This is a genomic window from Tumebacillus lipolyticus (assembly GCF_042682745.1).
In the GTDB taxonomy this organism is placed as follows: Bacteria; Bacillota; Bacilli; order Tumebacillales; family Tumebacillaceae; genus Tumebacillus_A; species Tumebacillus_A lipolyticus.
Window position 1 is genome coordinate 1318417 of sequence record NZ_JBHUIO010000005.1, and the last position, 57671, is coordinate 1376087.

Sequence of the window (57671 nt, forward strand, 5' to 3'; positions counted from 1 at the left end):
CGCTATATCGACCTCGGGCAGTGCAACAACTCGATCTCTGTCGTCAAGATCGTCTTGGCACTCTCCGATGCGCTGCGCATTCCGGTCGAACAGCTTCCCGTCTCGATCGTGCTCTCCTGGTTTGAGCAAAAGGCGATCGCGATCCTGCTCGGCCTGTTCTCGCTCGGCATCCAGGACATCCGCATCGGTCCCAAGCCGCCTGAGTTCATCTCCGCTGGCGTGCTCAAAGTGCTGCAGGAGACGTTCGGCCTCAAGATGATCACCACGGCGGAGGAAGATCTGATCGAGATGCTCCCGATGGTGGCTCACTGATCACCACTCCCCAATGAAAAGACCGTTCTCTGCGCATCGATCCGCACAGAACGGTCTTTGTAAAATAGGGTCGATCCGCAATCGTTGCGCGGATCGACCCTTCCTCATGTTCCTCACACAGCTATTATTTCCCAACCTTTTTCATCGCCACATCGAGCAGCGAGGCGACACCTGCGCGCTTCGCCTGCTCTTTCGGCACGAACGCTTTATCCCCGAACGCGTCGACGATCAACCCCTGCTTGATCGCCAGATGCACATCTTTTTCCAACCAAGAGCTTGGCGGGTCTTGCAACCAGCGATCTTTTGCCGTCTCTTTTACGCCGCTCTTGGCGAGGACGCGGGCGAGGATCGCCACGATCTGCTCTTCGGTCACCGGATCTTTGCCGCCAAAGTCGGTGCTGGAGTAGCCCGCCATGTAGCCCGCGTTGACCACCGCACCGGCAAAGCTGTCATACCACGTTCCGGCCGCATCGCGGAACGTGTGCTTGCCATCCTTCGGCAGTTGGAACGCGTTGGTCAGCACTGCTGCCAGCTCGGCGCGCGTCATCGTCTGGCTCGGCTTGAAGAAGCGAGCGCTACCGACCACTTCTCCGTTCATCACGCCTTTTTGTTTTAGGCGAGCGATCGCATCATACGCATAATGATCATTGTAGACATCCACATAGCCGGAAGCGTTGACAGACGACGCATCCCGTTTTTTGACGATGATCGCATTGGGCACTTCACGTCCCGGCGTCGTCAGATAGGAACCGTTCGCATAAAGTCCGGCCGTCGCTCCGCTGTCCATGCCGACCGCATGGACCATCCCGAGCGCTTTTGCCACATCGGCCAGCTCATAGACAGATACGTTGGGCACCGTGCCCATCACCAGTCGGTTGTCAGAACGCCATCCGACAAACGTGCGGATCGAGCGGCTGGTGCGCGAGGTCTGCTTCGGATCGGTAAACTTCTCCGCGATCGGATCGACGACCACCGCGCCGCCAGACACCAGCAGCGGCCCGCCGCCCATCATGTTGCCGAGCGCATCGAGGTTGACCGGCTGTCCACCCGAGTTGCGATAGGTGATCTTATAGTCGGCCTTCTCGCCCACATCGAACACGCTGGCAGAAGATGCGACATTCGCCCCAAAGTGCACCAGATAGCCGTTGGCAGGGATGGCAGCATCGCCGTTTACGATCTTGCTGACGACACCGTTTTGGACGACGACCGTCTTCCCGCTTGCGGGCAGCGCTCGCTTCTTCGCATCGGGCGTCAAGATCGAGATCGCGCTCGGGTTGTCGTAATAATGGTTGATCCCCCAGGCGGACCAAGTGTTCGGCCAGCTCCACGATCCGTCCGAACCGCCTTCGATCGTCGGATAGATGCGCCCAAAATACGGCTCGTTCAGCGTGTTGATGCCAAACACCGCGCCGAAGCTGCCATTGTGCACAAACTTCCCGTTGGTGCGCACCACCGTCAAAGGCTGTCCGTCCGAATAGGCGTTAAAATACCCGCCGTTGATCGCCGCGAGCGCACCGTTTCGCTGGGCGAGCGCTGCGAGCGATTCCGTCTCGCCAACCTTGCCTTCTGCAGACACCGCCTTCACTTCCAAGTTGGTGTCATTCAAGTTCACATACACCAGCTGGACAGACCTGCCCAGCACCGTCTGGCTCGCAGCACCTACGCCAGCATAGTCTGCGCTGGCGATCGCCGGAACGCTTGCCAACAGCGCTGTGGAAAGCAGAGCTGCTACCACTGTTCGTTTCATCCTGCACCTCCAATGATTTCCTCCCCCGTTGCTGTCTAACCATTTCGCCGCTCAGAGGGGGTATCCCTCTTCTCAGCAACCTACAGAAGCATTGGAAGGCAGAAAGGAGCTGCTAGGAGAGCGCCTCTTTGCGTCCTGTCGGCAACCTGTTCGGCCGGACTTGGCAGGCTCTATCTGTCCGGAACAGATTGTGCTGGGCCTCCGACAGCCTCAACGATATAAATGGAACTTTTCATGACGAGCAGCCATCGCTCCTCCTGTCCGCTCCGATTTTTAACGATGACTTCGACATCATAGCGAGGGATCGCATCGGACGCTACCTTTTGCGAAATTGGATTTTTGTAGATCTTTTCGGCTCCTACAAACTTGTATCCCCCAGCAGTCAGCGCCTCGATCCAAGTTCGCCACGGTTCGGGCGGCGCAGCCTCCGCTTTTTCAAAATAGCTCCTCGCGTACTCCCACTTCCCCGCCTCAAGATACTTCATAAATTGTGTCGAATTTTGAAGCATCAATTTAAAGCTTTTTTCATTCGAGCCTGTCACTCTGGCATCCAGCGTCGACTGCGCTAACAAGCGAGTTTCATGCTCCTGATCAGCAGTCGCGTCCACCTGAAGGGCAACAGGCTGTTTGTCAGGCAAGAAGAGCAGGATCGCAACACAGGCGATCGAAACTGCTGGAACCGCGATCAGCGAACCTCTCTGTTGCCAAAACGGTTTGCGTTTTATAAAAACTGGCCGATCGAGCCGCTTCTGCAGCACGTGCGCAAAATAGGACAGAATCAAGACGGAGCTGGCAAAAAACAGGCCGGGCGCCACGACGATCCATTGGAAGTTGCGCAAATAGTCTGTTCCGTAGGCGATCATGCTCGCCCATTCCCCATTGCTCGACAGCAGAATAAACTTCATCTCTTCCGTAAAATAGACTTCGCTGCCCCCGACAAAAACACCGAGCACCGCCAATTGGCCCACCAAAAACAGCACTTGGACATACTCGGTTACAAACCCGTACAGCAGTTCTGGCCGAAACTGGGGCAACAGGTGGCGAACGATGATCTGCCCGCTCGATGCTCCTAAGCTTTTCGCGGCTGCCACATATTCCTTCCGATAAAAAAACTGAGCGCGGTCGGCGATCTGGTCAGCCAAAGTAAAGATTCCCGCGATCACCAACATGATGAACATGGCGATCGAGAAAAAAGTGATGCGCGGGTCTCCCGGCTGTAGTCCTGAATTGATCGCCATCGTCTGGCTGAGCGAATAAAGCGCGGGGAACAGGATCAGGATCACCGGAACTGAAGATGAAACAACCTGCATGATGCGCAAGGGGCTGCGAAAGATCCCTGTCACGCCGATGTACATCCCGATCGGTATCGCGATCAAGAAGCGAGCCAGGGTCACCGCCAATCCGATGCCTAGCGTGTACTTGGCTCCGTTTAGCAGCAAGCTCAACAGATCAAAGCCGCGATGATCGGTGCCCAATAGATGCTCTTTGCTGGGTGGGAAAGGTGGGATTGCTATCTTCACCTCCCCATCAACCTGTTGACGCACCATCGTGACCTTATCGCCCTCGTCGATCGTGTACGGCATGAAATGACTGCCAAAAACCGCGAGCAAGAGGAGCAACAACACTAACGTCCAGGCGAAAATGTGCTGATATTTCAGAGTATCCCCCCGCAAATTAGCTCCCCCTTCTCTTTTGCACAACCTGACGGTTGCGCAAATAGGAAATCAAGCCGTTCGTCAACAGGGTGAAAATCGCCAAGATCGCACATGTGGTGGCCAGCGACGAGACTGCTGTCACCGATTGGGCAAAGGGATATCCACCGATGCCAAAGATCATCGTCATCACCTCTGCGACGACCATGCTTGCAATCGCGACAGATACCGCTCTTGGCAAGATCGTCAACAGATCTTCCACCGTGTTACGAAACATGTGCCTTGAGATGACCAGAGATCGGCTCAACCCTTTCGAATAGGCAGTTTTGATATACCCCTCCCGCCACTCTCGTTCGAAAGCGATGCGCAACGCACCGTAAATCAGCGCACCGGGGAGCACAGATATCCCGAGCATCGGAATCAGAAACGGAATCTGATCTTGATATTGCATGACCACGATCACCGTGCTGTTCATTCGCCGATCGATTGCGATCGCAGCGTACTGAATCAAGACGATCATCAGAAAGTCGGGTACGCTGAGCAGCAGTCGGTTCGAGATGTCCAGCACCCTTCCAATCCGGGGCTTCCAAACGGCTAGCAGAGCGAGCGCGATCCCTGATGTCACGCCTACCAGCAGACCTGGGATCAGATAGGAAAAGCTTCGGAACGCCATCTCCGAAAGGTGTTCGGTAATCGGGACTGTTTTGAAAACAAACCCGTTTCTGAATGAAATTTCGCCAAAGGTTCCAGAGGTGTACATCTCTGCACAATGCTTGAGCGCGACCAGATACTGATCCACATTGAGCCTCGGTAAGGTGTAAACCCGAAAGGTGAGATCGACCTGCTTATCATTCTGGAGCAGTGATATATATTCCGATTCCTTTTCTTCAGGGAAGCCGATGATCACATCTGGCTCTTCACTGATCAGCCGAGTTCCTTGGTTCCGCTCGACCACCTCAGCTCCGGTCGCCCCCGGAAGCAGCGTGACTTTGACTCGGTCATGCGCCAGAGCATCGAACGCAAATCCCAAGTTGCTCACCAAAAAGATACTGAGCAGAATCAGCAGGAGTTTTAATAGCGGCTTGATCACTCTTATTAGAATAATGTTCACCACACCCTCTGTTTTTGATAGAATATTCTTTCTAATATAATTTTAGGCTAATTATATCAGGTATGTTATATTTAGGAAATCCCTTAATTTTCAAATCTCCGATCTGTTGACTGCACACCCGCCCTTTTGAATTGGGCCAGCAATTTTTGTGCGGATGCATGCACAAAAAAACGGACTTGCCCGCGACCACTTCTCCAAAGTGTCTGCTGACAAGTCCGTGTGAAAGAGAAAACATCAAAGCTTTGCCTGATCGACCGACTCGTAAAGATCAGCGGCTCAACTCAGTCCTCAATCGATTGCGCTCTCGGCTCAGCTCAAGAAACTCCCGCTCATGCTCCGCCTTCTTCTGCTCGTCAAGCTCGACGCCAAGCGACCAGGCGAGCTGTGCCAGCCGGTTTTCGATCTGCAAGATCTGATCTTGCGACAGCTTGCGCGACTCCTTCTTGCCCCGCTTCCTGTGGGCAACACCCGCCTGCTTGCGCTCCTGATATTCCTTGAATCCATACGGGTGCACGATCAACCGCCCATCCCGCAGCTCCCAGACCTTGTTGGTGATCTTCTCCAAAAAGTAGCGGTCGTGTGAAGCGCAGATGATCGCGCCCTCGTACTCCTGCAGCGCCGCCTCGACCCGCTCGCGAGTGGGGATGTCAAGATGGTTGGACGGCTCGTCGAGCACCAGCAGGTTGGTGCGGCTGAGCACCAGTTTGACAAACACGTAGCGAACTCGCTCTCCGTAGCTCAGCGTGGACAGCTTGCGAAACACTTCCTCCTGGCGAAAGAGGAAGCTGCCCAGAAAGACGCGAGCGGTCGCGCGATCCACTCCGTCGAGCTGCAGCAGGTCATCGAGCAGCGTCCGCTCCAAGTTCAGCGAGGCGAACACCTGATCAAAATAGCCGATCTTCGCAGTCGGCGTCACTCGCAACTGCCCCGATTGCGGTGTCAGCTCCCCGGTGAACAGCTTGAGCAGCGTGGTCTTGCCCGCCCCGTTCGCGCCGACCAGTGCGATCCGATCCCCTTTTTCCAAGAAGAACGTCAGCTGTTCGAGCAGCGTCCGCTCCCCATAGCGGAACGAAACCTCTTCGCCCCTGACCAGCACGGGACGCTCCGCCTGCGCCGCATCGAGAAACTGAACGTTTGCCTGCAGCCGACGCTCCGGCTTCTCCTCCGGCTCCATTTCGTCCAGGCGGCGCTGCATCGCTTTGGCGACGTTCGCCGTCTTGAGCGCGCGCGCCTGATCGATCGCTTTCAGGTGGCGTGTGAACGTGTCGGGCTGCTTGCGCCCCTTCTCCCCTTTGGCCGCCCACTGCTTTTTGCGAGCGATCGCCTCTTCCAGTCGCTTTTTTTCCTGCAAATACTCGTCATATTCCTGCTGAACGCGCTCTTGCTCCGCTTCCACCCAAGCGGCATAGGCGGAGTATGCGCCTGGATAGGAAGTGATCTTGCCCGCTTTCAACTCCCATGTCTGATCGGTGATCTCATCGAGAAAGCGGCGATCGTGGGAGATGATCACCAGCGCGACGCTCTGCTTTTTCAGCACAGCTTCCAGCCAACGCAAAGTGTCGAGATCCAGATGGTTGGTCGGCTCGTCGAGCAACAGCAACTCCGGATTGCGGCTGAGTGCCGCGAGCAAGGCGATCTTCGTCTGCTCACCGCCGCTCAAGCTGCCCAGCTTGCGCTCCCACATCTCTTCTGTGATCACAAGCTCCTTGGCAATCCCCGGCTGCACCTCGACCGCTTGCTTGGCCAACCAGTCGGCCACCACCAGATCGTCATCCGCTTCCAGCGACTGCGGAAGATAGCCGATCACACAGCGCCTGATCAGCGTGCCGCCTTCAGGCTCTTCGATCCCAGCGAGCAGTTGCATCAAGGTTGATTTCCCCTCGCCGTTCGCTCCGATCAGACCGATGCGATCTCCTTCGCGCACCTCAACATCGATCTGTTGAATCAACTCACGCGTGCCTTTCGATTGATACAGGTTGAACGCTTGTAATAAAACTGTCATCTGTAGGTCACTCCCTGTGTGTTCAAGTTTGACAACAGGACCCCTACATCAAAAAAACCGCGGGTGCAGAAGCGCCCACGGCAAAAGAACAGATTCACGCATCGATGGCGAATCGGACTTCTACATCTATGGTCCACTCTGCGAGTCACTGAAAACAGTCAGACTGCTCCCGTCCTCGCCGCTCGCATTCTCTGCAAGCCGCGTTTGCATTCTACACCCGATCTGCTCATGTGGGGTCATTAGAATACAAACAAAGTGTCCATGTCTGTAGAATCAATCCACCTTTCATCCTCGTTACTCTGCAGTATATCAGATGGTCAAACGACCGACAAGACACCCTTCTCCGCCTCGCCGATCGTCCTGCTTTCTCACAACTGCCCTCTAGCTCATCTGGCTTTTAGACCGTAGAATAGACAATTTCATCATTGCCGGAATCCCCCTCTGCTCATACCTTGTAATTAAAACTAGCGCGAAAGAGGTGAACTCAATGGCGTTCGGAGCTTACACGCGGTGGGCGGTTGTATTCCTGATCATCTTCGTTCTCTTCTTCCTGCTGATCCCCAACTGTTATCCTGTGCAAACCACACATCTTGAATGTCACTAGTCGCAGATTAGGCGTCTGCTTGCAGATCGCGATGGTGCTTGGATGAAAACCTACAATCTTCAATTGGGAGCGTGACAACCTTGAGCAAGAAAAACAAAAAGAGTACGGCAAAGAAGGTGCAACGCAAGACAGCACGCAAAGTGGATGGACAACTGGTGTTCGGTAGCAGCTTTGGACTCGGTGCGACCACCGGGCCGGCAGCAGCTGGCGGCTTTGGCATCACCGGGCCGCTCGGGACGTCTGCCAGCCTCGGCTTCGGCGCATCCGGCCCTGGTGGGACAGCGTTTGGAGCAGGCGGCGCTACCACGCCGCTCGGAAGAACGTTCGGTCTTGGCGCTACGACAGGTCCTGCCGCAGCGTTCGGCGGCGGCGTCACCACGCCGTTTGGCACCCAATCCTTTGGACTAGCCCAATCGGCAGCTGGCGGTACCGCTTTCGGACTCGGCACAGCGACCCGCGGCGGCGGCTTCGGCCCGATGTACCCCGGTCGCGTGATCAGCCGCGTCGTCATGCCGCCGATCTGGTAATCCCACGCAAAAAGAGACGGCGCTTCGCCGTCTCTTTTTTTACTTCTTCAGCTTTGCCTGCGGTGAACGGTCGGTAGCCTTTCGCACGGCCACCACCGAACAAAGGAGGTGTCGCCATTGCATGCGACCTCTCGCTATGGGATGCTGTTTCTCCTCTTGTTTCTCCTGCTGTTCCTGCTTGCTCCTGCCGTTTTGTTCGGCCCGACCGACATGTTGGCTCCCTGGCCGGCTGGGATCAGCTACGAGTGCGTCCAAGCGAACTTTGACGAAACGCACAATATCCCGTACACCTATTACTCCTGGGATTTTGAGATGCCGATCGGTTCAATCGTCCTCGCCGCATCGGGCGGTCGCGTGCACACCGTCGGCTACACCGGAACGGACGGCTATGGCAATCAGGTGCGGATCAAGCACGAAGATGGCAGTTTGACGCTCTATGGCCATCTGAGTGAGCCGTGCGTCTGTGTCGGCCAGCGCGTGCAGCGCGGCCAGCCGATCGGCTACTCTGGCGCCACAGGCTATTCCCTCTCTCCCCACCTGCACATTTCGGTCATCGATGAAAAGAACTACAGCTATCCTTCCCGCTTTCTGGACATCGGCTGCCCGGTGAAAGGGGGCTTTTACCGTTCGCAAAACGGTCGGCGCACCTAGCGCTCGTCGAGGATCTCCAAAAAGTAGGTCGCCTTCTGCACCGTTTCCTGCCAACCGGAAAGCCCATCCTCGATCAGCCACGATGCGGACAGCATCAGCTGGGCGAACCCCCAACCGACCACTCGCTCCCGCTCCAAACCAAGCTCTGCGCAGACGACTTCGATGCGCCGCAGCAAGTTCGCCTTCCCCTGAAGGTAGTTGTGCAAATAGGAGAACGGCTCGAAACAAGGATCGCCGATCACGCCTTTCGGATCGATCGCCACCCACGCTCCGCCACCTGCTGAGAGGATGTTGTCATGGTGCAGATCTCCGTGCAACAGGACGCTTTCCTCCGTCGTCTCGATCAGCTGCTGATAGAGTTGCTCCGCCCGCTCCACCATCGCAGCGGAAAGCGGGCCGCAGCCGCCTGCGAATCGTTCGCGCAGACGCTTAAAGCCTTGCGCCCAGTTGGCCAAAGTCGGGAACTCTCCACCGCTTGGCAGCTCTCGCTTCATTTTGCGCACGACGCTTGTGAAGATGCGGGTGGCGCGATCCTCTTCTCCCTCTGCGGACAGCGGAGTTCCTGGGCGCACGCGCTCCAAGAGCAGCGCCCCGAGCTGCCGATCGGCAGCGAAACACCGGACAAACCCCTTCCCATCAAAATGCTCGATCGCATCGATCTCCCGGTTCAACTCCTCATTCGGCACGCTCAGCTTGAGGACCACTTCCCGCCCGCTGCGATCGACCGCCTGTAGCACCACGTTGTAGGTCAGGTTGGGGAAAGGAGCTTGCACTTCGATCTGAAAGCGCCGTTCACAGCTGGCGATCACCTCCGCCAACCGAGAGATCCAGTCGGCGCCCCGCTCGCCATGCACGCCGCTGATCGTGTGTGCCAGGTGTGGGGGTAAAATCATCCTGTCCACCTCCATGATCAGAAAAAGCCCTTGTCCTGCAAGGGCTTTTGTCTGTTCATTATACTTTAAAGTAGTCCTCAATTATCTCCACATTGCCCCATTCCGGGAATTTTACCGGAGGGATCATCGATTCCATCTCGGCCAGCGCTTTGAGCTGATAAGGATCGCGGAATGGCAACAATCGCTTCAGATCGTCAGGCACTTTCGCTTCAAAGTCTGTCGGTTGTATCCCTCGAAGCACGATCGCCGCCTGAAGCGGATCTTTCTCCAGCAAATTGAGCGTCTTCGCTGGATCGCTTAAAAACTCCATGCTCATCGACATCACTTCTGTGTTTCCTGAATCGTAATATTTTGCCGAGTAGTTTTTCGTTGCGGGCATCTCCCCTTTAAACTTTGCCTCATCCCCAAATTCTTGATCTAAAAAGCTTGGGAAAAGCGGGTTGATCTTTTCTAACACATCTCGATGATCCCCTTTGTCCACCGCATTTTGATGCCTCATCCGCAGCAGGTCTTGGATGTCCAACCAGACGTCTGTCGGCAGAAAATATTCGAGTTGGTGTCCAATCTCGTGCACGATGACCGCAATCTTCTCTTTAAATGCGATGTCAATCTGCCGAGTGCTGCGATTGGAGTAGGCGCGGAATCCTGCGAGATCGCTCAATTTTAAATGGCGAAGCGCCTCCAGCTTGGACGGGTCTTTGTTCACGACGACGTTGGGAACAGGAACTTTCTCCAGTTGGCCGCTTTCCACCATGTTGATGATCTTGACAAACGCTTGGACGATGCGATCTTTCGTGTCATTATCGACTGACGAACCATCCTGACTGTCATAGTTTGGCGGAAACCAGTTCGGCGCACTTGGATTGCTTACCGCTCTCACCTTGTCATCGACCGCGCCCGATAGGATGTCCTGAATCACATCCATGTTTAATAGATGATCTGTGAGCGCCTTTTTCTCATCAGGGTCTAATTCGCGGAGCTGGTTTTTGCTTTCGTGGCGATCGAGGTACGCTCTGGCAGCCGCTCGATAATCGATCGCTCGATTCCCATGATCCGCATCTGTGAGCGCTTCGCGCAGTTCAGGGTTATTGATTCGCGTCTCATCCAACAATAAGCCCAGCCGTGCGTTGCGCACCGCAGCTTCCACGGTGCTCTCCACGTTGGTCATCACGAGGTCCAGATCATATTGCTGTTGGATCCCAGGCGTGGCCTGCCACAGGTTTCTCGTTTCAACCATCACTTTGTCGCGAAGCATCTGCAATCCGATCTCATCTTTGAAGGGCACTGCGAGGATCGCCTTTAAAATCGCCTGCTTCGCAACCTGGATCAACGTTTGCGGAGGGACTGCCATATTGACATTTGAAGCAAATACCAGCAAAAAGTGTTCGATCGCATTGAAGATCTCATCTTCTTGATACATATTGGATTCTTCGCCAGCCATCGTGCTAAAGCGGCGGGCCAATAGCGTTTCGACCGAATCGGGTGTTTCACCCGGCTTTTTGTTCAATTGAATCGGCGTAGCGGGAAGCCCTGCCGAGGCAGAATACATCATCTGCCGATTGCGCAACATCTGCATCACCGCTTGATTGCCGACCGCCTTTTGCATTTGGAGAATTCGGTTGGCCGTCATTCCACCACCCTGAAGCGAGAGGGTGGGCGCCTGCGCTCGTTGGACTGTATTATTTGGGGTGGAGCGATCATTTGTTGCCATGCTCTGCTTCTGTTGAAAGCGACCCATCGCGCAGCTTCCTTTCCTGATTTGACATTATATGAATAAACTTTAAATTTTGTTATTCCGTTTTCATTATCATATAATATTTTTCGATAATTTGCCTACAAGCTGATCGAGCTTCCCGATCATCCGCGCGTAAAAAAGAGACCTCGTGGTGCACTGAGGTCTCTTCGCGCAGATTATCAAGCTCTCACGAGGCGGATGGGGAACGATTTGACCCCCGAGGCAAACGAAAAGCTGCCACGAGGCTCAACAGGATGATCACCACTTGCAACCCGAGAACTGCCGAGATGCTGATCTCCTGACTTGTGCCGAGCGAATGGAAGATCGCCAGAATCGCGCCGCCCAGACCGACGACAACGCCTGGCGTGAAAGCGTCTGCAAACTGCAGGCTGGCAGACACCTCTCCTTCCGAGCCTGGCTCCGCATAGCGAAAGGCGATCGCTCCGCTCGTCGGATGGGCGAGGCCGATTCCGAAGCCGGCGATGATCTGACCTGCCAGCGCCAAAAACAGGTTGATGCTCGGCACCCAAACGTTGATCGACATGCCGACCAACATCAGCAGCACCCCGACCAGCACGCGCGTCCGCCTGCCTTTCCCCTGATCCCGCGCATCGATCCGCGCTTGGATCGCCGCCGCCGCCGACCAGCTGAGCGCAGCCGAAGCGACGATCAGCCCGGCCATGTCGGTCGCATACCCTTTCACCTCGGTGAGCGCGAGCACGAGATACGTTTCCATCGCGACATAGCAGGCCATGAACAGACCGCGCGACGCGAGGATCGCAGGCAGCCCAGAACGCGCGCGGAACGTTCCTTTCGGAAGCAGTCGGAGCAAAGGGATCACCATGATCAACAGTCCGACAGCTGACAGCACGATGCCGACGATCTGCGGCAACATGCCCAGGCCGGTCAGCAGCAAACCCGTCCCGATGGTCAGAGCCAGTGCCAGCCACGCCCGCGCATTCCCGGTGCTCTGCTGGTTGCCGGTTCCGGTCAGGCGAAGGAACACGGGAAGCGTCAACACTGCCGCCAAGAACAAAAAGGGCAGAATGCCCCAGAAGACGAATCGCCAAGAGATATGTTGCGCCACCACGCCTGCCACATAAGGGCCGACCAGCGCGGGCAGCACGTAGGCGCTGGAGAACACCGCAAGCATCCTGGAGCGCAACCGATCCGGATAGCTGACCGAAATGCTCGTATAGACGCAGGTGACGAGCGCACCCGAGCCAAAGCCTTGCAGAGCGCGCGCTAGGATCAGCACCGTCATGTTCGAAGCGATCGCCCCCGCGACGATGCCGATGATGAACAGCAAGAGCGAAATCGTAAACGGCTTAGCCAGACCGCGCTTGTCGATCTGTTGGCCGACAACCATCGTCCCGAGGATCTGCGCCAACAGATACCCGCTGAAAATCCATCCATATAGCTCAATCCCATGCAGATCATTCGCGATCTTAGGCGCGACTGTCGTCACCGCCAACCCTTCAAACGCGACCGCCATCACGACCAAGATGATTCCGATGGTCAAGCTGCGAAATTTTCCACTCCAAATCCCTTCCGTTTCCACCATGAAAAAACCACCTTTACCTAAAGAAGCTTCGGATCGAGAAGTAGAAATACTTTCTAAATCTTTTTCTTTATAAACGTCATGGTAGAGCTTGAAATTGATTTTGTCAAGATTTTTCTTTATAATGTAGCCGAAGAGAATGATTGGACTGAGCTTTGCTGTTCTCCATCATGTTCGATAAAGGATGCGGAAAGATCATGACACGTGAGAAGCCAGAAAAGAAATCAAACCCTCGCACGCGGCAGGAGATCATTCGTCTGCTCAAACAGGAGGGTTCATTAGATGCGACCGCCCTCGCCAACCAGCTCAGCGTCTCTGGGATGGCGGTTCGCCAACATCTTTATGCGTTAGAAGCGGACGGGCTGATCAGCTACCAGGAGGAAGCGCGCGCGGTCGGCCGACCGGCCAAGCTGTGGCAATTGACAGCAGCTGCCAACAGCTTTTTTCCGGAAGGCTATGCGGAGTTGACGCTCACCCTGCTCCGCTCCGTCTTAGAAGCTTTTGGCGATGCGGGCTTAGAACAGCTGCTCGAAGTTCGCAATCAGAAGCAGATCGCTGCCTACCGGAACGCGATGCCAGCGAATGGCTCCTTGCAGGAGCGACTGCAAGTGCTCGCCGAGCTGCGCACAAGCGAGGGCTACATGGCCGACCTGCAGACAGAGCGCGCCGATCACTACCTGTTGATCGAAAAACACTGCCCGATCTGCACGGCCGCCGCTGCCTGCGCAGGGCTGTGCAACAAAGAGATCGAGCTGTTTCAAGCGGTGCTCGGCGAAGATGTCACGATCGAGCGGATCGAGCACATCATCGCCGGTCAAAAGCGGTGCGTCTACCAGATTACGGGGTAAGCACCTTGTGAAGTCGGCAGGCAGCCACCTCGGTCAAAAACGGCGCAGGAGATGACAGAGGTCGTTCCTTCTCTGTCAAACGGGACAAGATTTGAAGACTCGGTTTTCAATTGGAAGCGATGCGACCATAGTCTGGTGATCAACCAGGCTATGTTTTTTTGTTGCACCAAGTTCGCACCATCCGCGGCGACTGGCAGAAAGCGTCGTGTCTCGCTGGTTGAAGCTCATCTTCGCACACAAGTTCAAAAATGTTTCAAATCGCTGTCGTATTCTGAAAGAGTACAAGTTCACCGTTCCTTAGCTCACGAACAGAAAGGGTGTCCTTCTTCTCATGCAAGACAAGAAAAATAAACTGATGCTCCTCTTGTCAGGTACGGCAGTTCTGCTAAATGTACTGATTTTCACCGTAACCCGACTCTTCGATCCGTTCCATCATGCGGTCGGCCACGGAACCGGATTGGAAAAAACCTCTTTCCTGCTCGGGGGACAAAATGCGCTTTTCTTGCTGCCTTTTGTTTTCTTTTTGGCGGGTGTCTACTCATTTTTCCGCAATCGAGAGCATCCCCTGTTGCCTTGGATCAATGCGCTTACCCTGACTTTCGCCAGCTTTTCGATGATCAGCGGCAGCGGTGGTGCTGTCGAGTTTCACTTTTCGATCTTTATGGTGATCGCCGCAGCCGCCTATTATGAAAACGTACGAATTATCTCGATGATGACCGGTCTCTTTGCCATTCAACATCTGCTCGGGTTTTTTGTCACCCCTCAGCTCGTGTTCGGCACAGATCAATATTCCTTCCTCATGCTGCTCATTCATGCGATGTTCCTGATCCTGACCTCCAGCGCAACGATCTTGCAGATTCACTCGAAGCGAAAGATTACAGCGCAGCTGGAAGCGGAGAAACAGCGCAAAGCAAACAACCTCTACGATCTGATTCGCGATGTAAAATCGTTGTCCGATCACATCCGCTCCACCTCGCGCGTTGTTTCTTCCAAATCGGAAACGAATGTGCAGACCAACCAAGAGATGCGTCACGCTTTCAAAGAGGTCACCGCCGGACTGGAAAACCAGATCGTTTCGATCGAGCAGATGGAGGCCAATCTGCAAAACATCGATCGCTCGATTCAAACCGCTCTTGAGTCATCAGAAGAGCTGATGGGAAATGCGGACATCACGGGACAGGCGATGTCGGCAAGCCAGCAGAAGGTGATCGGGTTACAGGCGCACAACCAACAGATCTTGCAGGCGATGGCGAGCATCGTTTTGACGATGGGCACGCTCAAACAATCGGCCGCCCGAGCGCAGGGAATGAGCAACATGATTCAGCAGGTGGCCGACCAGACCAATCTGCTTGCCTTGAACGCTTCCATCGAGGCGGCAAGGGCGGGTGAGCACGGTGCAAGCTTCGCTGTCGTTGCCAGCGAGATTCGCAAGCTGTCTGCACAAAGCCGCTTCGCCGCCGAAGAAATTCAGTCGATCATGTCGACCATTCATCAGGAGAGCGAAATCAATTTCGCACAGGTGGAGCGCGGACAGGAAGTGGCCAAGCGGTCGGCCGCAGATGTCGATGCGTTCGCCGACGATTTCAACCAGATGCACCGGCTGATCGACCAACTGCTCCACTATATCTTGACGATGAATCGAATGATGGGCGCGATCAAAACGGATTCTTCCTCCGTCGCCAGCGAAATGAACGAAATCGCAGCGGTCATCGAGGAAGAGATGGCCGCGATGGAAGAGCTCTCGGCGATGAGCGACAGTCAGATCACAGCTGCGGAACAGGTTGATGAGGAGCTGTCCAACTTGTGCAAGCTGAGCGATGAACTGCAAGAGCAGATGGCAGACGCTGATTGATCGCCTCGCTGAACCGACTTCTCACGTCTCGATGGAGCACCGCTTGAAAACATGGCAGACTCGATTGCTCAACGTCAGAGAGGAGCCCTCCATTATGGATGGCTCCTCTTTTATGTGCAGAATGCGATCTGACAGAGCTTGCGTTCCGTGCGGGCCAGCTGGGAAGGATACCGACCGCCCCACGAGAAGTAGTACGGAGATACAATTCTATGAAAAACCCATATCGAGGCGTGACCGAAACGGGGTGCAGATATGATCGATTATCAGCAGATCAATATGGAGCAAAACGCGATTCTAAAGCGCTACCTGCCTTTGCTCAACTGCGAACTACATACGGTGGATGACTTGCAAAATTGGTTGCGAGATACGTCCCGGTTGCAAGAGGCGATTGCGGAGACCTTGTCTGGGCACTACCTGGACTATCAATTGGACTTGAACAACGAGCAGAAACGCAACATATTTCTCTACGATCAGCAGGTCGTTCGACCCCTGCTAGACAAACTCGGCGGTCTGCTCACTACCAAGATGCTGAGTCTTGATTTCCTTCATGAGCTCGACCCCTCGCAATACGGTTCCTATCTGGCAAGCAAACGCAACGCTCGCACCCTTTATGCAGTGGAAAATGAACAGCGTCTGCGGGAGGAAGAGTCGCTCAAAGCTGACTATCTGCACCTCTACAGCCAGCCCATCGTGCTCTGGGAAGGCACCGCGACCACAGTCGCTGAGATGGACATCTGGTTGCGCAGTGCTGACCGCGACATTCGAAAACGCGCGTGGGCCGCGATCCAAGAAGCCCGACGACCGTTTCAAGACGAGATTGAAAGTGTGTTCGATTCCTTGCTACAAGTCAGACACGACATTGCGATCGGGGCGGGCTTTTCCAACTATCGAGACTATGTCTTTCAGAGTTTGGAGCGAGAGTATACTCCACAGGAACTTTTCATACTCCACGAATCTCTCCAACACTACATCCTTCCACTGAAAAGACATATCGAGGACGAACACCGACGCGCACTCGGTTGTCCCGACTACCGCCCGTGGGATACGCTTGGCACACCTCAGAACACCTCCCCAGTCACAAGCTCCCCAGACCCGCACATCCTACTCGACCAGATCGACGCGGTGCTAGATGCCGTAGACCCTTCCTTCGCACAGATTTTCCGACAAGTTCGAGAGCGCGGCAGCTATGATCTCGCGGCACGTCCAGAAAAAGCGGCCGGGCAATTTTGCATTCCGTTGCCTGTCAGCAGAACGTCTTTTCTGTATTTGAATTTGACCGGAGGGCCGCAAGACCCGATGTTTTTGTTACACGAGATAGGTCACTGCATTCATCAGACGTTATGCCACCCACTCCCGCTCACGCATCACAAGCAACTACCGAATGAAACTGCCGAACTGGCAGCTCTGACGATGGAACTGCTCTGTTTTGATTGCTTAGACATCGTGTACCCGCAACAGTCGAAAAAAGCCAAGCGCGACCACTTGATCAACATCCTGTACCTGCTGACCTCCGGCGGGATGATCGACAGCTTCCAGCACTGGCTGTACGAGAACCCTCAGCACACACCTGAAGAGCGCGCTGCCCGGTTCCAGACGCTGACCTATGCATACAACGGCATCCTCGACATGGACGGATACCATGAGGAGATGGCAAACCAATGGCGCTATCTCCGACACCTGTTCCAATTTCCGTTCTATTATATCGAGTACGTCATCGCCCAAGTCGGTGCCTTGCAGATCTGGTACAACTATCGCCAAGACCCGGCAGGCACGTTGCAACGCTTCAAATATGCCCTCAGTCTGGGGCGCACCTGTTCCGTTCGCGAGGTCTATGAAGCTGCTGGTGTCCGCTTCTCATTTGAACCCGAAGCGATGCGAAAGATTGCGGAACTGCTGGAAGAGGAACTCAAAGTCTAAAAAGAACAGGCTTCCAAATTGGAGGCCTGTCCCTTTTTCTCAAGACTTATATGCACTGCGTTTAGCAGACGGGAATAACGCTTGGACTGCCCACATGATCAGCCAGATACAGGCGACCGCGAGGAACGGCAGGGAGCTGTACGACAGAAGCGACTGGCTGTCCGGGCCAGAAATCAGCGGCAAGCACAGCGCCAGAGCAATGAACAGCGTGCCATCAACCGCATCGGCCAAGGCGATCACCCGTCCTCGCATCGAACTGGGCGTGCGCATCAACTCTACTTCAAGCAACGTCGAGGGCAAGAACATGGCAATCCAGATCACAAAGTAAAACGCATATCCGACGCTGAGCGGCCAAAGTGCAAGTCCGATCGTCGCCAAGGAGATCAAAAGCAACGGCACCGCATATCCATATGCCAAACGGCCGGGCCGGACGAACCATTTTTGCCAATGGACTGAGAAGTAAGCGCCGACTGCCATCCCAATCGCCGCCACAAAGCGGTAAATCCCGTAGTATTTCTCGCCATCGGTCATCATCGAGCCCAGTACCGGAACGAGCAAGACATCTGACAAACTCAGTGCCCCCCAGAGCAAAGTCGCCCCGGCAATCAACATGCGTATCGTACGATGCTGCCAAAGGTACGCCATGCAGTCGCGGAGAGTCGGTTGGGCTCCTGTGCTCTCTTCGACCTCCCCAGCGTCTGCAGTTGCCTCACCAGTCTGTTCCGCCCAGTTGACTTTCGGCAATACGAGCCATGAGGCAATCCCCGCCGCCAAAAAGGACAGGGCATTGAACAGCAAGACATACACCACCACATCGTTCAGCAGACCATAAGTCGCAATCGCAGCGCCCAACACGCGACCGATGCCGTTGAGGACGCCTAGAAAACCATTCGCAATCGGCAACTGCTCATCGGTCAGCAATGCGGGAAAGCTGGAGACCATCGCAGGTCGATACGGCAAGACCACGATCCCTGCCAACAAGGCCAAGGAGAGAATCCACAGCGTCGATTGATTATAGATCGCCATCAAAATAGAAATAAGTGCAAGCAGCAAGTTGATGATCGTCGTTAAATTCCGCCGTGAAAAGCGGTCAGCGATCGCCCCAGCAAACGGGAGCAACAAAAACTGCGGAGCAAAGCGCAACAGCAAAAACAGCCCAAAGATAAACGAGGATTCAGAAACTGTATAAACATAAGCGGCCAAAGCAATCCCTTGCGCCATGTCCCCCAGTCGAGAAGCCGACTCGGTCGACGCCAAGAACATGAACTTGCGATTGCGGAAAATCGGACGGTACTCGCTAAAAATCATTGCATCTCCTCCTGTGTCTGTTCCCTGTGCCTAAATGAACAAAGCGACCTCACGAAAACGCGAGGCCATTTTATTATTTTACTGAATATAAGACTCCATAAGCGACATAAGCTCTTCGCCATCGGGAGTCAACTTGCCATGTTCCCGCATCATCGCCAAGCCTTTGACCAGTTGCTCCTGCTTCACCGCGAGTTCTGCCAGCAACTCTTCGCGATACAGATTCGAATTGGCCAGCAATTGCTTGTACAACTCCATCACGCGGACATGTACAAAACAGCCGTGATAGATGCCAAACAAGGGCCGCAGCTCTTGACGCCAAGGCGAGCTGTACCGTTCGCTCATATCGTTCAACATATGCGGGCGACCGCTCATCATCGCGTTCAGGCGCAAATGGCTGGATTCGTGCACGATCCACTCCGCCCAGAGCAATGGCGTATGCGGGTTGTGCGCGTACAGTGTCGTGCCATGCGCTCGGAAATCGGAAAACGAGATCGGTGCCGGTCGTTCTACCAGCACCAAGCGACGAACATAGCCGCGCAATTCCGCGTACATCTCCGGCCAAAACTCTTTGACCAACTCCGCGCCGCGACGCATGTTGGCTACCACTTCGTCAGCTGGATCTTGTGCGACCTTGACGTCTCGATCCATGCCGAGCTCTTTACTGCTGAGGAACGGGATGTAGCGGTCTAGCCACGGAGAATCCACGTCATAGCGCAACTCGATATCGGTCGAGAGCGCAATCCCCTCTTGAAACTCGTCAAACGAATCCAGCAACACCTGACGCTCCAGCTCTACGTTCCCTTTCGCCCCGACCAGCGTTATGGAATCGGTGCTCAACTGCGCGGTCATGAGATCGTCGAGAACATCTAACGGGAGGTCTACCCAACGGCGGACGAGGTAGGTCTGCCCCACACGATTCTGGGAAAGTGCCACTTGGCCTTCAGACGCGACGAATCCGTTCTGCAACCACAGCGGCAACACGATGTCCCGATACCCTTCAGCGAGCAATCGACTCCACTCGCTGCCGCTTGGTTCCGCCGTACGAACCGCTTCACACCAGACAAAGACGGACGGATGCAACAAGAGGTGATCGCGTTTTGCCGCATCTAGCGCTTTGATCGCTTCTACAGCTTCGTTCAGCCATTGAGCCCCTTGTTGTTGCAGAGCTTGACCGAGCATTCCCAGCAGTTTCAGATTGCGCAAAGCCAGCAACTGGCGAGGAATGTCATCTTGCACATGTGCAGGTGCTGGTTGTAGGCTCAATCCGATCATCGACGTTGCCATGAGTATGCCCTCCTCAGATTCCTAGTTTGGATTTTTGTTGTTGAAGCTTCTCCGTCACGCGCAGAATCGACTCTCGGTAGCGATCCAGCTTCACATTGCGTCCCAGCTCGACCGTGATGCCGCGCACTTGCGGGAAGCGTTCCAAGCAAATTTCCACCTGCCGCCAACGATCTTCGAACGTCATCGAGCTGCGTTGATTCAAGATCCCGCTGGCCCCGATGTGCAATTCCATCACATGCGCGCCGTCCAATTCATCCAGAATCGATTCAAAAGACATGCCAAAGCTGTTCGCAGTCGAGGTCGTATGCGGAATGTCCAAGATGATCGGCGTCCTCGCGCCAACCGAGATGTTGCGCAAAAGGCGATAATCGTCGAGCGCATCACGTTCGCCCCATGGGCTGTAGCGCGGCCCGAGCTCGATCACGATCGGCATGCCATAACGCTCTCGATAGTCACAGACCCGTTGGATAACGCGCTCTTCCAAGCCTTCGTCATGCACCGGCGGGAACAGATAGCCGAATCGCACACCGTCAGTCGTTCCCACTACGGAAATGTGATCTCCGAACCAATGAGCTCCGAGCCGTTGCGCTTGGTGAAAAGCATCTGCCAACAGTTCCGGAGACGGCTCGCGCAAGTCGGCGAGGCCCAGTGTGCTGCAATGGGCGACGATCGGGAAGTTTTTCGGGATCTTGGCAGTTGGAGTTGGGAGATGCACTTCCAGATAAGTGCTGCTCGGGTCGAGATCGCGTGTGATGAAGTCGATGTATTCCTCATCTTCCTCCCACGCCACCCCAACGCCCAAGAACGGAATGTCCCAACCTTGCTTTTTGCGTTCACTCACGAGATTCACCTCACACTTGTCGTCGCAGCCCTGTTGGCTACGCGAATTCCATTTTGATCACACCACAGCGCAAACGCGTACAGGTACCACATCGCGCTGCTCGTCTGGTAGAGTTCCAACGGAGGACGCGAGGTCAACAACGACCGCTCATCTGAGAAAAACGACTCGACCGCAGTCTTATCGACGAGATCCCCCAATGGGTCGCTCATCAGCAACTCCTGCACACGACCGGCCAGCTTGCCGTGCTTCATCCAGAAAAATACCGGGTGCGGGAACCCGCACTTCGGCCTTTTTTGAATCTCCGGCGGAATGCGGTCGATGGCGAGTTTGCGTAGCGCTTCCTTGTTCACATCTGGCGAGCAGGACAGCGCCAGCCGCACGAATGCCTGATCCAGTAAAGGTACGCGAGCTTCGACAGACGATCCCATCGTGCCCAAGTCGACACGAGGCAAAGCGTCCGCTTCCAAGTGGAACATGCCAAACATCCGGATCGAATCTGCTAAGCTCAAGCCGTCATGCTGGAACTGTTCAAAGCGAATCTGCCTCCGCTCTCGGCTCCAGGCATGCGCGCTTGTCCACTCGTCCTGCCCCACCGCGAGCAAGCTTCGCGTCTTGGAGGACGCCATCCACTCATCAAATTCAGCAAAAGACTGCGTGTGCAACCATTCATAACTGCCAAAAATCTCATCGCTGCCAGTCCCGGTGACCACCACGCGCAACCCTTTTTCCGCCGCCGCCCTCCCGAGTTCGTGATAGGCAACGATTGTCGGGTCCATCGAAAAACCGTCCTGTCGACCGATTGCCGTCGGCAACACTTCCAAAAAGCGCTCTTCGGTCAGAGTTAGCTCGTGCAAAGGAACGTTCAAGGTGTTGCACACAAAGCGCGAAAACGGCAACTCCGAAAACGAGAACTCACCCGTTTTCTCATAGCGCAACGTAAGCGCCTCCACTTGTGCCCCTTGATGAACCAGTTCGGCCAATACCGTACTTGAATCGACACCTCCGGAGACGAACATCCCCATCGGCTGGTCGACCTCAATCGTTTCCTGAATGGCACGCACAAAGTACCCTTCCAGCGCGTCTAGGTTCGCACTCTCATGCGTCAGCCACAGCTTGTCCGCCGCTTCAACCTCCAAGCGACCGTCTCGTTGCAGACGGACAATCGAGCCTGGCTCGACTTTTCGAATCGAAGCGACCAAGGTTTCCGGTTGCAACAGCGTGTCGCGGTACATCAGATATTCCAATGCCGTATCCCGTGTGACAGTAAGCGGCTGTTGCAAGGCGCGCATCATCGCGAGGATTGCGGTAAATTCGGACGCGTACAGGTGGCCTCCGTCCTCGGTGTGGGCGTAGTACAGCGGTTTGATGCCCGGAAAATCGCGGGCCAACACCAAGCTGCTCGTCTCGATCTCCCAAGCGGCGATGGCGTACATCCCTCGCAATTCTTTTAACACCGTCCATCCTTGACGTTCTAGCGCAACGGCGATGGTCTCCGTATCGCTTTCCGTCACCCAGTTGTGGTCGGCACCGAAACGCTGTCGGAGCTCTTGGTGATTGTTCAGCTCCCCGTTGAAGGTGACAATCCAACGACCGCCCGGAAGTGCAAACGGTTGATGCGCCGAGGAGCTTCGATCCCGAATCGCCAATCGCACAGCGCCAAGTGACGCTTCGCCCTCATCTCGCACTTCCAAATGGTCAGGGCCACGATGCCGCAGATGATTCAAACCGAGTGCCGCAATCTCTTGTCCCTGCTGGCCCACACGAACTGCTCCAGCAATCCCGCACATACGTTTCACACCTCCGTAGTTTTGCTCGGCTCCAGATGTCCGGTGGAGATCGCCAATCCTGTCAGCAACAATCGAAACACAATCTGCGCTGTCAACATCCCCTCATCCTTGGACTGTTGGTACTCCACAATGTCTCCAGCGTCGATGTGCGCCCGTTCGTGCAAGAACTTCAATTGCTCGTCCAACTCGGTCAGTCGCAGCCCATTCGGTACGGGTGAGGAGACGGCCGGTGCTACACTCGGGTCCAACACATCGAGGTCGAGGGAGCAGTACACCGCGATTTCCTGAAAGGCAGAGAATGGAATGTCCTGCACCGAGGAGACGATGTGCAGCTTCGGATGCTGCACACGGGACGGTCCCTCGGGGACGATACCGCGATTTCCGATCTGATACACAGCTGCCAGTTGCGGGTCGTCCAGCAACCAACCGACGACATTGGCGCTATGCACAGGCTCCACTGGAGGAGCGGCGTCCAGATGAGCATCGAAGAACACCAGCACGACGGGCTTGCCCGTTTTTCGCGCGAGAGCTCGAACCCCGGCGTATGTGATCGAATGGTCGCCACCAAGCATCCACACCGACTGCTTCGCTGGAAGTTCTTCCACCAACGACTGGGTCAACTGCTCAAGATAGTCGGTCGACCCGACCGCTTTTTCCGGTTCGGCGACAAACGCATTCAGGCGAGCTCCGCGCAACAGCGTATACGCCCCGCCCCACAGATCACGGATGTACCAGCCGACCAATCCGCTGAGATCGGGGAGCCACTCTCCTTCGAGGTAACGGCTGACCATTCGCAAATGCTCCGGCCCTTTTCGTGCCCCAAACGACACCTGCGATCCTGTATCAAAAGGCACACAGACAATCGAAGCCTCTGCCTGAGGATCGGTTCCCGTCGTTCTTCCGAAAAAAGGAACCCCTTTGAGGAGGGGCCCTTTTTTTCGATCCTCCGCTTTCCCCGACGGCGTCAACATGTTCAACCGCAGCAACAACTGAAGTTGTGCCGGCTCCAGGAGATCATCAAAGGAAGCGGTCACCCCCAGATAGGGAGCGATGCGTTTCCAAACAGCGGCCGGCAACCACGTTTCGGTATTAGTCCCCCGAATCGCCACGAGCACAAAGTCATGCTGGACTTTCATCGGGACGAGATTTTGATTCAGCAATAAAGTAGGTAGGCGAGAGTCTGACATAGCAAACGTCCTTTCGATGAGTAACGCATAGCGCGCTAGGTGTCTATCAAAAAGTGCACGAATTACAGGTTGTTACGGACTTGCGAGCTAAAGCGGGTGTAGCGAAAGTCAACGACTAGTTGTCGACGCGCGAACGCAACAGGGAGCCGAGCACGCCATCGGTGATTTCACCGTTGGAACCAGCTTCGAAAAAGCCCGGTGCTACCATTTCTTGCAGTTCTTCCAAAGAGAGTTCTTTTTTGTTTTCCATGATTCTCTACCTCCAATTAGTGGATATGTTGCTGGAAATTCATCTAGCGCGCTATGCATTACTCACCAGAACCAAGACGCAGGACTGCTATTGCTTCACCAAACGTTGGACTCGTTCGTGTTCAAACTGTCCCAGGTCGTTGCACAACAACCCGAGGGAAACCGCCATTTTTACAACTTGTGCTTCCCAAGCGTTGTCCTGCATGGTGTGACCATCGACGAATTTGAGCAAATAGTGATAAATCTCCGAACTGATGCGGAAGCTGCGCCCGCCGGGTGCGATCGCATACCATTTCGGAATGACGGCCACTTCGTTATTTTCAAGAATCGCGAGCACGTCGTGTGAGACCGCAAGCAACGAGGAGGCCTGCGACAAGAAGAGGCGGGTCGTAAGTTCCCCCGTATGCGGAGTGTTCGGCAAGAGGTAGGCGGAGCGGAATGTCGCATACTCCAACTCGGCGAGTTCCAACAGCTCTTGATCGAGACCGGAAACTGTTCGCAGGAAGCAGATGAACGGCGTCGCTTTTTCAATCCCGCGTCCATAGCCTGCCGGGTGGGGCAGACTGTATTGGGGATCCCAGAGGAACTCGGAGGAGAGGAATGCTTGGAACAGGTCGCTCTCGATAAATTCACCGCCGGTAGCGGACAGTCTGTTCAGCGTATGCTTGAGAATCGACTCGATCCCACCGAAAATTTGGAGCCAGCGGCCGATGCGCTCGGCCTTCAAGGCGGTCATTTTCACATCGAGCAAGCGCTCGTCACCCAGTTCACGTACCGCTTGCTGGAAGGGCCCATCTGGAATGTCCGGGCTCCACTTGGGGTCGATGCTCATGCGAATCAACAAGTCCTGCTTGCTGATCGGCTGAGTTTGTAACGTCATCGTTCGCTCACTCCTCGTCCAAATATTTTGTGAGAATCTGCAAGTCCTGCTCAAATTGTGCATCGCTTGCCAAGCGGTCTGTCATCACGACCACACCCTGTTGAGGCTTGTCCAAAGTGGTCAGGAGCTCCCATACCTCGTCCACAACAGGTTGGCAGGCGCAGGGCAGCTCGGCAGGTCCGGCATCGTACACGCCGGAGACCCAGAACAATCCGATGGAGGGGCTGATCTCTCGAATTGCGGTTAAGATGGCCTCCCGATGTGCTTCGCCCCAGTTGCGGAGATCAGCGACCACCATTCCCAAATCGAGGGAGAGCGGAAGATCCAAAGCGTTCAGGGCTGGAAGCAATTCCTGATAAAAGGTAGCGGGTGGCAGTACCATGTTGCGCACTGGATGCAGAACGACAGGACTGTCGAGCCTCATCTGGTAGCGCTGTAGCCACTTTTCAACCGCTTCAACGGCAAAGTCTGCCGCTGGTTGAAACCCGCCTGGATCGAAGTATTGTTCCTGAGTGCCGAAGCTGGCAACCTTGAGGATCAACTGATCCGCATGAACAGTTTGGTAATTCCGAAAGCACTCGTCGTTCAACGCCTCAATCGTGGTCAGCGGCATCATGACCTTCGTGCCCATCTCGTAGTCACGGCGCACGAGCTGTGCGACAGCGAGCTCTCGTTCTGTGAAGGGCGCTCGGATCAGCACAGAATCGGCTCCCAGTGGCGCGAGGAGATGAGATTGTCGGAGTACCTCTTCAGAGTCTTCCAGAAAGACAATATGGCATTTTTTCATCATCGAAATCACCATCGATTAACCGGATTTTCGAATATATAGAAATACATTCATAAGCATCTCTGGTTATTCATTTTGAATTATTTTCATTTTTTCCATTATCTTAACATTATCACGTGGTGAGAATTGTGTCAAAATATTTATATAATTCATTCATATGGATACGATTGCATTTAATTATTGATTTCTATTCTTCATCCCGAAAGAAGTATGCTATCAGGGTGGCGTCTGTCCGTTTGCACCTCTCAATAGACCCCGCTTAAAAACATGACAGATTCAACGACTCATTTTGAAACAGCCATCCGACTTTCTGAAAAGGGGTTCAAACTTCAGACATGCCCCGCTAGATTCGACTCCCCTTCTTCGCTTCTTCCTAATTTCAGCATTCGTTTGTTCAATGATGTTAACAAGTTTGATTTGCACCCTCTTACATGCCTTCAACCCTATCGAAAACCTACTCTTACAACACATTTAATTTCTATTATTGATAACTTTGCCACAAGTCCAGTAGAATCAAGTTATCCCACTCAATATGGCTTAGATATACGGAAGATTTTATTGAAGTTCGAACAAAGGACTGTTCGGCAATCTGACTCGGCACGAGACTTACGATCACAGGGGTGAAACAGGTTGAAAGCAACCAAATGGTTGGCCGCAACACTGCTTTTGACAGCAGCTTGGAGCCCTTCCGCCGTCATGGCAAATGGAAGCGCTCCCTCCACCAGTTTTTCCGATTTGGATGGAGTAGCAGCGAGCAAGCGAGTACAGATTCAAGAAGCGCAGAAACAGGGATTGTTGGCAGGAGATCCCTCAGGACTTTTCCGTCCGACCGAACTTTTGACCCGTCAGGAGCTGGCGGCGTTGTTGGTGAAAGCGTTGAAATTACCTCATCAGTCGGGAACCGACTCTTCTTTTGCTGACGTTCCTGCGACAGGCTGGGGAACTTCGGCGATCGAAGCGGTGGCGCAAGCGGGCTTGATGATCGGGGATGGACAGGGAGCGTTCCGCCCGGAAGATCCGGTCAGCCGCGAAGAGCTGGCCGCCGTGTTTGTGCGCGCTGTGAACGGCATCGGCGCGCGTGGCGGGCTGAAAACAAACGTGCAAGACGCACAACAGGTTTCCCCCTGGGCAACCCCACTCGTGGATGCGGCTGTGCGGCTCGGGTTGATCGACACGCCAGATGCGAAATTGAGCCCACAAGGGTTGGTTCAGCGCGAGCAGATCGCAGGATTTTTGCTCGACATTTTCCAAGCGGGCGTACAGACCAAAACGATTTCGAGCGTGGACGGCGATGTGATCACGATCGACGGGAAGCAGTTTTTGGTGGACGACAAATGGGAACGGCTGCTCGGAGAAGGCAACACGCAAGCGCTGGAAGGTGCGGTCGTGCGCTTTAGATCTGCGAATCGCAACATCGACGACCTGTCCGACCTGGAGATCGTGAAGGACGGCGTCGTGCTCAACGCGAGCGGCACTCCTTTCGCCGGAAGCTTGAAGATCTCCGGGGACGATGTCACCGTGAGGGGCGACTCTCTGGGTCAATTGACTTTGGCAAACGGAGTTTCCCGCGTTGATATCGATGCTCGGATCGAATCGTTGGTGGTTGATGGTGGACAAGCGGTTCAACTGAACGGAAACGTGCACATCGAAACCCTGCAGGTGACAAATCCACTTACGAAATTGACGCTTGGCAGCAGCGTGGAAATCGGCGAGATTAAATTGCCAAAAGGTGTCAGGCTGTCTCAGGTGATCGAAAATCTGCACCAAGTGAGCGAGCGGATCAAACGGGTGCTAGTCGGCATCGATGATCGCACTCCTCCGAGCCCGCAGCCGCCAAAGCCCAACCCGACCAACCATGCGCCATCAGTGAAAAACGCGATCTCCGCTGTGACAGCCAAGGTGACCGACAACCTGCAGGCGATCAGTCTCGCAGGTGTATTTGAGGACGAGGATCAAGACGCGCTGACCTACTCGGCCGCCTCCTCCAACATGGGCGTCGCAACTGTCGCTGTCGATGGAGCCAACCTGTCGATCACCCCGCTCGACACAGGAATCACTACGATCACCGTGACAGCGGATGACCGCAAAGGGGGCACGGTGCAGACTCAGTTCACGGTGACCCTGACTCCCGCCGATGTGGTCAACAACGCGCCGACCGTGAAAAACTCGATCTCCCAGGTCACGACTTATGCGGGCGATCAAGACACCACGATTTCGCTCGACCGAACGTTTGAAGATCAAGACGGCGATGCGCTGACCTATTCGGCGAACTCCTCCGACACAGGCGTGGCGATCGTTTCTGTGACAGGCGACCAGCTGTCGATCACTCCCTTGCAAGCTGGCACTGCCATAATCACCGTAACAGCAGACGACAGCAACGGAGGCACCGTTCAAACACAGTTTGACGTGACCGTACAAACCAGCAAGACTTTGTTTTTCTCCGAGCTTGTTTGGGGCGACGAAGCCTTGCAGGGCATTGAGCTGTACAACCCGACCGATCGAGACATCGACACGACCAAGATTCGCATCGAACGGGATGACGGTGGAGAGCCGATCACCATCGATCCGAGCGGCTTAGCAGCCATCCCCAAAGGGAGCACCGCTACGATCGGGGAGAGCTTCTACGCAGGCGACATCTACTTCGATTACTTCACGATCATGAATTTGAACCCCGACAGCCCGGTGACACTCAAGCTCTTCTACGAGAATCAACTGCTCGACACCGCAGTCTTTTTCCCTTTCAAGTCGATCGGTCGCGTCTCGGGAACTGTGCGCGGAAGCGGGAACAGCTACAATTTCAGTCAATGGGAAATCCAAGCGGACGGCTATACGGACGGCTTGAACTCCTACACACCGTAACAAAAACAAACACATGAGATACAAGGAGGTGTCACTCCAATGAAACAAGTTCGCAAATGGATGATCGCAACGCTCGCGCTGAGCACAGTGTTGACGCCCAGCCTCATCCAGTCGACCGCCTACGCTGCGAATTCCTTTTCGAATCCTACTACATCCGCCACACTGCCTTTCTCCGATCTGAACGGCGTGTCGCCCGAACAGTTGAACCAGATTCAGCGCGCTGTGCAAGCAGGGCTTTTGCACGGGGATCCGAATCACCGCTTCCGCCCGGCCGACACTCTGACCCGTCAGGAGATGGCCGTCCTGTTGACCCAATCGTTGCAACTGCCGCTGGGGACTACTGCGACAGAGTTTTCGGATGTACAGCCTTCCGATTGGGCAAGCCGTTATATCAAAGCAGTGCAAAAAGCGGGATTGATGATCGGATATGGCGATGGCACGTTCCGTCCCCAAGCGCCCGTCACGCGGGAGGAACTGGCGGTGCTGCTCATGCGATCTGCCCAGTTCCCGCTCGGTGAAGGAGCAGATGCGGCAGATGTTGCCGATTGGCATTCTGTCAGCCAGTGGGCACAACCGTTCGTGCGCACCGCCTTGGAGAACGGGTCGATCGATGCGGTCGGCTCAAACTTCCAACCGCAAACTCCTGTCCTGCGCCAAGAGATCGCCGGATTCCTGCTGGGTACATTTTTCCCGACCGATCGCCCCGGCTTCTTGCAACAGATCGCGGAGGGACAGGTCACGATCAACGGGGTGGCCTACCAGCTTGCCGACTCGGTGAAAGGCTTGCTCCAGCCGGCGAACTCTGCGGTGTTACAAGGGGCGAAGATTCAGTTCTCCGCAGACGACCGCACCCTGCGATCGATCTCCAGGCTAGAACTTCACGCCAGCGGCCAAGCACCGAGCGGACAGGACCCCGAATTCAGCGGCAACTTGGTGCTCGACGGTCATGGCGCGACGTTGGATGGAGACTTGGTGCTGGCAGGCAACTACCTCACCGTGCAGAACCTGAACGTGTCGCATGACTTGCAGATCACTCCTCAGCTGGAAAACGACTTTTTCGCCCGCCACCTGAACGTTCAAGGAAAAACGTTGATCCAAGGGGGCGACGAGAACACCGTCGAGTTTGCCCAGTCTGAGCTGCAAACTGTCGAAGTCGCAAAGCAGGGCGTGCATGTGGTCACCCAAGAGAACTCGTCTGTCAAGCTGATGACCGTTTCCACCGATGCTACACTCACCAATGACGCTTCCTCCACCCTGCAGCAAGTGACGGTGGCAGGCGGTGCCCAACAGGTGAATCTGCACGGCACGATCCAACAGGTGGTCGTGGAAAGCGATCGGCCGACCACGCTGACCGGCGACGCCGCGATCGGCATGATGGTGGTCAACTCCTCCGCCCCGCTGAACTTGAACGGAACAGGCACTGTCTCCACCCTGCAGGTGAACAATCCGGCGGCAAACGTCCTCGTCGCCGCCTCGCTCGATGTGCCCAACGTTTCATTTGCCGTGGACGTTCCGCCGAGCACGGTGACCAAACTGGGATCGTCCTCCGGTTCGACGGTGACCAACACACCGCCGAAATTGGTCACTCCTTTCGACAATCAGGCGATGACGGTCGGCGACAGCGATTTGCAAGTGAGCGTCTTGAACCACTTCCTCGATGCAGAACAAACCGATTTGAAGTACGCGGTCAGCTCATTGAACAGCAAAATCTGCAAAGCGACCCTCGTCGAGGACACCATCGTGTTGACACCGGTCGCCCGCGGCACGGTGACGATCGCCGTGGTTGCGGACGACCGAGCGGGGAAAAAAGCGAACGCTTCCTTCACTGTGACGGTCAATGATCCACCGCATAGCACAGGCATAACGGATCAGACGAAACAGATCGGCACGGGTGATGTAACGCTGTCGTTGCACGATTTCTTCACCGATGCGGACGGCGATCTGCTCACCTATCAGGTCAGCGTGGAAGATCAGAGCATCGCGACCTATGCATTGAGCGCAGATCAACTCACGCTGACGCCTGCACAGGTCGGCAGCACGAAGGTGACAGTCCAATCGTCAGACGGTCGTGGCGGCTCGCTGACCGAATCGTTCCACCTGCATGTGACAGCAGCGCCAAACCAAGACCCAGTGGTGGAACAAACGCCGAGCAACCGAACGCTCACCGTCGGACAAGCGGACTATACGTTTGATTTGTCCCCCCTGTTCAGCGACCCAGACCAAGACGCGCTGACCTATGAGGCTGAGTCGTCACATCCAAGCTTCGCCACCGTCTCAGTCTCTGGCGCCCAGGCGACCGTACACGCCCTTGCATCTGGCACGACGACGATTCGTTTGACAGCCAAAGATGGCAGAGGCGGTGAAGTGACGACCGAGTTCCAAGTCACAATCAACGAACCGCCTGTGATCGCTACGCTCCCAGCGCAGACGTTGCAAGCGGGTGATGCGCCGACCACCATCGATCTCAGCTCTTATCTCTCCGACCCGGAGCAAGACGCGTTGACCGTCACGGCGACGTCTGCTGCCTCTAGCATCGCAGCCGTTTCTGTCGCTGGATCAACGCTGACGTTAACACCGAACGCTGCAGGTTCCACGACTGTGACGATCACAGTCACAGATAGACGCGGCGGCACCGCGATTTCGTCGCTGGCGGTGACAGTCAATGCGGCACCGGCAGGAAACAATGCGCCTGAAGTCACCGCCGCCATCTATGAGCAAGTCCTGACTGCCGGGGTGACCAACGCCCGAACGTTCGATCTCTCCCAACTGTTTGAAGACCCAGACGGCGACATCCTGACTTTTACCGCACTCACGCAAACGACAGGCATCGTCTCTGCCACCATCTCCGGGAATAACTTGACGCTGCTGCCCGATGCGACAGCGGGCAGCACAATCGTTCAAATCACCGCAAATGATGGAAAAGGAGGCTCGACGACTTACAGCCTCAACGTGCGCAACGCGCCGCTCGCCCCGAACGGCAAGGTGGAGATTCGGACGAAGCAAGGGGTAAAAGACCCTATCGTCTACGACTTGGCGAGCCATTTCCCTGGTCAAACGACGTTCCAACTGTATAAAGGCACCCCAGATTCGACCTTTACTGGCCCTCAGACGCTGAACGGAAAGCTCTGGACGTGGAATGGTGACTCACTGTCGGTCTGGGTGATCGGAGCGAACGGTACGGCGGTCGTGCTGAATGTCATCGTTGAACCGCAAGGATCTGAGAACCTGTATTTCTCGCAATACATGGACCTCGGCAACGGGCGCACAGCCCTTCAGCTGTTCCACAACGTTGTCGGTGGCACCCCGCAACAAATTTCCGGCTACGAGCTGGAAGTTCATCAGTATAAGGTCCAGACTGGAACAAAGACTTCCAGCACCTACCCGTTATTTAGTTTTTTGACCGGCACGCCGTATCTTTTCATCGATCAAACGTTCATCGATCTGTTTGACGTGACCAATGTTATGTCTTTCAACGATGAGCTCGCGATGTACGATCAGGGCAAAACGCTCACCACAGGCTTTGTCTTGAAGAAAGGTGGCGTTGTGATCGACGTGCTCGGCGATCCGAACGCGAACACGCAGTTTATGCCAAACGGTGGAACGATCATTCGCAAGTCTGGCATCCGCGTCGGTTCCAGCGCGTTCCGTCTGCACGGAGAATGGAACAACTTCCCTGTTGGCACGTTCCAATACCTCGCCACGCATACCGAATAAACCAAAAAGACTCGTCCCGTGAAGGGTCGAGTCTTTTTGGTGTGCCGACGCACGATTTCCTCGCTGGCGAAGGGACTATTGCACCGCTTGCAAATGCTCAGCGAGACGATCCCACGTTTCAGTAATTCCTTGCTCCATCCCCATTTCCAAGACGGTTTTGAGCGCTTCTGCAGAAGCGAATTGAACGCGGCTCACAACCTTCGTCTTTCCGTCGACCGCTTCAAAGGTCGTCTCAATCTGCGAGGAAGGCATCCCTTCCGCCTCATTGCCTTCCGCATCCGAGAAGTAGTCGACATACACGATCTTCTCCGCCTCTACGATTTCCTTGTAGACCGCTTTGCCCCAAGATTCGGTTCCATAAAAATCCCCTTGGTTCTCATCCATGCATTTCATGCAATAATGCCAAATACCGCCGGGGCGAAAATCGACGTTGCAGACCGTAACTTCCCAGCCGCGCGGTCCCCACCATTGTTTCAGATGCTCAGCTTCTGAGAACGCTTTAAATACGAGCTCACGCGGTGCATCAAAAACACGCTCCATGATCAGTTTGCTGCCCTCTGTCTTGAACGTCATCTTGTTCGACATTGTAACTCCTCCTGATATTTAGTCTTTGGATTTGTTTCCGTTGGATTGCAGGTTTTGCAGGTAGTGATCCAAATTGTCAAACCGTTCGCTCCAAACACTGCGGTAGGATTCAAGCCACCTGTCCAGCGCTTGGAGCGGCTCCAATCGCAGGCTGTAGTTCCGGCGATTGGCATCCGCCTGCACCTCGACCAGACCGGCCTCCAACAGGACACGCAGATGCTTGGAAACTTGGGGCTGGCGAAGCTGAAGGCGATCGGCGATCTCCCCAACAGTCAATGGACCGTCGAGCAGCAGCTCAACGATGCGAAAGCGGTTGGGTTCTGCTAGTGCGCTAAACGTTGTTGTATTCATGGCTCAGTTGCCTCTTTGCTAAATAAATTCATCTGGTCACCAGCACGGTACGAGCTTTGTTCCAGTTTGAATCATTTCAAGGCTGCACCTCGATTTATTTGTTCCCGTGCTCATAGCTAAAATATACTCTGCAAGGAATATTCTTGTCAAGGAATATTTGAAATCTCAACGTGAAAAGGGAGCGATCCATGATGGACAGCTCCCTTCTCACGTTGAGTACCCTGGATCAATCGGTACGGTGTTTCAGCTATCTTTTCGAATATTTCCGAACCACCATCACGATTATTACCAAACTTACAACACTAGATAACAACCCTATTGCCAATGCTGGCCAAGGCGGAAATTCCATTTGTCCCCTCCAATTACATATATCATGATTCAATATAACAGGTAGCACCAATGGATGAGACGAATATTTTTCCGGATTTATTTACTCTTTGAGAATGCTAGTCTTTTAACCCCTGTCCGTCAAAAATTTTCTGCACAGATTTCTCAATCCTTGCCACTCGCGTTTTGGATTGTTTGGGTTCAGAAAAATAATGTACGTATGCTCTCTGCCGTCCCGGCGTCAATGCTTCAAAAGCAGTTTTCAAGACAGGGAGTTCATCGAATTTATTTTGCAACTCTTCCGGAATTTCGAACTCCTTTTTGAACTCTACTTCCAAGCCGGCTTTTTCAACTTCGATTGCTTCGTAGATATAGGCTTTCAAGGTCGCTTCCAACTCAACGATTTCTCGAACATCGGTGAACCGAATCTGGCGCGCCGACTGTACTTTCTCCGTTTGTTGGATGAGGATACCTTGATGATCTTTCAATAAGACACCTTTGTGAAACAGAAGCGCACAGTATTCTTTAAACCCATGTATCAAGACGACGTTTTTATTCTGAAAGGTGTAACAAGGATGCATCCACTTGAAATCTTCGGTCAGCTCACAGTCAAGAACGATTTTTCTCAACTGCTCATACTCTTCCTTCCACTTTCTAGCCTTGCTTAAAAATTCATCAACCTTAGGATTCGTTCTGCTATCTGTCATCAAGGAGCACCCCTCTTCAATTTTTCGATCGGCTGACAGCCAAAACAAGTGTTCTCGGCTTTTCCAACTCTTTCGGTCACTTTATGGTTTTGCTGAATATTCGTCAGTCCTGGGATTCATTCTTGGTGGTAAGCGGGCTTCACTAGCTGAAAGGCATCCTCGCAATCTCCAACCATTCAAATGTTCCTTTCGATTGGGTGATATTCCTTTCTGCCGCAACCCAAACCGTAAAAATCAAAAATCGGCTCCACAATATTGAATCACCCTACTCAGTTTTACTCAATTCTCTAAGGTTCTAAACAGATAGCTAGAATCGGTCTCTCTACTAGGTCACACAAGGAGCATCGAGGTAGCGTGGGTTAAGGTTTTACACACGGACAAAAAGAAAGAACCCTTGGCCGACTAGGGTTCTTCAAAGATTTCACACGATTTGGGGACTTCCCCCTAGAAACCTCGCTTGTACTTCCCCTCTTGTATCCTCGTCCTATTCAGCGGCGCAATCGGAAGCGCGCCTCAAAAGCAGCTCGCGTTCCTTCTCATTGCGTGACAGAGTTGCAGCACGCTCAAATTCTAAACGTGCTTCTTGCTTGCGTCCCAGCTTCATGAGAAAGTCCCCTCGAACGCTGGGCAAAAGATGGTAGTTTTTCATGGACGGTTCTTGCAGCAACGCATCGACGACCTCTAAACCCACTTCTGGCCCGAACGCCATCGAGAGCGCGACAGCACGATTCAGTTCGACGACGGGTGATGGTGCGACTTGTGAGAGAGCATCGTATAGCGCCGAAATCCGAACCCAATCTGTCTCCGAAGCTGTGCTGGCACGGGCGTGACACGCCGCGATTGAGGCTTGAATCAGGTAGGGACCGAACGCCCTGCCGAGTCGCTCCGCCCGTTCTATTGCAGCCAGCCCTCGGCGGATGAGCAGGTGATCCCATAATGCCCGGTTTTGGTCCATGAGCAGAATCGGTTCCCCGCTTGAGCTGACCCGCGCCATGAATCTGGACGATTGAATTTCCATCAATGCCACGAGTCCATGAACTTCCGGCTCATCGGGCGCGATTTCAGCCAATATCCGTCCAAGCCGCAGCGCCTCCTCACAGAGCACGGGCCGAATCCAGTTTCCGCCAGAAGACGCGGCGTATCCCTCGTTGAACATGAGGTAGATGACCTCAAGCACAGACGACAACCGTGCCGGCAACTCGGCCTTTGGCGGCAATTCAATCGGTACTCGCGCAGCCGTGAGCGTGCGCTTCGCTCGAACGATTCGCTGGGCGACGGTCGGTTCCGGAACAAGGTACGCGCTGGCGATTTCTTCGGTCGTCAATCCCCCGAGCAGCCGGAGCGTGAGCGCCACCCGAGCTTCGGCGGAAAGAACAGGATGGCATGTCGTAAAGATGAGACGGAGGAGGTCGTCGTCGAAGGGATCATCGAGCGCTTCGTCCCAATCCGGCTCTTGCTGCCGATCGATCTCCCAGCCTAGCTCCTCGTACTTGCGGTCACTTAACTTACTTCTACGCAGGTGATCGAAAGCTCGACGTTTCGCAGTTGTCATCAGCCACGCTCCGGGGTTATCGGGGATGCCCGCATCAGACCACCGTTCAAGCGCGATGATCAGCGTATCTTGAGCCAAATCCTCGGCAATCCCGACATCGCGTACGATACGGGCAAGCGCGGCGATGATCTTGGCCGACTCGATTCTCCAAATGCCATCGATGGTGCGGTGGACAGTCGATTCCTTCACGACCTCGACTTCTTCTTAACACGTGCAATCATTTCACTTTCCCTAGCCAACGCTTCTGGGTTCTCAGTCAGTTCCGCCGCCTCATACACTTGGCGCAGCTCGATTTCGCCTTCGCCGAAGCCGTGCGGGTCTGGCATCCGCATCGCCCACTGGATCGCCTCTTCCCTTGATTTCACCTCGATCCACGTGAAGCCCGCGATCAGCTCTTTTGCTTCCGTGAATGGTCCGTCTATCACCTTCGGTTTTCCACCAGGTTCTGGATAAGAGATGCGAATCGCGCTCGAACTTGGGTGGAGTCCTTGTGCGGCAATCAGTGCGCCTGCCCTCGCCAGCTCTTCGTTGAACCTCCGCATCGCGTCAAAATGCTCTTGATTTGGAATGATGCCGGCCTCAGAATCTTTTGTTGCTTTGACAATCAACAAGAATCGCATCGGGGATCTTCTCCTTTGTCTATAAATTGCCTCTATATTCACAACGAACGGGAGACACCGAAATCGACAGGTTACAAGAATTTTTCTAAATCTTTTTCAACGTGTTCCTATGATTCCCTTCCTGCCTCAAGTTTTGTGTAGTTGTTAAAATCCCCTTCGTGTTGATGCTTTTGATAACCAGCCTGTTCAAACCTACTAACTACCTTGTAATTTCCCCGGTCGGTTGTTTGACTTGATTCATGCAGTTTTCGGAGCTCGCCTGAAGAACACATTCTCCAATTCAAAACGCCCTGTCGCAGATTGGCTTGCGACAGGGCGTTTGGGGTTACGCGATCTCTTGGATGACCGGGTCGTACTCATAGTTGATCTGAGCCAGTTGGGCTGCGAACTCGTCGATTTCATTCCACTCTTTTTGGACGAGGACGAATTCGGCGAGTGCACCGTTGATGTTCTCGACGGTGACATCCGCTTCCATTGTTTCGATCTCTTTGCTCAGTTCTTTCAGCGCTGCGGCGAACTGGGTCCAGACATCGTTGATGACGATCAGTGCTTGTTGCGCTTGCAGGTTGGCTGCGCACAGCTGTTCGAGCGTCTGGGTCTGTGCCGTCAGCACTGTGACATCTTGGGTGAGCGTATCGAGTTCGGCTGTGTCTTCTGTAATCTTCGCTTGATCCGCCTTGATCTGCTTCGACATGGAGATCGTCCCTTTAACGGAGGCGGACAGACCGGATACGCCGACGGAGATCACCGTCGTGCTAGCACCGCCCGTTGCCACGCCAACCGTGATGCCGACCAAGCAGATAAAGATAGATACGCCGATTCCGCACTCCGCAACGGTCAGCTTGGTGTTAAGCTTTTGAATCTCGTCGGTCAGTGATTGGATCTCCGCTTGCAAGCGTTCCATCTCCGCCTTGTCTTCGTCGAGCTGATGCTCTGTGTCGTCAAGGCCTTGCTTGAGTGTCACGTAATCATTTTGTGTGTTGGTGTTGTAGGTGCGAATCGATTCGAGCAGTTGGGAGCAGTCAGCAGATTCTGAGACCACCCTCTGGTGCAGGGAGTCAAGTTGATCGAGAATCTCCTGTTGCAACGCAGTGTCAGACGGATTTGCTTGCCACTGTTTCAACAGATCCGTGATGCGATTAAACTTCGATTGTACGATGTTATTCATGCCACTAACGCTTTGTGGGATTTCCAAAAGCTGCGGCACGATCGAAGAGTTCCATTGCATCGCATGTCCCTTGGCAACGCCGAAGTCAGACACGAAATTGCTATACCAAGAGGGCGGGTCGAGCAGTGGGGCGAGCGTTGCGTTGGTGAACCCGTAGACATAGGCAGAGACAAGGGTGCAGGCGTTGAGGTAGTCTACGAGTTGTTGCTTGACGATATTCGAATCAGGGGCTAGCGCACGAACCTGTGTGATCATCGAGAACTTCTCCTTCTAAGTAGAGTTTTTTAGTTTGCAACGTGAGGAGCAGGGCGGCGAGTTCGCCAATCGCGAGGTCACAAGCGCGAACCAAGTCGGGAAAAGGGTCCCACCCTTCCTGTGCTCCTCGCATCAACAGCAACCGATCATGCTGCAGGTGCTCATGAAAACTTTGCATCGAGCGCATGCAATCCAGACAGATGTGCAAGACAACTTGCTTTTGTTCCGTGAGTTGGGCTTGTTTCTGTTCTCTACGCTTGTTCGCCACTTGATCAAAGCGATGTTGTTTCAAGTGATCGTCCAGCGCGGCGAGTTCCTGTTCCAACGTGGCAAGCCGTGGGGAAATCTGATCGGTGAAGAGGGTGAGTTCGCTCAATTTCCAGAGCAGAGTGCGCTGCCAACTCAAAGCTCGTGACTTGACGTATGCAAACTCGGCTGCGAATTCACCATACCAATCGGGCGGCGTCAGCAGCGGCGGTAGGTGCGTTTGTAAGATCAGGGCCGCATACGTGTTGAGTTGCGGATAGGCGTTCGAGGTCATCCGTACTGATATCCGTTAAGCTGCACGCATACCGCTTCGAACTCGTTCCAGAGTGCCTGTGCCTGTTGAGCTTGAGCGGAAGCCAACGCTTGATTCTGCGACAAGTTGCTCTGGGTCAGCTCAAGCGAGTTGTTGATCTCGTCGAGCAACTCTTTGAGCTGGTCCCAGGTATTCCTCACACTCGCGGACCCAGTTCGCGCGGTGGAGTTGTCATTCATCATGACGACTAGCGAGTTGATCCATGATTGCAAGGTATTGTTGTCCTGTTGGTAATCGCTGATCTTCTGTAGGTCAGATCCCATATTGGCTTGGTCTCTTTGGATATTGCTTCTGGCGATCGTCACGCTTGATGGCGGACTGGTCACAGTGCTCCAACGCTGGATGTCCTTGTTTAGATAATCAATGTCTGTATTAAGGTCGTTGATCGACGATTGATTACTGGCGATCTGCGCCTGTGAGGCATTGACGTACGTCTGTTGTTGAGATTCGTCATACGTGAGGGTACTCTCATAGTTGGAGAGTTTCCCGATGAGTGTTTCGATGTCGCCGATCAGATTGTTTTGGATCTGTTCAAGATCCTTGATCTGATCGCTTGCATCTTGAAGATAATCGCCGTCTTGGGGGTGCTTTGTCAGATCGTTGAGGTCGTCGATTAAGTTGTCGAAGAGTGCTTTGACAGGTGGGTTGTAGTTGACAGCCTTCTTCGGGACGGAGATCAGTTTTGGGACAACCTGATCCGACCAATACATCGCATTCGTCTTGCTGTTGGATATGCAGTTCGAAAAGTCGTCGTACCAAGACGGATTATTGATCAGAGGTTGCAACGTAAAGCCGATCACAGAGTGTTCATACTGGATGGCTTCGCTCAAGGACGTTTGATAGCAACTGAGATCGATCGATTGTGTCATGATGATGGAATGTTTTGAACAGTCGGATCGAATTTGTAGTCGATCTTCGTAAGTTGTTCGCAGAACTGCTCCAGTGCCTTCCATTCGTCCTGCGCGGTTTGGACATCTTGGCTGCACTGGGGCAAGTTCGAAGTGACGTCCGACTCGGCTTTGTCCAATTCATCTAGCAATTGTTTGGTGCTGTCTGCCATATCTTGCCAGAGTTTCGTGACATTCACGAGCGCTTCCTGGGCGGCTTGGTTCGCTGCGACCAGTTGGTTCAACGTCGTGATTTCGGTGTTGAGCACGACGAGGTCTTGGTTGTACGCGTCAAGATCAGCAGCATCCTGCCCGATCTTGATCTGATCCGCTTGGATCTTCTCCGATGCGAGTACAGTCCCTGTGATCGATGCGCCGACCCCGATGACACCGACTGCACAGACTGCCCAACCAGCCCCACCGGTTGCAACGCCGACGACGACACCGACCAGCGTGACGAAGATCCCGACGCCAATCCCGATTTCAGAAGCGGTCAGGAGTTCGTTGTATTTTTTGATCTCGTCTTGCAGGTTTTGAATCTCTTGTTGCAGGCGCTTGACTTCCGCTTCATCCGCTTGTTCAGCCGAATTCAGTTGCCCAATGCCGTTGTTGAGTGTGTCGTAGTCTTTGGCAAGCGTATCACCGAATGTTTGCAGGTCATTGATGAGTCCGTTCATCGAGTCGAGGTCGTCATTGACGCGGTTGTGGATGCTTTCGAGGTTTTGTTTGAGGTCCTCGATCACGTCTTTGTCGTTCGGATATTTCTGTAAGTCTTTCAGGTCTTGGTTGATGTTGTTAAACTTCGCGGTAATAATGCGGTTGGAATCGACGATCATCTGCGGAATCGCGATCATGTTCGGGATCAAGGAAGTGTTCCATTCCATCGCGTGGCCTTTGGCGACCCCGAATTGGGCGACAAAGTCGCTGTACCACTCCGGCGGTTTTTGCAACGCAGTGAGCGACGCATTTGCGAACTGATACGAGTAAGCCGAGACGGTGTTACACGCGTTTATGTAGTCGACGATGCTGTCTTGGGCGAGGCTGGCGTTGGGGGCAAGGGTCACAAATTTGGTAGCAGTTGTCATAATGAACCATCTCCTCGAAATGATTTAATCAAAAAACAAAAACTGTAATACTTAACAAACAAATTAAGCATATTATATGTAACTATACTTGTCAACAAAAATGTTTACAAAAAGATACAAATTATCACCGGTTCCAAGGGAGCAGAAAGGCGTAGCTAAGTAGTTGTTGCCCTTCTTTTGTTTTTTCAGCCTCAAATAGCTGTACTCCACCTGCGATCTGTTTACTGCGTGGTGAAAGAAGCTCCGGCCGATCATATTTGCTCTCTGTCCCTTGACCATAACCATCGGATTGATGTCGGTGTATCCTCCTAAGACTTCAAAATGTCGTTATAATGACGAGGTCGTGGCAAGGTAGCGATTGACTGTAGAAAGCGTTTTTCCTTTCTTCGACCCGTACTCGTTTAGAATCACGCTCCCCCCTGCCACTTACTACTCATCCAACTACACACGGACAAAAAGAAAGAACCCTTGATAGACAAGGGTTCTTCGCAGATTACACACTATTTTGGGACTTATCCCCTAGAACGGCAGATCATCATCCGAAATGTCGATCGGCTTGCCATCATCGGAGAACGGGTCATCATCTCGGCGTCCGCCACCTTGGTTGCCACCTCCGTAGCCCCCCTGATTACCTCCGCCAAAACCGCCTTGGTTGCCTCCGCCGAAGCCGCCACCTTGATTGCCTCCACCTTGATTCCCACCGCCATAGCCGCCCTGGTTGCCTCCACCAAAACCACCTTGGTTGCCTCCATAGCCGCCTTGATTGCCGCCGCCAAAACCACCTTGGTTGCCTCCGTAACCGCCCTGGTTGCCACCTCCGTAGCCCCCTTGGTTACCTCCGAAACCGCCTTGGTTCATCGACTCGCCCTGCTCTGCACGCTCCAAGAAGCGCACGTTGTCAGCGACCACTTCTGCGACGCGGACCTTTTGCCCTTCCTTGTTCTCATAGGAGCGGATTTGCAAGCGACCTTCGACTGCAGCCAAGCGCCCTTTGCGCAAATATTGTGCGCAGAGCTCGCCAAGCTTTTGCCAAACGACGATGTTGATAAAGTCTGTTTCGCGCTCGCCGTTTTGGTTCGCACGGTTGCGATCGACTGCCAGCGTGAATTGTGCAACAGCAGTACCGGACGGCGTGTAGCGCAGTTCCGGATCGGCCGTCAGACGACCGATCAAGATGATGCGGTTCAACATGAGATTTCCCTCCCTTGGTATTACCCGATGCGGATGATCAGATCGCGCAGCACACCATCGCTGATCGCAAACATCCGCTCAAGTTCTTTCGCAATCATCGTGCTCCCTTGATAGGTCATGAGCACGTAATATCCTTCTCTAACGCCTGCAATCTCATAGGCGAGTCGACGTTTGCCGATCTCTTGCAACTGAATGATTTCACCGCCGTTTTCTGTCACGACGCGCTGAAACTTGGTCACCAGCTTGTTGGTTTCCTCTTGATCCAAATCGGGGAGCAAAACGTACATCGTCTCATACTGCCGCATCGTTGCTCACCTCGCTTTGTTGATCACACGTTGAAACGGAAATGCATAACATCGCCATCGTTTACAACGTACTCTTTCCCTTCCAGACGGACTTTTCCTGCCTCTTTTGCCGCTTGCATCGACCCGTAATGCACGAGATCATCATAGGCGACCGTCTCCGCACGGATAAATCCTTTTTCGAAGTCGGTATGAATCACGCCAGCCGCTCCAGGCGCCTTCGTACCGCGATCGATCGTCCAGGCGCGAACCTCTTGAACACCTGCTGTAAAGTAGGTGATCAGGCCGAGCAGTTTGTACGCCGAACGGATCAGACGGTCAAGACCTGACTCCTGCAAGCCAAGCTCTTCGAGGAACATCAGCTTATCTTCCCCTTCCAGCTCAGCGATCTCCGATTCGACTTTCGCCGAGATGACGACCACTTCGGCGCCTTCTTCCGCAGCAAACGCACGAACCTTTTTCACCAGTTCGTTTTCTTCTGTGTTGGCCACTTCATCTTCGGCAACGTTTGCCACATACAGAACTGGCTTGATCGTCAGCAGATGGAGATCGCGAAGATGCAAGTGATCTTCCTCACTCAACTCCACGGAGCGAGCCGAATGTCCATTTTCCAGCGCATCGCGAACGCGCTCAAGCACGGCGACCTCTTCCTGAATCTTTTTGTCTCCAGCTTTTGCCGCTTTCCGGGTGCGATCCAGGCGCTTGTTGACCGATTCCATGTCGGCAAAGATCAATTCTAAGTTGATCGTTTCGATGTCAGACAGCGGGTTGACGCCACCTGCGACATGCGTGATGTTCTCGTCTTCGAAGCACCGAACCACGTGCGCGATCGCGTTGACTTCACGAATATGTCCGAGAAACTTGTTGCCGAGCCCTTCCCCACGGGAAGCACCTTCAACAAGGCCTGCAATATCTACAAATTCGAATGCGGTCGGAACCACACGATTAGGAACGACAATTTCTGTCAATTTCTGCAAGCGTTCGTCTGGTACTTCGACCACACCAACGTTCGGGTCAATCGTACAAAACGGGTAGTTTGCCGCTTCAGCACCCGCTTTGGTAATCGCATTAAAAAGGGTCGATTTGCCAACATTGGGCAAACCTACAATACCTACCGACAAAGCCATCTGGCTTACACCTCCAAAAGTAGTCCAACCCCTATTATAACAAATTCATCCCGATTTCCGCTAAATGTTTCACGTGGAACAAGAAAAAAAGTTCCCTCGCGACTGCGAAAGAACTGGATGATGGAGATGGAAGGCGACTTTTATTGGAAGGTTTCTCCCCCTTGCACCTCAGCGCCGATCGCAGGGAGCATGTCGAGGTTGTTCCCCGACTCTGGCTGGCCATCACCCGCACTGCTTTCGATGCTCCAATTGCCAGCTCGATCTAACGAGGTGATCGAGTCAAACTTTCCTTCACTCACTTCCTGGATCGCCTGTTCGATGGGGATCACTCGTCCTGTATGTGTCATCAGTTCTGCGATGTTCCCGTACTGATCTTTGTTCACCGCGATGATCTTTTCACCCATAGACACATCCCTCCTTTTCGTCAGGATGTGCAGAACTTCATTCGATTATCCAAGCGTTCTAAGGTCGAGATGCTCATCCGATATTCTCCAGATGAGCATCTCCACACACCTTTTCCAAACAAACAACTAGTGGCGCTCCGCATGACTGACGCGCTCTTTTAAGCGGTCTTGTTCGTCACGCAAACTTTTTATTTCGTGAAGCGCCTCCTCATATTTTGCATTTGTGTCAGCGACCATTCGAATGAGATCGGAGATCATTCTTTCCAATCGATCAAAACCTTCTCTGAGCGTCTGCTCGATGCGATCCCACCGCTTGATAAATTGTTCGTGCCTGTTGTCCTCATTGAGGTGTCGCCCAGTTTGTCCAAATGGTGAGGTTACTCTTATCAAGTGCTGGTCGTTGCGTTCAATCCCTACATCTTGTCCTTTCAGGTACTGTTCGCTACTTTCGAATCGCTTGTCGTGATCCTGCAAATGATGCTCAAAACATGAAATTCGCTCAACACCCTCAACTCGTTTTTCAAGCTTGTCCATCCGATTTTCCAAATTGCTCATGCGGTTTCCATGCTTGTCCATCCGATTTTCCAAATTGCTCATGCGGTTTCCATGCTTGTCCATCCGATTTTCCAAATTGCCCATGCGGTTTCCATGCCTGTCCATCCGGTTTTCCAAATTGCCAATTCGATCTGTGCGCATTCGAATACCTCCTCAAAAGTGAGAAAAAGGTTGACCCTTGTCAGGGTCACGTATTTGAGATCAGGAGGTATTTCACAATTGATATAGATATTGTAGCACAGATGAATAACGATGGAATCCTTTACTACCTTTCAAAAGCTATCAAGATTTCGACAGTCTCCCTTTTATCTTGTGATGGTTTTCCGAGCTTGAAGCGAGGCTGCGAGAATTTGGTCAGCGCGGAATGTGCGGGGCTTTTTGCGCAAATAGCAATACGCCTGAATCCCCTCTTCTGTCACGCCAGTCACTTGCACGACACGTTGAGAAATCGTCCCTTTGCTGTCCAGATAGATCAGTGAGACAGGCCGATGCTCTCGATGAGCGATTTCGATTTCCTTTCTCCCTTGAATCGTCATATCGCCACCTCCACTCCTTATCCATCACTTGTTCTCTATACTCATTATATACGAACACACGTTCTTTAAGCTACAAAAATAAGAACAAACGTTCCTGTTTTTGTAGCCTTTTTCAACCTTCCAGAACTGCTCAGCCAGACAACCAAGAATTCCATTGCCAATAGAAACCCACAAGATGCAACCCATCGCCTCCCGCAAATCCGATACACAACCATTTCAGATTGGGGCTCTCCGTCGAGGAGCAAGACATGATCAACTGAAACATTTCGATCGACCGCCCAGACTCAAGCACATGACTGCGTCCCAACTGTGATCATACGTTCCATATCCAAATATATGCTCCACTCGATGCGCTCGATCCATCAACTATGCATTGGCAGTCCCCAACATTTCCTCCCCATACATTTTGACAACATAAAAAGACTCTTCCCCATTCCTGGAGAAGAGTCATCACGCTCAAGACATTTTTTCAATTTGTACCAAACAGTCGTACTGTGCCGAGCCGATGCCCAAGTCGCTCCGGCGGTTTGAAGTCAATCGGTTGAGCGCCGTTCCTCTGTTGCCCCACCAGCCTTCTTCAATCTTGACCGTGCGCTTGTGCTGCCCCGAGACGATCTTTGCGTTTCCGAGCACTTCACCGCGGTCGTTGTACACCCGCACCAGATCACCATCCTGCACCCCGACCTGTTGCGCCACCAACGAGGAGATTTCCACGATCGGGCGCTCTGGCATCTTCAACACATGATAATGCTGCGAATTCAACGAACGCCGCGGATGGATCGTCAGCAGGTGATACGGATAAAGCTTGGCCCGCTCTCGATCCCGGCGCGGACTTTCCACCGGCTCCTCATAGATCGGAATGGCAGAGGCGCCCTCCGCTTCTGCCAGCGCAGAGGAAAACTCATACTTGCCAGATGGGGTTCCGAAGCGATAATCGGACCACGCCACAGGCTCCTGGTGGGCCTGTAGCACGCTTTTTTCCTGTAAGAGCTCACGGGTGATACCCGCTTCCGCAAGCGGCGCCATCGCCTCGTTCATCCACGTGTGCAGATCATGTCCGAACTGCTCGCCAAAGCCCAGCTCTTCCGCCAATCCCTGAAAGACCATCCAGTCTGGTCTCGTCTCCCCTTGCGGCTCAACCACGCGGTTGACATAGGCGAGGTAGGAGTGCCACATCGAGGAATACATGATGTCCTCTTCCTCAAACACGGTCGTGCAGGGCAAAAAGTAATCGGCGATCTCCCCGGTGTCATGCATGAACATGTCGACCACCACTTTGCATGGGATCGACTCGTACGCCTCTAGCGTCTTCCCCGTCTCTGGCAGCTGGGCAACAGGATTGGAACGCGTGACGAACAGCACGCGAACGGGATGATCCGTCTGTTGCGCCTGCAAGACCTCATCCGCCTGCGTGATCTTGGTGAACGCCCGATACTCGCTTCGCGCCTCCGGTTTCATCATCGCCTGATAGTCGAAGCGATGCACCTGATTGGCATAGTGAACCCCGCCGCCTGAACGACCGACCTGACCGCTCATCGCCGTCAGCGCATCGATCAGTCGAATCGTGTTGCCTCCGTTCGCGTAGCGCTGCAGCCCAAGGCCTAAGAGCGTCGCGACCGCCCGCCCCGATCCATAGCGCTCCGCCAGCCAGCGAATGTCTTCAGCTGGCACATCTGTCACTTCGGCAGCCATCTCCACCGTCCAGGTCTGCACATACTCTTCGAACGCAGGGAAACCGACCGCATGCTCCGCTACGAACTGTCGATCGACCAGCCCCGTCTGAACCAGATGGCAGGCCATGCCCAGCGCCAGCGCCCCATCCGTCCCCGGTCGCGGTTGAAGCTGCCGCACCGCCTTGCTGCTCAAGTCGGTCATCAGCGGATCGATGATCACCAGCTCTGCCCCACGATTCATCGCCGTTTTTAAAAAGGGCATCATGTGCATGTTCGTCACCGATACGTTGCGCCCCCAGACGACGATCGTATCCGTATGGTCTGCCAGATCGTACGGATCATGGCTCTTGCCGAAGCCAAAATCATATTTTTGCGCTTCTAATCCTGCTCCCCAACAGATCGAGCCGATCGTATCGGTAAACCCGCCAAACAGGTTAAAAAAGCGCGCCTCCAAGTTTTTCAACAACCCGGACGATCCGTAATCATAATGATGCATCACCGCAGTCGGGCCGAACTCCTGACGCGCCTGCCGCATCTGCTCAGCAATCTCTCGCAACGCCTGTTCCCAAGAGACAGCCTGCCAGGCGCCCTCCACCTTTTTCAGCGGCGTCAACACCCGCTCTGGATGATAGAGACGATCGACCAGCTTCCGACCTTTGATGCAGAGTGAGCCAAGCGTGATCGGATGATCCGGATCTCCCTCCACCTTGATCAGCTTGCCATCTTCCACATGAGCGATCATGCCACAGCAATCCCAACAATCGAGCGGGCAGGCGGTGCGAATCGTCTTCACCGCCATCTTAGGAGTCGCTCCCTTTCCTCCGCAACACTTTGCGCAGATTCCGTTCAAAGTCGCGCCGGGGAATCATGACAGATCGCCCACAATTGACACATTTCATGCGTATGTCCATGCCCATGCGAATCACTTCCCACTCATTTGCACCACAGGGATGGCCTTTCTTCATCTGTACAACATCCCCCAGCTCAAACTGTTTCGCCTCCATCGCGCCTCTCTCCTCAACCGATCAGTTTCCTGCTGCCGCTTTCTTCTCATCCACTTCTGCTTGTCCTGGAAACAATGCAACTTGCTTTGGATAAGGAATCTCAATGCCTTCTTTGATAAATGCTTTCATGATCTCGTGCCGCAAGATGCGACCGACACCATAATGCTCCATCGGCTTGCAGTCGAGCGTCATCCGCACCACCGCATTCGATGGACCGAACGTCTGCACGCCGAGCACCTGCGGCTCACCGACAACATTTTCATTCTCCAGCTGTACCTGAACGCCAACCGCTTTGAGCACTTCATACACACGCTGTAAATCTTCTTCAAAAGCGACCGATATATCGACAACTGCCAAAGAATTCGTCTTCGAGTAGTTGGTTACCTGCATGATCTGCGAATTGGGGATGATGTGGATCTCGCCCGTGTAGGCGCGCACTTTTGTGATTCTGAGGCCCACCTCTTCCACATTCCCGCGGATTTGCAAATTGGTGTTGACCATCACATTATCACCGACGCCAAACTGGTCTTCAAAGATGATAAAGAAGCCTGTGATCACATCTTTCACCAAGCTCTGGGCGCCAAACCCGATCGCCAGACCGGCCACGCCTGCACCTGCCACCAGCGTCGTCACATTCACCCCGATGTTGGACAAAACGGTCAGCACAGCTAAGAAGTATACCACGTACCGCAAAATGTTTATCAGCAGTGCGATGATCGTCTTTCCACGCCGTTCGTCCATGCGCATCGTCCGGTGGGACAGCACTCGCTCAATCATGATCCGTCCAAAATTCATCAGGACTTTTGCTGCGACCAGAATCAGGACGATCTTGAACACAATCCATCCCAATCCGATCCAAAAGTCGGAAGTCCCCAGCTTATCGAGCAACTCGGTAATCGCTAATTTGATCTTGTCCATCTTATCCTCCTGCGTGAAATCCCTTGTTGTCTTCCTGATCCTTGCTCAAATCGCGGTGCGTTTGGGATAGGAGATCAGATTGACTCATATCGATCATCGAGCGGCTTAAAGTATCCTCGAATCACAATTTCTTTCTCGGTCAGTACCTCTTGTACGCGCTGAAAGTCTTGCGGGAAAAAATCGATCGAAAGCGCACATCCGGCTGTCACCGACTTCGGGGTCGGACGAATGTCGATATCCAAACCTGCACCTTCCAACTCCGCTTCTGCTCGCAGCGCATGATGCGTGGAGTCGAACGCTACCAGCCAATATTCGAAGGCCACTTCCTCCATCTCCTCTACCAAAAAATAAACCGATACAAGGCGTGAACAAAGAGTGACTCCATCAGACCTTCATCGAGCCACTGCATGCCTTGTAGCCAACAGATCAAACCGAACAGGCTGACCAGATAGGTGGAGAGCGTAAGCCCGATGCCTAGCCCCATCACACTGCCGAATACGGGTGAACGCCACATCCCATGCGCATCTCTCCATAGTGTCTCATAGACGCGCAAGATCATTTGCATTCCGACAAAGACCGCCCCACTCATCAACCCGAGCAAAAAAAGTTCGAAAAAACGCTCAACAACTGCCGGTGCGTGCGTGTTGAAACCCTGTAACACCGCTTGTGTCGATTCCAATTCTAAAAAACCGTTCGAATAGGGAGATGTTTTCACCAGATGTCCTGCCATCCACTTGGCCAGCCCGAAACTCCAGCCTTCATCGAACAACACTTTTTTTAAATAGGGGATCGACAGCGTGATCACCACAAGCGGCATGACCAAAGCTAACGCGTCGATACAGGTGCGTAAAAAACCGCGCTTCCAGCCGAAATAGGCGCACCACACGATCACGACCAACAACAGCAAATCAACCATCCGCTTCTCCTCCGCTCCCTTATCCATCGTTCTCTTCTCAGGGTATGTCCTCGGAGGAGCGCATAGGACATGCGTTTCGCAGCACGGTATAAAGCTGCTACCAATCGCATATACTAGTAAAACCTATGAACTGCGGAGGAGAGCCAGATGTTCAAACAAAATGTCTCTCGAATTGCGGAAACTCCCTACAAAGTTGACCATACAAGCGCAGAAGCAGCAAAATCCCTTGCGGAACGGCTCATCAATGCCGTACATCAGCAAAGTGGCGAGCGCCATGTGGTGATCGTCTGCATTGGCACAGATCGCTCAACAGGAGATGCACTTGGCCCGCTTGTCGGCTCCAAGTTGAGTGGACGTTTGGCAACTGAGCGTGCTGCCGTATACGGAACGCTCGATGCTCCCGTTCATGCTGTCAACCTTAAAGATACCATACAAGAGATTGAAATGAAGTACCGCAACCCGTATGTAATTGCAGTTGATGCTTGCTTGGGACAACTATCCTCTGTCGGCATGGTCACGCTTGCGCAGGGCCCTTTAAAGCCGGGAGCGGGCGTGAATAAAGTGCTGCCTGAGGTCGGCCATATCCACATCACCGGCATTGTCAATGTCGGGGGGTTTATGGAATATTTCGTATTACAAAACACGCGTCTGTCGGTCGTGATGAAAATGGCCGATTGTATCGCCGATGCGCTGACCGAGACGCTCTGCCAATTTCCCGCACGACCTCTTGCCGATTTGGCAGCTCTGCAAAGTCAGCAGCCTAGCAAGCACCCGCTGGTCAACAGGCTGAACAATCTGTTCGGTTTAAATCGCTGACTCGGTGTATAGCAGTTCCCCACTTCCCTCATACTAACTTTGATTGTTTCGATCAAAGTGTTCTGAGAGGAGGTTTTCTAAATGAACAACAAGCGAGTGGCTGTAGAGCCCAATCTGGACAACGTGCGTGACTATCTGAGCCAAGAGGGATATGATTGTTGCGATTTGGACGCAGAAAATCTGGCAGGGCAAGAGCTTTCGGCTGTTGTCATCTCTGGGACCGACCAAAATGTGATGGGGATGTCCGAAGCGGCCTGTCAAGCGCCTGTCATCAACGCACACGGCATGCGCCCAGAAGAAGTGGCACAGCGTATTCAAAACTCTGCTCAATAGCGTTTAGAATCAAAAACATCCTGGCTTCTCTGCCAGGATGTTTTTCTACATGTTTCACGTGAAACATTGCTGCCATCAAGTTCTATTTTAAATACTTTGTCCGCAAAAACAAAAACATCCAAATCGCTCCAAGGCTGATAAATGCCATCCCAAATGCGGCCGAATCACGACTGACAATATCCCCTAATCCCCAGAAGATAAAAAACAATCCGGTAAACAGCTCGCGCAATCTCATAAAGCGGAGATTGGTGCGATTGCGAAATGCCAACACGACAAACGTTAAAGCTCCCAATGCGGACAGCACCATCAATAGATCGATCAACTTCCCTAACATGCCGAGCTCCCCTTCCGATCCATCCAATCTTTCCCCATTATACTACAAGTTGCACTCGATCCACCAACCCTCCCCCATTCTCTCCGGTCAGGTTTCTCGCCTTGCAATCGGGGATCAGCGTCAGGTTTCGATCAACCTAAATTCAATCAGGACTCAAGTAGAAAAGGGTGTTTCTGCTCATCAAGGCAATGCGCAAGCCGATGTTTGATATGCTCCATTGCGATCATTTCCAACGCTTCTTCAATCGTGAAATAGCCGACTTCGACGCTCTCTTCGCTTGTTGTCAAGGTACCACCGATCGGTTTGCCGAGGAAGATATGATTGCAGATATTCCGACTGACGATCTGGTGGACACCACAATATTTTGTTAGTTCAGCTTCAATCCCACTCTCTTCTCGCACTTCACGCACCGCAGCATGTCGCAACGTTTCACCCGCTTCAACTTTCCCACCTGGTAGTTCCCAGCCTCTGTTCGGATCTTTGATCAGGAGAACTTTGCGATCATCCGTCATGACGACAACCTCGGCTGAAACGATATGGATAGATTGTCCCATCCGACTCCCTCCTTTTTCTTTGTAATTGGATCGAATTCTCGGCATCTGCTCGCGGGGAGGTCTTTGGCTTTGGCTTTGGCTTTGGCTTTGGCTTTGGCTTTGGCTTTGGCTTTGGCTTTGGCTTTGGCTTTGGCTTTGGCTTTGGCTTTGGCTTTGGCTTTGGCTTTGGCTTTGGCTTTGGCTTTGGCTTTGGCTTTGGGCTTTGGCTTTGGCTTTGGTTCTGTTGAGCCACCATTTTCTCTAACACCCCCTGTGTTCCCTACGTTGGGTAATGCCAGATCAGGTATATGTATGAGCAAAAACCACGGCATACTTCTGCTGCTCTTTACAGTTTGAGTTAAGCAGCTATACGATAGTCGCCACATTTGATTCTTTTTTCGAAATGAGTAATTGCGCCTCTCCCCATGTGCGCAGAGAATCGAGAGAAAAAAAGCTCCGCCTAAGCGGAGCTGGAGCCATTCTATTTCATCTTATCTAGTGCGATCTGTATCGCTTCCATCTCTTCATCACTCAGAGGATAGGTCGATGCACCCGCGACGATCGGCTTTGCATAGGAACGAGATTCCTCACGACCAAAGATCGACGAGAACACCACTCCGTCCCCGTCTCGGTTGAGCACAGCGATACTAAAGCTCAGATCGCTACCAGCGCCCGGAAAAGCGTTGTATCGAACAATGCCAACCGGCCCACACGAAATCTGCAAGTCCTGTGCCTGCTTGTTCTGGGTCGCTCGCACTTGATGAACCGTTTCCTCCATCGCATGCACATCTTGCGCATATTGGAATAGCATCTCTTCCAAGTTAGCTCCCTGCGTGCCCTTCATCAACTCGCGATACCGCTTCTGCACCTTACGCAGCCGAATCGACTGAATGATAAATACAAGTAGCAGTAGGATTAGAAGTCCGAATACCAACGCCATCACCGCGTCGATGTTCGCAATCAACCACTCTTTCGGCTCCATACCCTTTAGTCCCTCCTCGTCAACCTCAACAACCGCAACATTAGCAAAATATGGGCATTACTGCTATTTTAGCATAGCTTTTCCTGCCTACACGAGAGCTTTGCCGATACTTTTACGGTGCCCTGCAATAGCCAATACATGGCCGCCAAATAAAGCCATGCATATGGGAGAAGCCTGCGTCCACCAAAGACACGGAACTGTTTCCCCATCGCTTCGTTCCGCTTCGTTCCGCTTCGTTCCGCTTCGTTCCGCTTCGTTCCGCTTCGTTCCGCTTTGTTCCGCTTTGTTCCGCTTTGTTCCGCTTCGTTCCGCTTCGTTCCGCTTCGTTCCGCTTCGTTCCGCTTCGTTCCGCTTCGTTCCGCTTCGTTCCGCTTCGTTCCGCTTCGTTCCGCTTCGTTCCGCTTTGTATCGCTTTGTATCGCTTTGTATCGCTTTGTATCGCTTTGTATCGCTTTGTATCGCTTTGTATCGCTTTGTATCGCTTTGTATCGCTTTGTATCGCTTTGTATCGCTTTGTATCGCTTTGTATCGCTTTGTTCCGCTTTGTACCGCTTTGTACCGCTTTGTAACGCTTTGTTCCCTCTATCCCGTCCCGTCCGACGCCGATCAACCCGCGATCTCGGCGACCGCCTGAATCAGCGCCTCGACCTCTTGCTCCGTGTTAAACCAGCCGAGAGAGGCTCTGACAGCCCCCTGTTCCACCGTTCCGATCGTCTCATGAGCTACGGGGGCACAATGCAGGCCGGAACGCACACAGATCTGATAATTGCGGTCCAAAATAAAGCCGATCTCATGCGATTCGAACCCTTCGACGGTGAAGGAGATGATCGGCACTCGTGGTTCTCCCAATGCTGGCCCATATACGGTTACACCAGGAATCGCTTCGAGCCCCTTCTGCAGCAGAAAGGCTAAGCGCTCCTCATGCTCCCGTATCTTTTCCAAGCCGATGCTTTCGATAAAAGAAATACCTGCCAACAGCCCAGCGATCCCGACCGTATTGCGGGTGCCCGCTTCATAGCGATCTGGACGCGTGCTCGGCATCTCCAACAGCTCCGAATAGCCGCCCGTTCCCCCGTGCATAAACGGGTCAAGATCGATCTCAGGATGGAGATACAGGCCACCTGTCCCCTGCGGGCCGTAAAGGCTCTTATGACCGGTAAAGGCGAGCATCCCGATGTTCATCTCTTCAACATCGATCGAGTATACGCCAGCCGTCTGACACACATCGACCAGCAGGACGATGTTGTGCTCCTTGGCGATCGCTCCGATCTCGGCGATCGGCACGAGCGTACCGGTGAGATTCGATCCATGTGTGACAACGATCAGCTTCGTGTTTTCTTGGATCGCCTCGCGGATCGATTCTGGAGAGATGAGCCCGCTCCCATCCCCTTGCACATAGGTAAGTTCAACTCCACGCTCACGTCGAACATATTCGAGCGGACGACGCACCGAATTGTGTTCGATCATCGTCGTAATCGCATGATCCCCTTGTTTTAGGTAGCCTAAGATCCCCATGTTTAAAGCTTCTGTCGCATTTTGTGTAAAAATGATGTTGTCTGGGTTCTTCACGCCAAACAAACCTGCCACTTTGCGCCGTGCCTCAAAAATAACTCGCGATGCTTTCATCGAAAGCTGATGACTTCCTCGTCCCGGATTGGCCGCATACTCTCGCAAACATTCTTCCATCTTCGCCAGCACTTCGGTCGGCTTGGGCCAGGAACTTGCCGCATTATCCAAATAGATCATCTCGACCTAACCCCCTTCCAATCGAAATCGAATCGAAGCTTTTGCACAACAGCCCTGCAAAACACGGAAAGCGGAACACCTCCTTATGACAGATCATCAGATGATCCGTATCGGAAGGTTCCGCTATCTAAGTGCCGATTAAGAATCTTGCAACAAGCTCAAGATGCGTTCCAAGTCTTCTGTCGAGAAGTAATCGATCTCAATCTTGCCCCGCTTCTTCCCCTGCACAATCTTCACGCCTGTGCCCAAACGGGTACGGAACTCTTCTTCATACTGCTTCAAGATCGGATTCGGTTTTGCCACCTTTTTGGTTTCGCGCTGTGCCATCGTTTGCAAACGATTGACCAGATGCTCCACCTGACGGACCGACAGCTCCTCATCGATCGCCTTTTCTGCCAATGCGATTTGCTGCTTCTTATCGGTCAGCCCGAGCAGCGCTCGCGCATGGCCCATCGACAATGTTCCACGTGAAACATGTTCCCGAATCTCGCTCGGCAGATTCAACAGGCGCAACATGTTGGCCACATGGGAACGGGATTGTCCGACCTTTTTCGCCAGTACATCCTGCTTCAGGTCGAACTTTTCCATCAGGCTCTGATAGGCTTCTGCTACTTCGATCGGGTTGAGATCTTCACGTTGCAAGTTCTCGATCAGCGCGATCTCGTTCATCTGCCGATCGGTAAAGTCGCGGACAACCACCGGCACTTCGTCCAGACCGGCCAGCTTGGCTGCCCGCAAACGGCGTTCCCCCGCCACAACTTCGTAACCGCGGACAGACGCGCGGACGATCAACGGTTGAATGATGCCATGCTCGCGGATCGAGCTGGACAGCTCCTCGATCTTCTCGTCGTCAAAAACACGCCGCGGCTGATACGGATTGGGACGCAGGTCTGCCACCAGAGCGGTGGAAACCGATTCTTCCCCTTTGGGATTGGAATTGAAGATCGCTTCTAATCCCCGTCCGAGACCACCTGAACGTTTGTTCATGCTCCGACCACTTCCTTTGCGAGTTCCAGATACACTTCTGCACCTCGTGAGCGCGGGTCATACTGGATGATCGACTGGCCGTGTGATGGCGCCTCGCCCAACCGCACATTGCGGGGGATGACAGTGCTGTACACCTTTTCGCGGAAATATTTCTTGACCTCTTCGATCACTTGCAGGCCAAGGTTGGTCCGCGCATCGAGCATCGTCAACAAAACGCCTTCGATTTCCAAAGCGGTGTTCAGATGCTTTTGAACCATGCGAATCGTGTTCAAAAGCTGGCTCAACCCCTCCAGCGCATAATATTCACACTGGATCGGGATCAAAACAGAATCGGACGCGGTCAGCGCATTGACCGTCAACAATCCCAGCGAAGGGGGGCAGTCGATCAACATGTAATCATATTGCGACTTGAGCGGCAGCAGCGCTTGACGCAACCGCACTTCCCGCGACATGGTCGGCACCAGCTCAATCTCCGCCCCGGCCAGTTGGATCGTCGCCGGAAGAATTTTTAAGTTGGGTACTGCTGTATCGGTGACCGCTTCGCTCGCGTTCACTTCGTTAATCAACACATCGTAAATATCGTAGCGCACGTCCGCTTTATTAATCCCTACCCCAGAGGTAGTGTTCCCCTGCGGGTCGATATCGATCAAGAGCACGCGCTTGCCAAGGCTGGCCAGACATGCACCAAGGTTCACCGATGTCGTGGTTTTGCCCACGCCACCCTTTTGATTCGCCACTGCGATGACTCTCGCCATGAGCATCACCTTCTTTCAAAACATTAAGACGCACCCTTCATTTTACAAGATAAAGAGGAAAAAGGGTAGCATGCAAAAAGCAGGCTTATCGCCTGCTAGAATAATTTTTCGATATAACGAGGAATTGGTCATGAATGCTTACGATTTCGATTTCGGAACACGAATGATAAATTGATAGTATTCTTCGTGATCCTCTTCTTCTTTTTCGCAGGTGATCCCGCTCTGGACGATCATGTCGAGCGACTGACGAATCGTGTTGACCGCAAGGCGAACATCGCGCGAAAAGGAGATCTTCCGCGGTTTCTTCGCTGGCACTTGCGCTTCGAGCAAACTCTTGACACGAATCTCCGTCTGCTTGACGTTCAACTCTTTTTCGATGATCTCTTGCAGAACTTTTAGTTGCAGCTCCTCTTGCCCAAGCGCAAGCAAGGCTCGCGCATGCCGCTCCGAAACCTTCCTCCCCATCAGCGCCTCTTGCACTTCCTGTGGGAGGTTCAGCAAACGAAGCTTGTTGGCAATGGTCGATTGCCCTTTGCCAAGCCGTTGGGCCAAGCTTTCTTGGGTCAGGCCATGCAACTCCAACAACTGTTGATATGCAACCGCTTCTTCGATCGCAGTCAGCCCTTCGCGCTGCAAGTTCTCGATCAACGCGACAGAAGCCGCTTGCGAATCGTTCAATTCGCGGACGATCGTCGGAATGGTATCGAAGCCGAGCTTCGTACAAGCACGCCATCGGCGCTCCCCTGCGATCAGCTCATATCGATCGCCGACTTTTCGAACGACGATCGGTTGAATCATCCCGTGGGTGCGGATTGTCTGCGCTAACTCATCGATGCGTTCATCGTCAAAAATCGTTCTCGGCTGATAGGGGCTGGAAACGATCTGGTCAATCGGAACCTGCTGCACCTCTTCTTGAGCAGCATCTCGACCGGGCACCGCAGTCATCGCTTCCCGATCACCCAGACCGAAAATACGTGACAATTGCTCTTTCACCAACGAATTCACCCACCTACTCCTAATACATCGCACTGCTAGTTGGTTACATGTGAACTTCCATGAAGATTTTCAAAAACCTACTTCGTCAAACCTGTAGAAATTTCCTGCTTTTCGCCCGCAAACCGCAAATCTTCCTACGATTTTACAAAAGCTGACGTTAGAGCGGACTTTTGGACGGAGTGCCCGCTTTGCGCGGATATTGCTTCGGCGTCTTCTTGATCTTTTCCACCACGATGATGTTGCGCTGACCGCCTTCCACGGGAAGCGTCGTCGTCACCACTTCGACCACGCGCCCGCCCAATACTTCCAGCGCCTTTTTCGCCTCTGCCACCTCGTTGTCCGCATCTGGCCCCTTCATCGCAAAAAAGTGCCCTCCTACCTTCACATAGGGCAGGCAGAGCTCCAGCAGCACGTTCAAGCGAGCGACCGCCCTCGCTGTCACTTGATCAAATTGCTCGCGCCACTTGCCCGGCTGGGCGAAATCTTCCGCGCGCCCATGCACAGCTTGGAAATTGTTTACAGACAGCGCTTCCGCAAGCTGGTTTAAGAACCCGATCCGCTTGTTCAGCGAATCGAGCACCGTCACCTGCAGCGCAGGAGCTGCGATCAGCACTGGCAAAGAGGGGAAGCCTGCCCCCGCTCCCACATCGAGCAGCGTTCCGCTCTGTTGAAAGCTTTTCACAGATAGCAAGGTCATCGAGTCATAAAAATGCTTCACATAGACGCCTTGCTCGTCTGTGATCGCCGTCAAGTTCATCTTCTCATTCCACTCGACCAGCCATTTGAAGTAGGTTTCATACTGGGCAAGCTGTTGCTCCGCCAGGGAAAACCCCATCTGTTCCACTTCGCGAACAAAAAGCTGCTGCACCTCACGCATTGGCGACACTCCTCTTCCCGTGCGTTTCTAAATAGACCATCAGGATCGAGATGTCTGCCGGATTGACGCCAGAAATCCGCGACGCTTGCCCGATCGAACGCGGGCGAATCCTGCTCATCTTCTCGCGCGATTCGGAGGAGAGCCCTTTGATCACACCGTAGTCGAGATCTTCTGGAATCAGCTTTTGCTCCAGCTTCTTCTGTTTTTCGATCTGTTGATACGACTTTTCGATATAGCCCGCATACTTGGTCTGAATCTCGA

General features: G+C 53.5%; 56 protein-coding genes (2 of these 56 only partly in view). 11 read left to right on the top strand and 45 right to left on the bottom strand.

The genetic code is table 11. The features are described 5' to 3' along the window. Positions 1–312, top strand: partial view of a hydroxylamine reductase gene (hcp, locus tag ACFSOY_RS11280; RefSeq protein ID WP_386046632.1) — the 3' end only. 984 nt of this gene lie to the left of the window's left edge; only the last 312 of its 1296 coding nucleotides appear in the window; its start codon lies beyond the left edge, outside the window; it ends in the stop codon at positions 310–312. Positions 313–436: 124 nt separating this feature from the next. Here the strand turns inward: hcp and ACFSOY_RS11285 are convergent, their stop codons facing one another. The 4 genes from ACFSOY_RS11285 to abc-f form a co-directional block, all read right to left on the bottom strand. Continuing rightward, positions 437–2059, bottom strand: coding sequence for a phosphodiester glycosidase family protein (locus ACFSOY_RS11285; protein ID WP_386046633.1), 1623 nt, complete (start codon positions 2057–2059; stop codon positions 437–439). A 170-nt stretch (positions 2060–2229) separates the two neighbouring features. After that, the gene (locus ACFSOY_RS11290) at positions 2230–3732 is read right to left on the bottom strand and encodes an ABC transporter permease (RefSeq protein WP_386046635.1); all 1503 of its coding nucleotides are present in this window, start codon (positions 3730–3732) and stop codon (positions 2230–2232) included. Between the two features lies 1 nt (position 3733). Next, complete coding sequence (locus ACFSOY_RS11295; protein ID WP_386046637.1) at positions 3734–4822, bottom strand: ABC transporter permease subunit; 1089 nt, start codon at positions 4820–4822, stop codon at positions 3734–3736. 268 nt (positions 4823–5090) lie between these two features. Next, a complete protein-coding gene (abc-f, locus tag ACFSOY_RS11300) occupies positions 5091–6824 on the bottom strand; it encodes a ribosomal protection-like ABC-F family protein (RefSeq protein ID WP_386046639.1) in 1734 nt (577 codons plus the stop codon). Between the two features lie 684 nt (positions 6825–7508). Between abc-f and ACFSOY_RS11305 the strand changes: the two genes are divergently transcribed. Next, positions 7509–7955 carry a hypothetical protein gene (locus ACFSOY_RS11305; RefSeq protein WP_386046640.1) on the top strand — a complete coding sequence of 149 codons (447 nt, stop codon included), beginning with the start codon at positions 7509–7511 and terminating at the stop codon, positions 7953–7955. On the opposite strand, the gene ACFSOY_RS11310 is transcribed toward ACFSOY_RS11305, so the two are convergent. Then, on the bottom strand, positions 7936–8073 hold the full coding sequence (locus ACFSOY_RS11310) for a hypothetical protein (RefSeq protein ID WP_386046642.1): 138 nt from the start codon (positions 8071–8073) through the stop codon (positions 7936–7938). The genes ACFSOY_RS11305 and ACFSOY_RS11310 overlap by 20 nt on opposite strands. Here ACFSOY_RS11310 and ACFSOY_RS11315 point away from each other — a divergent pair. Further along, complete coding sequence (locus tag ACFSOY_RS11315) at positions 8073–8606, top strand: M23 family metallopeptidase (protein WP_386046644.1); 534 nt, start codon at positions 8073–8075, stop codon at positions 8604–8606. The two genes, ACFSOY_RS11310 and ACFSOY_RS11315, sit on opposite strands and share 1 nt — an antisense overlap. Here ACFSOY_RS11315 and ACFSOY_RS11320 read toward each other — a convergent pair. The 3 genes from ACFSOY_RS11320 to ACFSOY_RS11330 form a co-directional block, all read right to left on the bottom strand. Continuing rightward, entirely contained in the window at positions 8603–9499 is an 897-nt protein-coding gene (locus tag ACFSOY_RS11320; RefSeq protein WP_386046646.1) for an aminoglycoside phosphotransferase family protein, read from the bottom strand. The genes ACFSOY_RS11315 and ACFSOY_RS11320 overlap by 4 nt on opposite strands. Before the next feature lie 58 nt (positions 9500–9557). Beyond that, on the bottom strand, positions 9558–11237 hold the full coding sequence (locus tag ACFSOY_RS11325; RefSeq protein WP_386046647.1) for a hypothetical protein: 1680 nt from the start codon (positions 11235–11237) through the stop codon (positions 9558–9560). Between the two features lie 184 nt (positions 11238–11421). Continuing rightward, positions 11422–12798 carry an MFS transporter gene (locus ACFSOY_RS11330; protein WP_386046649.1) on the bottom strand — a complete coding sequence of 459 codons (1377 nt, stop codon included), beginning with the start codon at positions 12796–12798 and terminating at the stop codon, positions 11422–11424. A 194-nt stretch (positions 12799–12992) separates the two neighbouring features. Here ACFSOY_RS11330 and ACFSOY_RS11335 point away from each other — a divergent pair, with 194 nt between their 5' ends. From ACFSOY_RS11335 to ACFSOY_RS11345, 3 genes are all read left to right on the top strand, one after another. After that, positions 12993–13643: a helix-turn-helix transcriptional regulator gene (locus ACFSOY_RS11335; protein ID WP_386046651.1), complete on the top strand. Its 651-nt coding sequence runs from the start codon at positions 12993–12995 to the stop codon at positions 13641–13643. A 331-nt stretch (positions 13644–13974) separates the two neighbouring features. Next, on the top strand, positions 13975–15495 hold the full coding sequence (locus tag ACFSOY_RS11340) for a methyl-accepting chemotaxis protein (RefSeq protein WP_386046653.1): 1521 nt from the start codon (positions 13975–13977) through the stop codon (positions 15493–15495). Positions 15496–15747: 252 nt separating this feature from the next. Next, on the top strand, positions 15748–17412 hold the full coding sequence (locus ACFSOY_RS11345) for a M3 family oligoendopeptidase (RefSeq protein ID WP_386046655.1): 1665 nt from the start codon (positions 15748–15750) through the stop codon (positions 17410–17412). A 39-nt stretch (positions 17413–17451) separates the two neighbouring features. Here the strand turns inward: ACFSOY_RS11345 and ACFSOY_RS11350 are convergent, their stop codons facing one another. The 8 genes from ACFSOY_RS11350 to ACFSOY_RS11385 all read right to left on the bottom strand — a co-directional run bounded on the left by ACFSOY_RS11350 (position 17452) and on the right by ACFSOY_RS11385 (position 25648). Further along, entirely contained in the window at positions 17452–18720 is a 1269-nt protein-coding gene (locus ACFSOY_RS11350; RefSeq protein ID WP_386046657.1) for an MFS transporter, read from the bottom strand. A 78-nt stretch (positions 18721–18798) separates the two neighbouring features. Further along, entirely contained in the window at positions 18799–20004 is a 1206-nt protein-coding gene (locus tag ACFSOY_RS11355) for an aKG-HExxH-type peptide beta-hydroxylase (RefSeq protein WP_386046659.1), read from the bottom strand. A gap of 13 nt (positions 20005–20017) precedes the next feature. Then, the gene (locus tag ACFSOY_RS11360) at positions 20018–20845 is read right to left on the bottom strand and encodes a multinuclear nonheme iron-dependent oxidase (RefSeq protein ID WP_386046661.1); all 828 of its coding nucleotides are present in this window, start codon (positions 20843–20845) and stop codon (positions 20018–20020) included. A gap of 5 nt (positions 20846–20850) precedes the next feature. After that, the gene (asnB, locus tag ACFSOY_RS11365; RefSeq protein WP_386046663.1) at positions 20851–22632 is read right to left on the bottom strand and encodes an asparagine synthase (glutamine-hydrolyzing); all 1782 of its coding nucleotides are present in this window, start codon (positions 22630–22632) and stop codon (positions 20851–20853) included. 5 nt (positions 22633–22637) lie between these two features. Then, positions 22638–23819, bottom strand: a complete 1182-nt coding sequence (locus ACFSOY_RS11370) for an arginase family protein (protein WP_386046664.1) — start codon at positions 23817–23819, stop codon at positions 22638–22640. 115 nt (positions 23820–23934) lie between these two features. Further along, complete coding sequence (locus tag ACFSOY_RS11375; RefSeq protein WP_386046665.1) at positions 23935–24069, bottom strand: hypothetical protein; 135 nt, start codon at positions 24067–24069, stop codon at positions 23935–23937. Positions 24070–24156: 87 nt separating this feature from the next. Further along, positions 24157–24948 (bottom strand): hypothetical protein, encoded by a 792-nt coding sequence (locus ACFSOY_RS11380; protein WP_386046667.1) that lies wholly within the window; start codon positions 24946–24948, stop codon positions 24157–24159. A gap of 7 nt (positions 24949–24955) precedes the next feature. Beyond that, positions 24956–25648 (bottom strand): hypothetical protein, encoded by a 693-nt coding sequence (locus ACFSOY_RS11385; RefSeq protein WP_386046668.1) that lies wholly within the window; start codon positions 25646–25648, stop codon positions 24956–24958. A 717-nt stretch (positions 25649–26365) separates the two neighbouring features. On the opposite strand from ACFSOY_RS11385, the gene ACFSOY_RS11390 reads away from it, so the two are divergent. Both ACFSOY_RS11390 and ACFSOY_RS11395 read left to right on the top strand, forming a co-directional pair. Then, positions 26366–28594, top strand: a complete 2229-nt coding sequence (locus tag ACFSOY_RS11390) for an S-layer homology domain-containing protein (protein ID WP_386046670.1) — start codon at positions 26366–26368, stop codon at positions 28592–28594. A gap of 39 nt (positions 28595–28633) precedes the next feature. Then, positions 28634–32308 carry an S-layer homology domain-containing protein gene (locus ACFSOY_RS11395; protein ID WP_386046672.1) on the top strand — a complete coding sequence of 1225 codons (3675 nt, stop codon included), beginning with the start codon at positions 28634–28636 and terminating at the stop codon, positions 32306–32308. Positions 32309–32383: 75 nt separating this feature from the next. Here ACFSOY_RS11395 and ACFSOY_RS11400 read toward each other — a convergent pair whose 3' ends face one another. The 20 genes from ACFSOY_RS11400 to ACFSOY_RS11495 form a co-directional block, all read right to left on the bottom strand. After that, positions 32384–32893: an SRPBCC domain-containing protein gene (locus ACFSOY_RS11400; protein WP_386046674.1), complete on the bottom strand. Its 510-nt coding sequence runs from the start codon at positions 32891–32893 to the stop codon at positions 32384–32386. Positions 32894–32911: 18 nt separating this feature from the next. After that, positions 32912–33244 carry an ArsR/SmtB family transcription factor gene (locus tag ACFSOY_RS11405; RefSeq protein WP_386046676.1) on the bottom strand — a complete coding sequence of 111 codons (333 nt, stop codon included), beginning with the start codon at positions 33242–33244 and terminating at the stop codon, positions 32912–32914. Between the two features lie 446 nt (positions 33245–33690). Beyond that, positions 33691–34278: a YdeI/OmpD-associated family protein gene (locus tag ACFSOY_RS11410; protein ID WP_386046677.1), complete on the bottom strand. Its 588-nt coding sequence runs from the start codon at positions 34276–34278 to the stop codon at positions 33691–33693. Positions 34279–34762: 484 nt separating this feature from the next. Further along, positions 34763–36019 (bottom strand): RNA polymerase sigma factor, encoded by a 1257-nt coding sequence (locus ACFSOY_RS11415; RefSeq protein ID WP_386046679.1) that lies wholly within the window; start codon positions 36017–36019, stop codon positions 34763–34765. Beyond that, complete coding sequence (locus ACFSOY_RS11420) at positions 36016–36450, bottom strand: YciI family protein (protein ID WP_386046681.1); 435 nt, start codon at positions 36448–36450, stop codon at positions 36016–36018. Before ACFSOY_RS11420 ends, ACFSOY_RS11415 begins: the two co-directional genes overlap by 4 nt. Positions 36451–36775: 325 nt before the next feature. Then, positions 36776–37873: an HBL/NHE enterotoxin family protein gene (locus ACFSOY_RS11425; RefSeq protein ID WP_386046683.1), complete on the bottom strand. Its 1098-nt coding sequence runs from the start codon at positions 37871–37873 to the stop codon at positions 36776–36778. Beyond that, on the bottom strand, positions 37842–38414 hold the full coding sequence (locus tag ACFSOY_RS11430; RefSeq protein ID WP_386046685.1) for a hypothetical protein: 573 nt from the start codon (positions 38412–38414) through the stop codon (positions 37842–37844). Before ACFSOY_RS11430 ends, ACFSOY_RS11425 begins: the two co-directional genes overlap by 32 nt. Beyond that, a complete protein-coding gene (locus ACFSOY_RS11435) occupies positions 38411–39322 on the bottom strand; it encodes an HBL/NHE enterotoxin family protein (protein WP_386046687.1) in 912 nt (303 codons plus the stop codon). Before ACFSOY_RS11435 ends, ACFSOY_RS11430 begins: the two co-directional genes overlap by 4 nt. After that, positions 39319–40425, bottom strand: coding sequence for an HBL/NHE enterotoxin family protein (locus ACFSOY_RS11440; protein ID WP_386046689.1), 1107 nt, complete (start codon positions 40423–40425; stop codon positions 39319–39321). Before ACFSOY_RS11440 ends, ACFSOY_RS11435 begins: the two co-directional genes overlap by 4 nt. Before the next feature lie 519 nt (positions 40426–40944). Next, positions 40945–41616, bottom strand: coding sequence for a single-stranded DNA-binding protein (locus ACFSOY_RS11445; RefSeq protein ID WP_386046690.1), 672 nt, complete (start codon positions 41614–41616; stop codon positions 40945–40947). Between the two features lie 20 nt (positions 41617–41636). Beyond that, a complete protein-coding gene (rpsF, locus tag ACFSOY_RS11450) occupies positions 41637–41921 on the bottom strand; it encodes a 30S ribosomal protein S6 (protein ID WP_386046692.1) in 285 nt (94 codons plus the stop codon). Positions 41922–41944: 23 nt separating this feature from the next. Continuing rightward, positions 41945–43045 carry a redox-regulated ATPase YchF gene (ychF, locus tag ACFSOY_RS11455; protein ID WP_386046694.1) on the bottom strand — a complete coding sequence of 367 codons (1101 nt, stop codon included), beginning with the start codon at positions 43043–43045 and terminating at the stop codon, positions 41945–41947. 140 nt (positions 43046–43185) lie between these two features. Beyond that, on the bottom strand, positions 43186–43449 hold the full coding sequence (locus ACFSOY_RS11460) for a DUF3892 domain-containing protein (RefSeq protein WP_386046696.1): 264 nt from the start codon (positions 43447–43449) through the stop codon (positions 43186–43188). Positions 43450–43575: 126 nt separating this feature from the next. Then, the gene (locus tag ACFSOY_RS11465; protein WP_386046697.1) at positions 43576–44088 is read right to left on the bottom strand and encodes a hypothetical protein; all 513 of its coding nucleotides are present in this window, start codon (positions 44086–44088) and stop codon (positions 43576–43578) included. A 221-nt stretch (positions 44089–44309) separates the two neighbouring features. Next, positions 44310–44540, bottom strand: coding sequence for a WYL domain-containing protein (locus ACFSOY_RS11470; protein WP_386046699.1), 231 nt, complete (start codon positions 44538–44540; stop codon positions 44310–44312). A gap of 456 nt (positions 44541–44996) precedes the next feature. Beyond that, a complete protein-coding gene (locus tag ACFSOY_RS11475; RefSeq protein ID WP_386046701.1) occupies positions 44997–47012 on the bottom strand; it encodes a molybdopterin-containing oxidoreductase family protein in 2016 nt (671 codons plus the stop codon). A 1-nt stretch (position 47013) separates the two neighbouring features. After that, a complete protein-coding gene (locus ACFSOY_RS11480) occupies positions 47014–47217 on the bottom strand; it encodes a DUF951 domain-containing protein (protein WP_386046703.1) in 204 nt (67 codons plus the stop codon). 21 nt (positions 47218–47238) lie between these two features. Continuing rightward, positions 47239–48135, bottom strand: a complete 897-nt coding sequence (locus ACFSOY_RS11485) for a mechanosensitive ion channel family protein (RefSeq protein WP_386046705.1) — start codon at positions 48133–48135, stop codon at positions 47239–47241. 74 nt (positions 48136–48209) lie between these two features. Further along, on the bottom strand, positions 48210–48467 hold the full coding sequence (locus ACFSOY_RS11490; protein WP_386046707.1) for a putative Se/S carrier protein: 258 nt from the start codon (positions 48465–48467) through the stop codon (positions 48210–48212). A 5-nt stretch (positions 48468–48472) separates the two neighbouring features. Continuing rightward, positions 48473–49051 (bottom strand): hypothetical protein, encoded by a 579-nt coding sequence (locus tag ACFSOY_RS11495; protein WP_386046709.1) that lies wholly within the window; start codon positions 49049–49051, stop codon positions 48473–48475. Between the two features lie 147 nt (positions 49052–49198). Between ACFSOY_RS11495 and yyaC the strand changes: the two genes are divergently transcribed. Both yyaC and ACFSOY_RS11505 read left to right on the top strand, forming a co-directional pair. Then, positions 49199–49867, top strand: coding sequence for a spore protease YyaC (gene yyaC / locus ACFSOY_RS11500; RefSeq protein ID WP_386046711.1), 669 nt, complete (start codon positions 49199–49201; stop codon positions 49865–49867). Between the two features lie 81 nt (positions 49868–49948). Continuing rightward, on the top strand, positions 49949–50200 hold the full coding sequence (locus ACFSOY_RS11505; protein ID WP_386046713.1) for a YkuS family protein: 252 nt from the start codon (positions 49949–49951) through the stop codon (positions 50198–50200). 82 nt (positions 50201–50282) lie between these two features. Here ACFSOY_RS11505 and ACFSOY_RS11510 read toward each other — a convergent pair whose 3' ends face one another. Then, on the bottom strand, positions 50283–50534 hold the full coding sequence (locus ACFSOY_RS11510) for a hypothetical protein (protein WP_386046715.1): 252 nt from the start codon (positions 50532–50534) through the stop codon (positions 50283–50285). A gap of 146 nt (positions 50535–50680) precedes the next feature. Continuing rightward, a complete protein-coding gene (locus tag ACFSOY_RS11515; protein WP_386046717.1) occupies positions 50681–51088 on the bottom strand; it encodes an NUDIX hydrolase in 408 nt (135 codons plus the stop codon). A 69-nt stretch (positions 51089–51157) separates the two neighbouring features. Between ACFSOY_RS11515 and ACFSOY_RS11520 the strand changes: the two genes are divergently transcribed. Beyond that, positions 51158–51424 carry a hypothetical protein gene (locus tag ACFSOY_RS11520; RefSeq protein ID WP_386046719.1) on the top strand — a complete coding sequence of 89 codons (267 nt, stop codon included), beginning with the start codon at positions 51158–51160 and terminating at the stop codon, positions 51422–51424. Positions 51425–51548: 124 nt separating this feature from the next. On the opposite strand, the gene ACFSOY_RS11525 is transcribed toward ACFSOY_RS11520, so the two are convergent. From ACFSOY_RS11525 to mnmG, 7 genes are all read right to left on the bottom strand, one after another. Continuing rightward, on the bottom strand, positions 51549–52049 hold the full coding sequence (locus tag ACFSOY_RS11525) for a DUF4446 family protein (RefSeq protein ID WP_386046721.1): 501 nt from the start codon (positions 52047–52049) through the stop codon (positions 51549–51551). 606 nt (positions 52050–52655) lie between these two features. Next, positions 52656–53795: an aminotransferase class V-fold PLP-dependent enzyme gene (locus ACFSOY_RS11530; protein ID WP_386046723.1), complete on the bottom strand. Its 1140-nt coding sequence runs from the start codon at positions 53793–53795 to the stop codon at positions 52656–52658. A gap of 138 nt (positions 53796–53933) precedes the next feature. Next, entirely contained in the window at positions 53934–54782 is an 849-nt protein-coding gene (locus tag ACFSOY_RS11535) for a ParB/RepB/Spo0J family partition protein (RefSeq protein WP_386046725.1), read from the bottom strand. Continuing rightward, a complete protein-coding gene (locus ACFSOY_RS11540) occupies positions 54779–55537 on the bottom strand; it encodes a ParA family protein (RefSeq protein WP_386046727.1) in 759 nt (252 codons plus the stop codon). The genes ACFSOY_RS11535 and ACFSOY_RS11540 overlap by 4 nt, the downstream gene beginning before the upstream one ends. Before the next feature lie 138 nt (positions 55538–55675). Beyond that, complete coding sequence (noc, locus tag ACFSOY_RS11545; protein WP_386046830.1) at positions 55676–56530, bottom strand: nucleoid occlusion protein; 855 nt, start codon at positions 56528–56530, stop codon at positions 55676–55678. Positions 56531–56690: 160 nt separating this feature from the next. Next, positions 56691–57410 carry a 16S rRNA (guanine(527)-N(7))-methyltransferase RsmG gene (gene rsmG, locus ACFSOY_RS11550; RefSeq protein WP_386046729.1) on the bottom strand — a complete coding sequence of 240 codons (720 nt, stop codon included), beginning with the start codon at positions 57408–57410 and terminating at the stop codon, positions 56691–56693. Further along, on the bottom strand, positions 57403–57671 hold the 3' portion of the coding sequence (mnmG, locus tag ACFSOY_RS11555) for a tRNA uridine-5-carboxymethylaminomethyl(34) synthesis enzyme MnmG (protein ID WP_386046731.1). The gene runs 1618 nt beyond the window's last position; only the last 269 of its 1887 coding nucleotides appear in the window; its start codon lies off the right edge, out of view; its stop codon occupies positions 57403–57405. The genes rsmG and mnmG overlap by 8 nt, the downstream gene beginning before the upstream one ends.

Excerpts from the sequence above, each read along its gene's own strand:
- ACFSOY_RS11285 (WP_386046633.1), bottom strand. The coding sequence starts at position 2,059 with ATGAAACGAACAGTGGTAGCAGCTCTGCTTTCCACAGCGCTGTTGGCA.
- abc-f (WP_386046639.1), bottom strand. The coding sequence starts at position 6,824 with ATGACAGTTTTATTACAAGCGTTCAACCTGTATCAATCGAAAGGCACG.
- ACFSOY_RS11310 (WP_386046642.1), bottom strand. The coding sequence starts at position 8,073 with ATGGCGACACCTCCTTTGTTCGGTGGTGGCCGTGCGAAAGGCTACCGA.
- ACFSOY_RS11320 (WP_386046646.1), bottom strand. The coding sequence starts at position 9,499 with ATGATTTTACCCCCACACCTGGCACACACGATCAGCGGCGTGCATGGC.
- ACFSOY_RS11325 (WP_386046647.1), bottom strand. The coding sequence starts at position 11,237 with ATGGGTCGCTTTCAACAGAAGCAGAGCATGGCAACAAATGATCGCTCC.
- ACFSOY_RS11330 (WP_386046649.1), bottom strand. The coding sequence starts at position 12,798 with ATGGTGGAAACGGAAGGGATTTGGAGTGGAAAATTTCGCAGCTTGACC.
- ACFSOY_RS11335 (WP_386046651.1), top strand. The coding sequence starts at position 12,993 with ATGACACGTGAGAAGCCAGAAAAGAAATCAAACCCTCGCACGCGGCAG.
- ACFSOY_RS11340 (WP_386046653.1), top strand. The coding sequence starts at position 13,975 with ATGCAAGACAAGAAAAATAAACTGATGCTCCTCTTGTCAGGTACGGCA.
- ACFSOY_RS11345 (WP_386046655.1), top strand. The coding sequence starts at position 15,748 with ATGATCGATTATCAGCAGATCAATATGGAGCAAAACGCGATTCTAAAG.
- ACFSOY_RS11350 (WP_386046657.1), bottom strand. The coding sequence starts at position 18,720 with ATGATTTTTAGCGAGTACCGTCCGATTTTCCGCAATCGCAAGTTCATG.
- ACFSOY_RS11355 (WP_386046659.1), bottom strand. The coding sequence starts at position 20,004 with ATGGCAACGTCGATGATCGGATTGAGCCTACAACCAGCACCTGCACAT.
- asnB (WP_386046663.1), bottom strand. The coding sequence starts at position 22,632 with ATGTGCGGGATTGCTGGAGCAGTTCGTGTGGGCCAGCAGGGACAAGAG.
- ACFSOY_RS11370 (WP_386046664.1), bottom strand. The coding sequence starts at position 23,819 with ATGTCAGACTCTCGCCTACCTACTTTATTGCTGAATCAAAATCTCGTC.
- ACFSOY_RS11375 (WP_386046665.1), bottom strand. The coding sequence starts at position 24,069 with ATGGAAAACAAAAAAGAACTCTCTTTGGAAGAACTGCAAGAAATGGTA.
- ACFSOY_RS11380 (WP_386046667.1), bottom strand. The coding sequence starts at position 24,948 with ATGACGTTACAAACTCAGCCGATCAGCAAGCAGGACTTGTTGATTCGC.
- ACFSOY_RS11395 (WP_386046672.1), top strand. The coding sequence starts at position 28,634 with ATGAAACAAGTTCGCAAATGGATGATCGCAACGCTCGCGCTGAGCACA.
- ACFSOY_RS11400 (WP_386046674.1), bottom strand. The coding sequence starts at position 32,893 with ATGTCGAACAAGATGACGTTCAAGACAGAGGGCAGCAAACTGATCATG.
- ACFSOY_RS11405 (WP_386046676.1), bottom strand. The coding sequence starts at position 33,244 with ATGAATACAACAACGTTTAGCGCACTAGCAGAACCCAACCGCTTTCGC.
- ACFSOY_RS11410 (WP_386046677.1), bottom strand. The coding sequence starts at position 34,278 with ATGACAGATAGCAGAACGAATCCTAAGGTTGATGAATTTTTAAGCAAG.
- ACFSOY_RS11420 (WP_386046681.1), bottom strand. The coding sequence starts at position 36,450 with ATGCGATTCTTGTTGATTGTCAAAGCAACAAAAGATTCTGAGGCCGGC.
- ACFSOY_RS11425 (WP_386046683.1), bottom strand. The coding sequence starts at position 37,873 with ATGATCACACAGGTTCGTGCGCTAGCCCCTGATTCGAATATCGTCAAG.
- ACFSOY_RS11430 (WP_386046685.1), bottom strand. The coding sequence starts at position 38,414 with ATGACCTCGAACGCCTATCCGCAACTCAACACGTATGCGGCCCTGATC.
- ACFSOY_RS11435 (WP_386046687.1), bottom strand. The coding sequence starts at position 39,322 with ATGACACAATCGATCGATCTCAGTTGCTATCAAACGTCCTTGAGCGAA.
- ACFSOY_RS11440 (WP_386046689.1), bottom strand. The coding sequence starts at position 40,425 with ATGACAACTGCTACCAAATTTGTGACCCTTGCCCCCAACGCCAGCCTC.
- ACFSOY_RS11445 (WP_386046690.1), bottom strand. The coding sequence starts at position 41,616 with ATGTTGAACCGCATCATCTTGATCGGTCGTCTGACGGCCGATCCGGAA.
- rpsF (WP_386046692.1), bottom strand. The coding sequence starts at position 41,921 with ATGCGGCAGTATGAGACGATGTACGTTTTGCTCCCCGATTTGGATCAA.
- ychF (WP_386046694.1), bottom strand. The coding sequence starts at position 43,045 with ATGGCTTTGTCGGTAGGTATTGTAGGTTTGCCCAATGTTGGCAAATCG.
- ACFSOY_RS11460 (WP_386046696.1), bottom strand. The coding sequence starts at position 43,449 with ATGGGTGAAAAGATCATCGCGGTGAACAAAGATCAGTACGGGAACATC.
- ACFSOY_RS11465 (WP_386046697.1), bottom strand. The coding sequence starts at position 44,088 with ATGGGCAATTTGGAAAATCGGATGGACAAGCATGGAAACCGCATGAGC.
- ACFSOY_RS11470 (WP_386046699.1), bottom strand. The coding sequence starts at position 44,540 with ATGACGATTCAAGGGAGAAAGGAAATCGAAATCGCTCATCGAGAGCAT.
- ACFSOY_RS11475 (WP_386046701.1), bottom strand. The coding sequence starts at position 47,012 with ATGGCGGTGAAGACGATTCGCACCGCCTGCCCGCTCGATTGTTGGGAT.
- ACFSOY_RS11480 (WP_386046703.1), bottom strand. The coding sequence starts at position 47,217 with ATGGAGGCGAAACAGTTTGAGCTGGGGGATGTTGTACAGATGAAGAAA.
- ACFSOY_RS11485 (WP_386046705.1), bottom strand. The coding sequence starts at position 48,135 with ATGGACAAGATCAAATTAGCGATTACCGAGTTGCTCGATAAGCTGGGG.
- ACFSOY_RS11490 (WP_386046707.1), bottom strand. The coding sequence starts at position 48,467 with ATGGAGGAAGTGGCCTTCGAATATTGGCTGGTAGCGTTCGACTCCACG.
- ACFSOY_RS11495 (WP_386046709.1), bottom strand. The coding sequence starts at position 49,051 with ATGGTTGATTTGCTGTTGTTGGTCGTGATCGTGTGGTGCGCCTATTTC.
- yyaC (WP_386046711.1), top strand. The coding sequence starts at position 49,199 with ATGTTCAAACAAAATGTCTCTCGAATTGCGGAAACTCCCTACAAAGTT.
- ACFSOY_RS11505 (WP_386046713.1), top strand. The coding sequence starts at position 49,949 with ATGAACAACAAGCGAGTGGCTGTAGAGCCCAATCTGGACAACGTGCGT.
- ACFSOY_RS11510 (WP_386046715.1), bottom strand. The coding sequence starts at position 50,534 with ATGTTAGGGAAGTTGATCGATCTATTGATGGTGCTGTCCGCATTGGGA.
- ACFSOY_RS11515 (WP_386046717.1), bottom strand. The coding sequence starts at position 51,088 with ATGGGACAATCTATCCATATCGTTTCAGCCGAGGTTGTCGTCATGACG.
- ACFSOY_RS11525 (WP_386046721.1), bottom strand. The coding sequence starts at position 52,049 with ATGGAGCCGAAAGAGTGGTTGATTGCGAACATCGACGCGGTGATGGCG.
- ACFSOY_RS11530 (WP_386046723.1), bottom strand. The coding sequence starts at position 53,795 with ATGATCTATTTGGATAATGCGGCAAGTTCCTGGCCCAAGCCGACCGAA.
- ACFSOY_RS11535 (WP_386046725.1), bottom strand. The coding sequence starts at position 54,782 with ATGAACAAACGTTCAGGTGGTCTCGGACGGGGATTAGAAGCGATCTTC.
- ACFSOY_RS11540 (WP_386046727.1), bottom strand. The coding sequence starts at position 55,537 with ATGGCGAGAGTCATCGCAGTGGCGAATCAAAAGGGTGGCGTGGGCAAA.
- rsmG (WP_386046729.1), bottom strand. The coding sequence starts at position 57,410 with ATGCGTGAGGTGCAGCAGCTTTTTGTTCGCGAAGTGGAACAGATGGGG.